This is a genomic window from Peribacillus sp. FW305-BF15 (genome assembly GCF_058783805.1).
In genome coordinates this window covers 114,377-172,047 of the sequence record NZ_JBYSYV010000004.1, presented here as the reverse complement: position 1 = coordinate 172,047, position 57,671 = coordinate 114,377, and the positions used below count along the sequence as shown (strand labels likewise).

At 44.3% G+C, this 57,671-nt stretch carries 48 protein-coding genes (2 of these 48 running past the window's edge); 33 read left to right on the top strand and 15 right to left on the bottom strand.

What is annotated here, in order from left to right; all coding sequences use genetic code 11:
* The 4 genes in view from AC3WLU_RS05730 to hxlB are tightly spaced (each overlapping or abutting the next) and all read left to right on the top strand, a layout consistent with a single transcriptional unit that may run on beyond the window.
* Positions 1-752, top strand: the 3' portion of a protein-coding gene (locus AC3WLU_RS05730; protein ID WP_106028579.1) for a sugar kinase. The gene continues 220 nt to the left of window position 1, outside the view; 752 of the gene's 972 nt are visible here — the last part of the coding sequence; the start codon falls outside the window, past its left edge; its stop codon occupies positions 750-752.
* Positions 734-2,017 (top strand): MFS transporter, encoded by a 1,284-nt coding sequence (locus AC3WLU_RS05725; RefSeq protein WP_268565154.1) that lies wholly within the window; start codon positions 734-736, stop codon positions 2,015-2,017. The genes AC3WLU_RS05730 and AC3WLU_RS05725 overlap by 19 nt, the downstream gene beginning before the upstream one ends.
* Positions 2,014-2,646, top strand: coding sequence for a 3-hexulose-6-phosphate synthase (gene hxlA / locus AC3WLU_RS05720; protein ID WP_492596957.1), 633 nt, complete (start codon positions 2,014-2,016; stop codon positions 2,644-2,646). The genes AC3WLU_RS05725 and hxlA overlap by 4 nt, the downstream gene beginning before the upstream one ends.
* Positions 2,643-3,194, top strand: a complete 552-nt coding sequence (gene hxlB / locus AC3WLU_RS05715; RefSeq protein WP_098184918.1) for a 6-phospho-3-hexuloisomerase — start codon at positions 2,643-2,645, stop codon at positions 3,192-3,194. The genes hxlA and hxlB overlap by 4 nt, the downstream gene beginning before the upstream one ends.
* Positions 3,195-3,306: 112 nt before the next feature.
* Here hxlB and AC3WLU_RS05710 read toward each other — a convergent pair whose 3' ends face one another.
* Together AC3WLU_RS05710 and AC3WLU_RS05705 are read right to left on the bottom strand one after the other, a co-directional pair.
* Entirely contained in the window at positions 3,307-4,488 is a 1,182-nt protein-coding gene (locus AC3WLU_RS05710; protein WP_063575153.1) for an NAD(P)/FAD-dependent oxidoreductase, read from the bottom strand.
* A gap of 39 nt (positions 4,489-4,527) precedes the next feature.
* Entirely contained in the window at positions 4,528-4,959 is a 432-nt protein-coding gene (locus AC3WLU_RS05705; protein ID WP_048687523.1) for a DUF1641 domain-containing protein, read from the bottom strand.
* Positions 4,960-5,280: 321 nt separating this feature from the next.
* On the opposite strand from AC3WLU_RS05705, the gene AC3WLU_RS05700 reads away from it, so the two are divergent.
* The 3 genes from AC3WLU_RS05700 to AC3WLU_RS05690 all read left to right on the top strand — a co-directional run bounded on the left by AC3WLU_RS05700 (position 5,281) and on the right by AC3WLU_RS05690 (position 9,962).
* Positions 5,281-5,451, top strand: coding sequence for a hypothetical protein (locus AC3WLU_RS05700; protein WP_492596956.1), 171 nt, complete (start codon positions 5,281-5,283; stop codon positions 5,449-5,451).
* Positions 5,452-5,923: 472 nt separating this feature from the next.
* Positions 5,924-7,963, top strand: coding sequence for a hydantoinase/oxoprolinase family protein (locus AC3WLU_RS05695; RefSeq protein WP_323602779.1), 2,040 nt, complete (start codon positions 5,924-5,926; stop codon positions 7,961-7,963).
* A 16-nt stretch (positions 7,964-7,979) separates the two neighbouring features.
* On the top strand, positions 7,980-9,962 hold the full coding sequence (locus tag AC3WLU_RS05690) for a hydantoinase B/oxoprolinase family protein (RefSeq protein ID WP_492596955.1): 1,983 nt from the start codon (positions 7,980-7,982) through the stop codon (positions 9,960-9,962).
* A gap of 80 nt (positions 9,963-10,042) precedes the next feature.
* On the opposite strand, the gene AC3WLU_RS05685 is transcribed toward AC3WLU_RS05690, so the two are convergent.
* Together AC3WLU_RS05685 and AC3WLU_RS05680 are read right to left on the bottom strand one after the other, a co-directional pair.
* Positions 10,043-10,312, bottom strand: coding sequence for a hypothetical protein (locus tag AC3WLU_RS05685; RefSeq protein WP_427526714.1), 270 nt, complete (start codon positions 10,310-10,312; stop codon positions 10,043-10,045).
* A gap of 208 nt (positions 10,313-10,520) precedes the next feature.
* On the bottom strand, positions 10,521-11,105 hold the full coding sequence (locus AC3WLU_RS05680) for a DJ-1/PfpI family protein (protein ID WP_063575154.1): 585 nt from the start codon (positions 11,103-11,105) through the stop codon (positions 10,521-10,523).
* A gap of 150 nt (positions 11,106-11,255) precedes the next feature.
* Between AC3WLU_RS05680 and AC3WLU_RS05675 the strand changes: the two genes are divergently transcribed.
* The 7 genes from AC3WLU_RS05675 to AC3WLU_RS05645 all read left to right on the top strand — a co-directional run bounded on the left by AC3WLU_RS05675 (position 11,256) and on the right by AC3WLU_RS05645 (position 20,748).
* The gene (locus AC3WLU_RS05675; protein ID WP_034304284.1) at positions 11,256-11,687 is read left to right on the top strand and encodes an Lrp/AsnC family transcriptional regulator; all 432 of its coding nucleotides are present in this window, start codon (positions 11,256-11,258) and stop codon (positions 11,685-11,687) included.
* Between the two features lie 118 nt (positions 11,688-11,805).
* Complete coding sequence (locus tag AC3WLU_RS05670; protein WP_095679064.1) at positions 11,806-12,636, top strand: STAS domain-containing protein; 831 nt, start codon at positions 11,806-11,808, stop codon at positions 12,634-12,636.
* Positions 12,637-13,514: 878 nt separating this feature from the next.
* Positions 13,515-14,204 carry a WxL domain-containing protein gene (locus AC3WLU_RS05665; RefSeq protein ID WP_492596954.1) on the top strand — a complete coding sequence of 230 codons (690 nt, stop codon included), beginning with the start codon at positions 13,515-13,517 and terminating at the stop codon, positions 14,202-14,204.
* A gap of 25 nt (positions 14,205-14,229) precedes the next feature.
* Entirely contained in the window at positions 14,230-14,925 is a 696-nt protein-coding gene (locus AC3WLU_RS05660) for a WxL domain-containing protein (RefSeq protein WP_492596953.1), read from the top strand.
* A gap of 92 nt (positions 14,926-15,017) precedes the next feature.
* Positions 15,018-16,043 carry a WxLIP family cell surface protein gene (locus AC3WLU_RS05655; protein ID WP_492596952.1) on the top strand — a complete coding sequence of 342 codons (1,026 nt, stop codon included), beginning with the start codon at positions 15,018-15,020 and terminating at the stop codon, positions 16,041-16,043.
* Positions 16,030-18,366, top strand: a complete 2,337-nt coding sequence (locus tag AC3WLU_RS05650) for an L-type lectin-domain containing protein (RefSeq protein WP_492596951.1) — start codon at positions 16,030-16,032, stop codon at positions 18,364-18,366. Before AC3WLU_RS05655 ends, AC3WLU_RS05650 begins: the two co-directional genes overlap by 14 nt.
* Before the next feature lie 879 nt (positions 18,367-19,245).
* A complete protein-coding gene (locus AC3WLU_RS05645) occupies positions 19,246-20,748 on the top strand; it encodes a BglG family transcription antiterminator (RefSeq protein WP_492596950.1) in 1,503 nt (500 codons plus the stop codon).
* A 130-nt stretch (positions 20,749-20,878) separates the two neighbouring features.
* Here the strand turns inward: AC3WLU_RS05645 and AC3WLU_RS05640 are convergent, their stop codons facing one another.
* Positions 20,879-21,403, bottom strand: a complete 525-nt coding sequence (locus tag AC3WLU_RS05640) for a GNAT family N-acetyltransferase (RefSeq protein ID WP_492596949.1) — start codon at positions 21,401-21,403, stop codon at positions 20,879-20,881.
* 158 nt (positions 21,404-21,561) lie between these two features.
* Here AC3WLU_RS05640 and AC3WLU_RS05635 point away from each other — a divergent pair, with 158 nt between their 5' ends.
* Together AC3WLU_RS05635 and AC3WLU_RS05630 are read left to right on the top strand one after the other, a co-directional pair.
* Complete coding sequence (locus tag AC3WLU_RS05635) at positions 21,562-21,708, top strand: hypothetical protein (protein WP_100298038.1); 147 nt, start codon at positions 21,562-21,564, stop codon at positions 21,706-21,708.
* 116 nt (positions 21,709-21,824) lie between these two features.
* Positions 21,825-22,790, top strand: a complete 966-nt coding sequence (locus tag AC3WLU_RS05630) for a quinone oxidoreductase family protein (protein WP_492596948.1) — start codon at positions 21,825-21,827, stop codon at positions 22,788-22,790.
* A 357-nt stretch (positions 22,791-23,147) separates the two neighbouring features.
* On the opposite strand, the gene AC3WLU_RS05625 is transcribed toward AC3WLU_RS05630, so the two are convergent.
* Complete coding sequence (locus AC3WLU_RS05625; RefSeq protein ID WP_492596947.1) at positions 23,148-24,536, bottom strand: hypothetical protein; 1,389 nt, start codon at positions 24,534-24,536, stop codon at positions 23,148-23,150.
* Between the two features lie 232 nt (positions 24,537-24,768).
* Between AC3WLU_RS05625 and AC3WLU_RS05620 the strand changes: the two genes are divergently transcribed.
* Entirely contained in the window at positions 24,769-26,529 is a 1,761-nt protein-coding gene (locus tag AC3WLU_RS05620; RefSeq protein WP_492596946.1) for a hypothetical protein, read from the top strand.
* Between the two features lie 95 nt (positions 26,530-26,624).
* Here the strand turns inward: AC3WLU_RS05620 and AC3WLU_RS05615 are convergent, their stop codons facing one another.
* The gene (locus AC3WLU_RS05615; RefSeq protein WP_268938455.1) at positions 26,625-27,323 is read right to left on the bottom strand and encodes an FHA domain-containing protein; all 699 of its coding nucleotides are present in this window, start codon (positions 27,321-27,323) and stop codon (positions 26,625-26,627) included.
* Positions 27,324-28,245: 922 nt separating this feature from the next.
* On the opposite strand from AC3WLU_RS05615, the gene AC3WLU_RS05610 reads away from it, so the two are divergent.
* Complete coding sequence (locus AC3WLU_RS05610; protein ID WP_492596945.1) at positions 28,246-29,703, top strand: protein adenylyltransferase SelO; 1,458 nt, start codon at positions 28,246-28,248, stop codon at positions 29,701-29,703.
* 91 nt (positions 29,704-29,794) lie between these two features.
* On the opposite strand, the gene AC3WLU_RS05605 is transcribed toward AC3WLU_RS05610, so the two are convergent.
* Complete coding sequence (locus AC3WLU_RS05605; protein WP_492596944.1) at positions 29,795-30,223, bottom strand: MarR family winged helix-turn-helix transcriptional regulator; 429 nt, start codon at positions 30,221-30,223, stop codon at positions 29,795-29,797.
* A 120-nt stretch (positions 30,224-30,343) separates the two neighbouring features.
* On the opposite strand from AC3WLU_RS05605, the gene AC3WLU_RS05600 reads away from it, so the two are divergent.
* The gene (locus tag AC3WLU_RS05600) at positions 30,344-30,931 is read left to right on the top strand and encodes an NAD(P)H-dependent oxidoreductase (RefSeq protein ID WP_369315273.1); all 588 of its coding nucleotides are present in this window, start codon (positions 30,344-30,346) and stop codon (positions 30,929-30,931) included.
* 59 nt (positions 30,932-30,990) lie between these two features.
* Here AC3WLU_RS05600 and AC3WLU_RS05595 read toward each other — a convergent pair whose 3' ends face one another.
* The 7 genes from AC3WLU_RS05595 to nikC form a co-directional block, all read right to left on the bottom strand.
* Positions 30,991-32,316 carry a sodium:solute symporter family transporter gene (locus AC3WLU_RS05595; RefSeq protein WP_492596943.1) on the bottom strand — a complete coding sequence of 442 codons (1,326 nt, stop codon included), beginning with the start codon at positions 32,314-32,316 and terminating at the stop codon, positions 30,991-30,993.
* A gap of 3 nt (positions 32,317-32,319) precedes the next feature.
* Positions 32,320-33,018: a response regulator transcription factor gene (locus AC3WLU_RS05590; protein WP_057278356.1), complete on the bottom strand. Its 699-nt coding sequence runs from the start codon at positions 33,016-33,018 to the stop codon at positions 32,320-32,322.
* Positions 33,015-33,779, bottom strand: coding sequence for a sensor histidine kinase (locus AC3WLU_RS05585; protein ID WP_034304264.1), 765 nt, complete (start codon positions 33,777-33,779; stop codon positions 33,015-33,017). The genes AC3WLU_RS05590 and AC3WLU_RS05585 overlap by 4 nt, the downstream gene beginning before the upstream one ends.
* Positions 33,780-33,867: 88 nt before the next feature.
* On the bottom strand, positions 33,868-34,857 hold the full coding sequence (locus tag AC3WLU_RS05580) for an ABC transporter ATP-binding protein (protein ID WP_276306899.1): 990 nt from the start codon (positions 34,855-34,857) through the stop codon (positions 33,868-33,870).
* Positions 34,857-35,879 (bottom strand): ABC transporter ATP-binding protein, encoded by a 1,023-nt coding sequence (locus tag AC3WLU_RS05575; protein WP_063575164.1) that lies wholly within the window; start codon positions 35,877-35,879, stop codon positions 34,857-34,859. Before AC3WLU_RS05575 ends, AC3WLU_RS05580 begins: the two co-directional genes overlap by 1 nt.
* 12 nt (positions 35,880-35,891) lie before the next feature.
* Positions 35,892-36,812, bottom strand: coding sequence for a nickel ABC transporter permease (nikB, locus tag AC3WLU_RS05570; RefSeq protein ID WP_144528792.1), 921 nt, complete (start codon positions 36,810-36,812; stop codon positions 35,892-35,894).
* Between the two features lie 12 nt (positions 36,813-36,824).
* Positions 36,825-37,727 carry a nickel transporter permease gene (nikC, locus tag AC3WLU_RS05565; RefSeq protein ID WP_063575165.1) on the bottom strand — a complete coding sequence of 301 codons (903 nt, stop codon included), beginning with the start codon at positions 37,725-37,727 and terminating at the stop codon, positions 36,825-36,827.
* 210 nt (positions 37,728-37,937) lie between these two features.
* Here nikC and AC3WLU_RS05560 point away from each other — a divergent pair, with 210 nt between their 5' ends.
* The 14 genes from AC3WLU_RS05560 to pdxR all read left to right on the top strand — a co-directional run.
* Positions 37,938-39,494, top strand: a complete 1,557-nt coding sequence (locus AC3WLU_RS05560) for a glutathione ABC transporter substrate-binding protein (RefSeq protein ID WP_278089367.1) — start codon at positions 37,938-37,940, stop codon at positions 39,492-39,494.
* Between the two features lie 65 nt (positions 39,495-39,559).
* The gene (locus AC3WLU_RS05555; RefSeq protein WP_413003336.1) at positions 39,560-41,068 is read left to right on the top strand and encodes an amidohydrolase family protein; all 1,509 of its coding nucleotides are present in this window, start codon (positions 39,560-39,562) and stop codon (positions 41,066-41,068) included.
* 1 nt (position 41,069) lies between these two features.
* Complete coding sequence (locus AC3WLU_RS05550; protein ID WP_492596942.1) at positions 41,070-42,569, top strand: chlorohydrolase family protein; 1,500 nt, start codon at positions 41,070-41,072, stop codon at positions 42,567-42,569.
* Positions 42,570-42,669: 100 nt separating this feature from the next.
* Positions 42,670-44,235, top strand: a complete 1,566-nt coding sequence (locus AC3WLU_RS05545; RefSeq protein WP_492596941.1) for a glutathione ABC transporter substrate-binding protein — start codon at positions 42,670-42,672, stop codon at positions 44,233-44,235.
* A gap of 164 nt (positions 44,236-44,399) precedes the next feature.
* Positions 44,400-45,647 (top strand): amidohydrolase family protein, encoded by a 1,248-nt coding sequence (locus AC3WLU_RS05540; protein WP_492596940.1) that lies wholly within the window; start codon positions 44,400-44,402, stop codon positions 45,645-45,647.
* Positions 45,648-45,671: 24 nt separating this feature from the next.
* Positions 45,672-46,922, top strand: coding sequence for an amidohydrolase family protein (locus AC3WLU_RS05535; protein WP_492596939.1), 1,251 nt, complete (start codon positions 45,672-45,674; stop codon positions 46,920-46,922).
* A 27-nt stretch (positions 46,923-46,949) separates the two neighbouring features.
* Positions 46,950-48,197, top strand: coding sequence for an amidohydrolase (locus AC3WLU_RS05530; protein WP_492596938.1), 1,248 nt, complete (start codon positions 46,950-46,952; stop codon positions 48,195-48,197).
* A 220-nt stretch (positions 48,198-48,417) separates the two neighbouring features.
* On the top strand, positions 48,418-48,624 hold the full coding sequence (locus AC3WLU_RS05525) for a hypothetical protein (protein ID WP_145504391.1): 207 nt from the start codon (positions 48,418-48,420) through the stop codon (positions 48,622-48,624).
* Entirely contained in the window at positions 48,621-49,916 is a 1,296-nt protein-coding gene (locus AC3WLU_RS05520; RefSeq protein ID WP_252267675.1) for a uracil/xanthine transporter, read from the top strand. Before AC3WLU_RS05525 ends, AC3WLU_RS05520 begins: the two co-directional genes overlap by 4 nt.
* A gap of 278 nt (positions 49,917-50,194) precedes the next feature.
* Complete coding sequence (locus AC3WLU_RS05515) at positions 50,195-50,467, top strand: heterocycloanthracin/sonorensin family bacteriocin (RefSeq protein WP_268938442.1); 273 nt, start codon at positions 50,195-50,197, stop codon at positions 50,465-50,467.
* A gap of 146 nt (positions 50,468-50,613) precedes the next feature.
* Complete coding sequence (locus AC3WLU_RS05510) at positions 50,614-52,557, top strand: putative thiazole-containing bacteriocin maturation protein (protein ID WP_492596937.1); 1,944 nt, start codon at positions 50,614-50,616, stop codon at positions 52,555-52,557.
* Positions 52,554-54,497 (top strand): TOMM precursor leader peptide-binding protein, encoded by a 1,944-nt coding sequence (locus tag AC3WLU_RS05505; protein ID WP_283929286.1) that lies wholly within the window; start codon positions 52,554-52,556, stop codon positions 54,495-54,497. Before AC3WLU_RS05510 ends, AC3WLU_RS05505 begins: the two co-directional genes overlap by 4 nt.
* A 23-nt stretch (positions 54,498-54,520) precedes the next feature.
* Positions 54,521-56,089, top strand: a complete 1,569-nt coding sequence (locus AC3WLU_RS05500) for a SagB family peptide dehydrogenase (protein WP_492596936.1) — start codon at positions 54,521-54,523, stop codon at positions 56,087-56,089.
* A 168-nt stretch (positions 56,090-56,257) separates the two neighbouring features.
* Positions 56,258-57,671: the 5' portion of a MocR-like pyridoxine biosynthesis transcription factor PdxR gene (gene pdxR / locus AC3WLU_RS05495; RefSeq protein ID WP_430187286.1), read on the top strand. Its footprint extends 17 nt past the window's final position; 1,414 of the gene's 1,431 nt are visible here — the first part of the coding sequence; its start codon is at positions 56,258-56,260; its stop codon lies off the right edge, out of view.

Below are 57,671 nucleotides of genomic sequence, written 5' to 3'. Positions count from 1 at the left end.
AGGGGGTGGATGTCTCCCATGTTTTGATGGATCCATTCAATCCAACTGGGTTCCAGTTAAAATCCAAAGTCGAACAAGGAGATCCGGTCGTTGAATACTTTAGGAAGAATTCAAGCGCCAGTAAGATTTCCCTGGAGGACTTTCCCCTGGAGAAACTCCCTTCAACTCAGCACCTGCATTTAACGGGGATACCTCCTGCCATTTCCGGCAGTTTCAGAGATCTGTCATGGCAAGTCTTGAAACATCTGAAACAAAAGGGTGTAACCGTTTCATTCGATCCAAATCTGCGTCCATCACTCTGGCCGAATGAAAGGGAGATGATCAGCATCGTCAATATGTTTGCGGAGGAGGCGGATTGGCTGCTTCCCGGAATTCAGGAAGGTGAAATTCTTACAGGATACAGCAACAAAGAGGATATCGCCAGTTACTACCTCGAACTCGGTGTTAAGCTTGTGGTGATTAAACTCGGGGAAGAAGGAGCCTACTTTGCAACCCAAGATGAAAGGAAGGAGGTACCGGGTTTTACCGTAGCGGAAGTCGTGGATACCGTAGGGGCAGGGGACGGGTTTGCTGTCGGGGTAATCAGCGCTTTACTGGAAGGGGCATCGAATGAAGAAGCAGTTTTACGCGGAAATGCGATAGGGGCCAAGGCCGTGATGTCTTCCGGAGATCACGAAGGCCTTCCTGATATGGAAGAGCTAGAACACTTTATGAAAAAAGGAGTGCTTCAATCATGTCTCAATTACAAGTAGCTTCGAGAAAAAGGTGGATGAGATTGATCCCCTTAGTGTTCATCACATACAGTCTCGCTTATCTCGACCGTGCCAACTATGGGTTTGGCGTAGCGGGAGGAATGGGGGAAGACCTTAATATAACAGCTGGGGTATCCTCCTTTCTGGCCGCGCTGTTTTTCCTTGGTTATTTCTTCTTTCAAATTCCAGGTGCACATTACGCAGAAAAGAAAAGTGCCAAAATCCTGATTTTTTGGAGCTTGATTCTCTGGGGAGGACTGGCGACCTTGACGGGGATGGCGACAAGTGTGGCATGGCTCTATCCGATTCGCTTCTTGCTTGGTGTTGTTGAAAGCGCTGTTATGCCCGCGATGCTCGTCTTCTTAAGCCACTGGTTTCTAAAAGAAGAACGCTCCCGGGCCAACACCTTTTTGATTCTGGGGAATCCAGTTACTGTATTGTGGATGTCGATCCTTTCCGGCTACCTATTGAAGGCATTCGACTGGAGATGGCTGTTCATCATTGAAGGACTTCCGGCTGTCCTGTGGGCGTTTATCTGGTATAAGGTCGTCAATGACCGTCCCAAAGATGCCAAGTGGCTTACAGATCAGGAAAAGCAAGATATGGAAGCGACCCTCCAGAAAGAACAGGCCGCATTAAAACCTGTGAAAAATTATCGGGAAGCTTTTAAGTCAAAGCAGGTCATCGTCCTCAGTATCCAATACTTCATGTGGAGCATCGGGGTTTATGGGTTCGTCATGTGGCTGCCGTCCATTATTAAACAAGCATCGAGCATGGATATCGTGGCAACGGGCTGGCTTTCAGCCGGACCTTATTTGTTAGCGGTCATTTCGATGCTGGCACTATCCTATTTTTCGGATAAAACATTGAATCGAAAAACGTTCGTTTGGACATCGCTGCTTGTGGGGGCAATCGCATTCTTCGGGTCCTTCATGCTCGGCACATCGAATTTCTGGCTTTCATATGCCCTGTTGGTCATTGCAGGCGGTGCGATGTATGCGCCATATGGACCGTTCTTTGCCATCATTCCTGAAATTCTCCCAAGGAATGTGGCAGGCGGAGCAATGGCCCTGATTAATAGCATGGGAGCGCTTGGCTCATTTGTAGGTGCTTATTTCGTCGGATATTTAAACGGATTGACCGGCGGGCCTGGAGCATCCTATATTTTCATGGCGGGATCGTTATTGATTTCAGCGTTACTCACATTGATGGTTAAAAAGCCTGCGGTTACGTCAGTCAAGCAAATGAAGGTGGCTTCGTCATGAAAATACAGCTGGCGTTGGATCGCATGAATATGGAGGAAGCCATTGAAATGGCACGACGCGTGGAAGCCTCGATTGATTGGATTGAGGTGGGGACTTCCCTGATTAAAGAGTTCGGCGTGAATAGCATCATAGAAATGAAAAATCACTTTCCGGATAAAAAAATCGTTGCCGACATGAAGACGATGGACAATGCGGCTTATGAAATGGATCTTTGCTTTCAAAGCGGGGCTGATATAGCTACGGTAATGGGAGCTGCATCGGATGTAACCATCCAAAAATGCCTGGAAAAAGCGCGTGAATACAAGGGGCAGATCATGATTGATTTATTGAATGTATCCGATACCCGGCTTGAGCAATTACGGATTTACCGTCAGGCGATATTCTGTGAGCATGTAAGCAAGGACAGCCAGGAGAATTCAGGTCACGCCATGATCAATATGAGAAATCATGCTGGGTCCATGAGGGCTGCAGCAGGAGGGATCACTCTTTCGTCCTTGCCTGTAATGGTCAGGAAGGGGCTGGATGTCATCATCATTGGCTCGGCGATTACAAAAGCAAAGAATCCAGCAGAAGCTGCCCGTCTATTTAAGGAAACGGTGAATGGAAAGAAAGGTGTGAAGGAAGTTTGAAGAAGGAAATTGGGGTTATTTTAGAAGAAATGAACGGTGTATTTCACAAAATGGACGAAGGGGTAACGGATGTGCTCCTAAAAAATTTACGGACCGACACCAGGATCTTCATCGTTGGTGAAGGCAGATCGGGCTTCATGGCCAAAGCCTTTGCGATGAGATTGATGCACCTTGGCTTAAACGTCTATGCAGTCGGGGAAACGATTACCCCTTCTATTTCGAAAGGCGATCTGATCATAGCCATTAGCGGGAGCGGCTCGACCAAAAGTGTGATATCAGTTGCAGCAAAAGGCAGGGAAGTGGGATGCAAGGTGTTTTCGATCACGACGAATGACCAATCGGAATTGGCGAATGTCTCTCATGAGGTCTTGGTGATACCGGCAGCAACGAAAAATCGCTTGGAACATGAAACGAAAAGCGTCCAGCCGTTAAGTTCTTTGTTTGATCAATGTGTACATGTTTTATGTGATGCAGTATGCTTGGACTATTCATTAACCGAGTCCATCAGCCACGAGCTTACTTATTCCAAACATAGTAATGTAGAGTGAAATATGGCGGGACCCCTTCAGCGGGTGCCCGCTTTTTTTGATATGAAAAATGCCCTTACTCCCAAACGGGAATAAAGGGCATGCACCGTGAACATGTCACGGTGATCATGAATTAATAAGCCAGGCTGAATAGGGCTTTGATGTGTGATAGGTAGCGAACATTACTTGCTTCTTTCATCAATGTAGCCGGAAGGCCTTTAAGGGACGTGTTATTGGCCCCAACGGTTGCAACTGCATCCTTACGGCCAAGGCTCGCAAGTGTACCTGAGTTTACAGGTGAGAATTCTTCAAGCTTCTTGCCTTCAAATGCTGCATATAGGTTGTATCCAACAAGCTCACCCATTTGCCAAGCATTTTGTGCAGTAGGAGCATATGGACGGCCGCCTTCTGGAGGGAAAGCAACGGCACTGTCGCCGACAACGAATACGTCTTTATGGGATTTGGATTGCAAATACTCATTGACGGTTGCTTTGCCGCGATCCACTTCAAGGCCTGATTCGCCTACGATAGGAAGAGCCGCAACTCCGCCTGTCCAAACAAGCGTATTGGCCGTTATCGTCTGTCCGTCTTTCAATTCGATTTGATTTCCTTTAACACCCGTTACAGGCAGACCTGTCAGGAATTCAACGCCGCGTGCTTCCAAGCTTGTCATGGCACGTTCGATTAAGTGATCAGGCAGTACCGGAAGGATTTTTGGACCAGCTTCCACAAGCTTGATTTTCAAGTCCTTGAAGTCCACTCCGAACTTTTTGGCGATTTTAGGGAAATGATCCACGATTTCACCGATTAACTCAACGCCCGTCAATCCGCCGCCGCCAATCACGATGGTTGCGTCCGCTTCATTATTCGTTTGAGAATATTCGCGAATGCGATCTTCGATATGTTTGTAAATCTTGTTAGCATCATTAACGGATTTCAAGACCATGCTGTTTTCCTCAAGTCCCGGAATGCCGAAGAATCCTGTTTGGCTTCCCAAAGCAACAACCAGGGCATCATAAGATAATGTGGAACCATTGGCAAGTTTCACTTCTTTATTATCGACCGAGAATGACTCCACTTTGGAAATGACAAGGTCGATATCTTTTCCTTTGAAAAGCTTTTCCAAAGGAATGGAAACGGCTTGTTCAGAAATGGATCCGCCTGCAAGACGGTGCAATTCAGTGATGATTTGGTGCGTTGGAAATTGGTTCACCACTGTAACCTGCACTTCATCCTTTTTGTAATATTCACGTACGGATAAGGCAGATAGTAATCCTGCATAACCTGCACCTAAGATGACGATTTGTTTTGACATAGTTAATCCCCCGTTCTTACTGATTGAAAGTTCATCAAATTATTTTTGGTTTTTACGTTCTGCAGAGACTTCAAGAAATGCTTGGGCGAAACGGAAAAGCTTTTGTGCTTCCGGATCTTTCATCATCCTTAACAGACCAAAAAGACCGATCACATCATTATTCGCTTCTGCACGATCCTTAGCCTCGATGGCATTAGCAGCAAGCCCTTTCACTGAATGGACCACAGGTGTCGCGATCTCCGAAATTGCGCTGACCGTATCATTTTTCAACACATCATCAGTCGCAACCGATTGAGCGAAATCATAAGACTTTGTTAAAATATTCACTAACTCAGTTAGTTTTGGTAACTGCTCGACTAAAGTGTTCAATGATTCCTGAACCTCAGGCTTTAATAATTGGTCCAGTACATCTAATTGTTTTTGGCGGGCATTAAGTTGTTCAGTTTGTGATTGGGTAATCGTTTCTGACATATCCAATTCTCCTTTGCAATAAGCATTTTGTTGATGTAATTAGAAAAACTTGTAAAATATTACACAATGTGAGACGAGAAAAAATACTAACAAAAATGTAATAAAAGCTAAACTATAGTATATCCCTTTAGTGGCTTGAAAACAGCTGATTTTTTAAAAAAGATTCATAAAATCATCTTTTCCTGCTTATTTGAAGTACAGATATTAATGAAAGTTACCTGTTTTTACCTAAAGTATACTGTAAGAGGGTGTCTGCCATCGACGCCTGTCGTACATATTTCCATCTTGATTTGCCATCCTAAATGATGGAGGTGAAAAAATGTGACGGATTCAGAATCTAAACTTACAGAAGAGAATAATGATAAGAAGCTTCATAAACTGGTTGGCAGTATGGAATATACTAAAGCGCAACTAATCGAAGGTATGAATGGAATTTCTGAAGTTTACCTCAAAAACAGCGAGGAAAGCACATCGGAAACACCTGATAAATAATATTGTTGTGTAAGCATAGCCACACAGTTATGCTTACTTATTTTTGTAATAAATCGACTCCTCATTCTCAAAGTATAGTTGTTTAAATATTCTAAAAATACCCTTGACTTTATCATGAATTGACGTAAGATAAGGTATATAGCCATGGTGTAAACAGGTAGTTTTCTACTCTGCCATCGCCTAAAATGGACTCGGTGACTTAAAAGATGAATCTATAAATAACTGTCGAATCTAATAGACTTCGCTGGCCAGCGAAGCTAATCCTAGATCAAAAACCAGTTATATCAATTATTTCTCATTGATATGACTGGTTTTTTTTATTTCATCATTCACCTTGTCCCGTTTTTGGCCTGAGAAAATCCAGCGGCTGGCTACTACTCATTCACACAGTTGTATTTAGCGATGCAAATGGCGAGAGGCAATGTCAAAAGGTATAAAGTATTTTAAATCTTGTAGCAGGGGTGGGAATTATATGATAGGTACGAAGCAAACTAGGCTCGCAATTGATGTAGGCGGAACATTTACGGATGTTTTCGTTTTTGATGAAAGCACGAAGGAAATTTCCATTACGAAAACGTCGTCTACTCCTCTGAATCCAGAGGTCGGTATTTTGGATGGAATTGCGAAAGCGGAAATCGATTGTGAAAATATAAAAGTTTTTTCCCATGGTACAACAGTGGGCACCAATGCCTTGATTGAAAGGAAACTGCCAAAGACAGCATTGATCACATCCGCTGGATTTCGGGATGTATCGGAAATCCGCCGAGGAACCAAGCTTGAGTTATGGGATACATATGATGATGTAGCCAAACCGTATATTCAAAGAAGAGACCGTTTTGAAGTGGAAGAGCGCATCGATTTTGCTGGGAATGTCTTGACGGAAATCAATGAAGAGGAAGTACGGTCACTGGCAAGGAAATTAAAACGACGCGGTACCGAATCCATTGCGGTTTGCTTCATGAACTCGTATGTAAATGGAAGCAATGAAGCGAAAGTGAAACGAATCATCCAGGAGGAACTCCCGGATGTCTATATATGCATTTCAAGTGAAGTCCTTCCTGAGATTTTTGAGCATGAGCGCATGAGTACGACGATCGTCAATGCCGTTTTGGGACCGACTGTCAGCAACTATATTAAAACCCTTGAAGGTGAAATGAATAAACGAGGATATGAAGATGACATATTAGTGCTTCACTCAGGCGGAGGGGTGATGACATCCCAAACCGTTCCCCGTTATGCGGCAAGACTTGCAAGCTCCGGAATCGCTGCAGGTGCGATTGCCAGTAAACATATCGCCCAGCTTTGCGGCTTTAATAATGCCATTGGTCTGGATATGGGAGGAACGAGCACCGATATTTCCTTGATGCATGAAGGAGATTTGCGAATTACCAAAGATTGGTATATCGAGTATGGATATCCGATTGGGTTCCCAAGTATCGAGATCTTGACGATAGGAGCAGGTGGCGGAAGCTTAGCTTGGGTGGATGAAGGCGGTTCTTTACGCAATGGCCCTCAAAGTGCAGGCGCGGTTCCTGGACCTGCTTGCTATAGCAGGGGCGGCGTGGAACCGACCAATTCCGATGCAAATATTGTTTTGGGACGGCTTGGCACAAAGCTACTGGATGGACAAATGGAACTGGATAAACAAAAAGCGATTGAAGCCGTGGATAAGATTGCCAAGAAATTCGATTATACGATTGAAGAAGCGGCGAATGCCATCACACGTGTGGCCAATGCCAATATGTGTGATGCGCTAAGGCTGATTTCAGTCAGAAGGGGATACGACCCCCGCGACTTTGCACTTGTGGCTTTCGGTGGGGCTGGACCTTTGCATGGGGCATACTTGGCCAAGGAAATGGAAATCCCGACTGTCATCATCCCGCCGCATCCGGGTGTAGCCGCAGCAATGGGATGCTTGCTGGTCGATGTTCGTCATGATATATCCAAAACCTATGTCAAGAACGTCAAGGATGTATCGGTAAAGGATTTAGAGAAAGAATTCATCGAAATGGAAAAAGAGGCGGCTGAGTTATTGCAGGAAGAAGGGGTCGCTAAAGAAGCTTCCACATTGATGCGCTATATTGACATGAGGTATATGGGACAGTGGCGTTCATTGGCGATAGAAGTCGATTGCCCGATTTCTTCATTGGAAGAGACCCTTGACCGTTTCCATCAAGAGCATGAACGCGAATTTTCGTTCTCCGATAAAGAACAGACCGTGGAAATTTACGGGCTGCTCGTTACCGCTATCGGAACTGTGCCAAAACCTGAATTTCCGACTTATGAACCTGGGGGGACACTTGCTGATGCCTTGAAGGAAACGCGTGATGTCTATTTCGAAGAGGAAGGGTATGTGAATACGAACGTGTATAACCGGGAACTCATTCCGGCCTTTTCGGAAATCAAAGGCCCTGCCATCGTGGACCAGCTTGATACAACGACTGTCATTCCACCAAATTTCACGGCTAAAGTTGATAAATACAGAAACTTGATTCTTTCCCAAAATAAATAAGAAGAGGTGGATTTCATTGTCGAATAAACAATTGATTGACCAATCTGGAGTTGGAATAGGTTTAGATCCGGTGACATTTGAAGTGATAAAAAATGGCTTCGTTAACCTTGTAGATCAGATGGCTGAACAAATCCTTCGGACATGCTATTCCTTCGTCATTTATAATCGGGATTTCAGCTGTGCGCTTTGTGATGCAGAAGGAAATACAGTCATGCAAGGAACGCAGGATATTTCGGTCCATGTAGGCACACTGCATCTAACGGCAAAGGCGGTGCTAGAGGACTTCGAGGGTGATATCCACCCTGGGGACGTTTTCTTGGTCAATGATCCGTATCGGGGCGGTACTCATTTCAATGACACCCGGGTTCTCCTGCCTGTTTTTTATGAGAACAAGCTCATTGCGTTCATGCAGACGAATGGCCACTGGGCCGACATGGGCGGCTCGACACCCGGCTCCTTTGATATCAATGCCAAGGAACATTTCGGCGAGGGAGTAAGGATTCCGCCGCTCAGGATATATAGTAAAGGAACATTTTTAAAAGATGTGGTCAATGTGCTCGTTTCGAACATGCGCGTTCCTGAAGAACGTGTCGGTGATCTGCGTGCTCAAGTGGAAGCGGCCAAGGTAGGCGAGCGCCAGTTGTTTGCCATCATCGAGAAGTATGGAATCGATACGACTTTATCTGCCTTTGCGGAAGTGCAGAATTATGTGGAGCGTTTGGCAAGGGCCAAGGTTGCAGCTTTACCGAATGGAACATGGGAGACTGTTGATTATATTGATATGGACCCGGAAGCCGGAGACGGTCTGATCCCGATCCGGGTTAAGATGACCATCACGGATGACGAGATCCTTTATGATCTTTCTGGATCGCATTCTTATATCGGCTGCTTTTTGAATGCTGGTTTCGGAGCTTCTTTATCAGCGGCATACTCAGGAACCAAAACATTCTTTCCTGAAATACCCCTGAACTCCGGTTTTTACAGAGTGGTGAAGATCGAACTGCCGGAAAACTCCGTCGTCAATGCCCCGGCACCAATTGCCGTAACCGGTTTTTGTTCAGGGGCCTATGAAAAAATCATGAGTGCGTGCTTTGAACTTTGGTCCAACATCATGCCGGAAAGAGCGATCGCATGCTCATTTAACCTGGAGTATTTACTGATCGGCGGTTGGGACCAACGCCAGGAGCAGGATAAATACTTCATGTGGTACGACTGGATGGCAGGCGGACATGGAGGCCGCTATGATCGGGACGGTGTGAACGCCACTTCGCCGACATTCGGTTTGGGGCTCAGCGTACAGCCCTGCGAAGGGCAAGAAAGATTGTCGCCTGTCGTGACGATGAAGCACGAAATCATTACCGACTCTGCCGGGCCGGGTAAATACCGCGGCGGGTGCGGTGTAGAAAAGGGCGGTACACTCACGAATGTCAAAAACACCGTCATGTCCTATTGCTGTGACCGTTCTCGTTCAATAACTTGGGGGATTTTTGGAGGGCTTCCTTCATCCCCGCATGGAGCATGGCTGAATCCGGGCAAGGAAGACGAACGATATTTAGGTGCGATTTTCTCCAATGTAAAAGTACAGCAGGGAGATTCATTTGTACGACCATCAGCTGGGGGCGGGGGACTGGGAGATCCGCTTGAAAGAAGTCCCGAAGCTGTTTTGGAAGATGTTATCGATGAATATGTTTCAATCGAGCGGGCTAAAAAAGATTATGGAGTCGTGATCAAGGAAATCGATAAAGATCTGGATTTATTCGAAATAGATTTGGAAGCAACGGAACAAGCTAGGTCTTATATCAGGAACAATCGCAAACAATGGCTTGAGGAAAACATACAAAGCGTGGAAGATAAATTCGCCAATGGCGAGCTGGATAGTCTCGATGTCATTCGCCGGTATGGTGTCATCATCGATTATGCAACGAATAAAGCCTTGCCGGAATCAACAAAACAGTTCCGTGCATCCATGAAAACCCGTTCATTGGCTTATTGGAAATAACGTGAAACAGGTTCCGAATTCACTCGGAACCCCAGACTGCAGAACATCTCGAAAAAAACGAGTTTGCCTGCAGTTTTTTTTCAGTTGATTTCAGAAAACCCCTCCCTTTCCGCCGACTGTCTGCCAAGCCTCCTCACCGCAAGCGGCTGCGAGGTCTCGGCTAGCCAGTTATTCGGCAGGAGTGTCGCAAATTTCTTCAATCTTTTAAGGGTTTCATCCGTATAAAATAGTAAAAAACATAACCAAAGGTTTCTTTTAAAATTATGGTTTGGATTTAGACCATTCCGTACCTCTTTTTGCCGCTGCTTTCTCGGTCCGTTGTACTTCATAATTGCTTTGATATCTTCCATGTTTCAAGTTTTCATCCTTCTAAAAAGACTGTAGGCAAAGAGTTCGGAAAACGTATTTAAATAATGTTCTTGAACCAACTGACCTAAAGTATTACCTTCGACTCCAAGTATGATTTCCATCTGTATTTTGTAACAAAGTGCGACTCCCCGACCGCCCGCGGATAAGCGAGTTTCTTGAGCGGAAATCAACATCCCAATCGTGATATTCTTAATGGAAGCCCATCAATTCCTTCACATGTTCACAATTATCTTTGGAAGTGAGCATTTCCAAGAGCGTAAAGGCAACATCGAATGCTGTGGATGGATTGTAGGATGTAATGATATTGTCCGTGACGACAATCGGTTCGTTCACGACAATCGCCCCAAAATCTTTTAGCTGCCCCTGTCTCTTACTGGTTGGGTGGTTGTATGTTGTGGCTTTTCTTCCATTCAATATCCCGCTTTTTCCTAGTGGGAGGGAACCTACACAAATGGTTGCGATGATTTTGTTCTTATTATGAAAATGCTTGATCACATCAAGAAACCTCTGATCATAGGCATCCTCATAGAAACCGGCTTCTTCAAAGCCTCCTGGAATGGCCAGAGCATCGTAGTCATCAAGGTTCACTTGATCGAGGGTCAGTTCGGGCTGCACGATGAAATTCCAGGTGCATTTTAATCGTTCGTGAAGTCCCACCGTAACCAGGTCAGTGGTGCCATCGCCCTCTAATTTATTCCACCCCAATACATCTGTAAACACACTTGCTTCAACCGCTTCGAATCCATTGGATAGCAGCATCAATACTTTTTTCATAACAGCATCCCCCTTATTTATATTTGAATTAATTATATAAAAAGCAAATCCCTTTATACATACGATTAATTACGTATTCATCACATTTCTTTTTATTTTATAATGTATTTGAAAGGATTCTGTTAATAATAAAAAGTGGGGGCGATTGAGTTGGATCGAACGGATAAAAAAATACTTTCCTTGCTGGAGAATAATGGGCGCATGTCCATGAAAGAACTGGCGCAAGAAGTGTCCTTAACGGCACCAGCAACGAAAGAACGTGTGAATAAATTAGAGGAAAGCGGAGTGATAAAGGGGTATAAAACGGAAATATCACTTGAAAAACTTGATAGGAGCATTACGGCATTCATATTATTCGAAACGGATAGATGCAAAGATTTTTATCAATTTAGCTTGAGCCACCCGGAAGTATTGGAATGCCACCGGTTAGCCGGTCAATACAGTTATCTTATTAAAATAAGTACATATTCGATGGAAACGCTGGAAGACTTCGTCGATGAAGCCATTAAATACGGGAAATCTTCCACCCATCTGATCTTTTCTTCCGCATCGAAAAATGTTTTTTCAGGAGAGGAGATTTAACCAGCTTCAACACCTTCTCTTTAATATATGAGCGATTAGCAGGAAAAAACTCCACACATATAGAAAGTAAATAGTAACAAAAATCACAGTTGGATGTTCAAAAAGGGAGTGGAGAAGAGTGAGTTTTGTTTATGATGAAGATAAAATAATGGAATTCCTTTTGCAGAATAAAAGTGAGTTTGAAGAATATCTTTTATCAGCAGCGGTCAATGTCAGGGATAAAATCGAAGAAATCCTTCTGATTGGAAATGTCGACCTTTTGAATAATGCACATAAGCTCGTCCGTTATATAGTGGAGCAGAATGAAACGGATTTGATTGCCTTTGCCGAACAAGAGGGAGTTACGTGGGCAACCCACTCCTTGACGCTTTCATTCAAGCTGGAATGGATTCAGGCCCTCCGCAGAACGCTTTGGACCTTTCTTTATAAGTTCGAACAAGAAAAGAAAGCGTTTATTGAGGATTCCAAGGTCTTTTTTGATTTAGAAAAAATAGTGAATGAAAAGGTTGATGAATTTCTTAAATCCTTTTTCGTCAGTTACTCCGATTACAAAGACAAATTGATTCTCGCTCAGCAAAACTTGGTGGAAAATCTGTCCGTCCCGATCATTCCCATCACTTCCACCACCTGTGTCCTTCCGTTAATTGGGACAATCGATTATTCACGGATACAGATAATCGAAGAAAAGGTATTGATGGAAATAGGTAAACTTCGGATACAAACCTTGATCTTGGATTTGTCCGGTATCATCGAAATCGAAGTTGAAATGATCACTGATTTGATGAAAATCCTCGATGGAACGGCAATGATGGGGTGTAAAGCTGTGGTGACTGGATTACGCCCAGAGGTTGTTACGAAAATGATCCGTTCAGGGATTCAGCTCGATAATAAAGCAGAAACAAAGGGGACGCTGCAGCAGGCCTTGAAGGACTATCTTGTAGTCACCTAAATCGTGAAGTGGGAGTCGCCATGTTTTGGTGGCTTTTTTTTGTAGGTAATTTGGAATATTGAGGAAATTGTTTTGCTGTTTTTTTCGACTAGAATAAGTAGATATGTATAGAACAACGATACATTTATTCATTATAAGTACAAACTTTTACTGATTCTCGAAATGTAGGTATGTAGGAAACTAGGGAGATCACAGTAGATCAAGATCAAAGGATCGTTTGTAGGTGTGAAAAATTCCTAATGAAGGTTAGCCTGAAGCAGGTTAACTTTTTTATTAATCGTTAAGTAGCGGCCGCCTATCCGCAAACACCCTCATTCGTATATGGTTTAAGATCCATTTCTGAATCTCCATCTTCTAAAAAAAAAACTTTGTGCCGACTTCTTCCCCTTTCATTCCAACCAATAACCCCTTTCTATAATTATAGCGAACTTTCTTTCTCACTTGATGCATAAAAAAACAACTTGTAAGTCACTAAAGAAAAGCAAAATCATGAGTTTCTTACATGAGTTTCTTAAATGGAAACGCAAAATTCATTATTGAAACAATGTTTTAATTTTTAACTTATATAATGATTTTCATGAAGTTGAGCCAAGTAACCGTTCTTGTTCCGTACCCTTTCTCGATAATTTGATAACTTAGGAAACTCATTTTTATTAAGGCAAAAATATTCTAGTGATTGGCATTTTATATGTATGAAAGGTATTGGTAGTCCCAGCTATTGATGCTGCAGCCTATCAACAGGAGAAATGGAGATGGTGAAAATATAAGAGGTATGTTCATCGTTTTAAGGGGTTTCTAGAGGGATTCAAGAAAGGTATTGTTGCAACTTCATTTAGTAGGCATTTAAATCTTCATAAAAATAAGGAGGAATTGAAAAAATGAATGTAAAAAAGGTTCTATTTAAAGGACTGGCAGCGACAGCCTTGCTGGTATTCGTGACGCCTGCATTTGCAAGCGCGGTTGATCCAACTGAAGTATTAGGAAGTGAAAACGGTAAAGGAGCCACTTCACATGGCCATATCACAATAATGCCAGCAGATGAAACAACAGGTCCAACTGACCCAATCGTTCCTAGTGAACCGGATGGGGAAACAGGAAATACAGGGGCGCTAACAATTGATAATGTCTCGCCTTTAGAATTTAATACCCACCAATTATCCGGTGGAGCTGTGGAATATTCAACAACTACAAAAAATCCAAACGTCCAAATTACGGATATTCGTGGTACTGGTGCTGGCTGGACATTACAGGTCTCCACTTCACCATTCAAGGGTCTAACTGATGAATCGATGATTCTAAAAGGTGCCACTGTTACACTTCCAATCGGGACTGCAGTTACAACTCCAGGAAATGTTTCACCTGCACCAGAATTAAGGGAAGTACAATTAGGTACTGATTCTGCAGTAACTGCACCTCAAATCCTTATGTCTGCTCAAGATTCAAAAGGAATGGGAACGTGGGTAGATCAATTTGATCCTAGCAGCTTGAAAATAAATGTTCCTGCAGGAAACTTAGCTGGAGAGTATGTCTCAACATTAGCTTGGAGTCTATTGGATGCACCACAATAATATAAAAAACCATGAGGTGAGGAAGATGAAAGTAATTACCCTGTCAGTGGCAGGAAGTATGATTCTGGCTGGATTGATCTTTTCGACAAATTCAGCGGAAGCAGCTGTCGTGAATAGCGCTATTTCAAAAAATTATATTGATTTTATTCCGGATGAGGGTATTACCAAGCCGGTGGATCCGGTTAATCCAGATGAACCAGATCCACCAAGTCCGGTAGATCCTATAGATCCAGACAATGGCGGAACGGGAAATAGTGGATCTTTAACTTTGGACTATGTCTCCAACATCCAATTTGGAACCCAAAAAATTATGAGTGGGAACACTACATATAACGCAAATAATAAAGACCCATATGTACAAGTTTCAGATAAACGCGGAACGGGCGAAGGATGGGTTTTGACAGCAAAGGCTTCTGAATTAAAAAATAGCACTGGGGAGTCTTTACAGGGGGCTGAGTTAACATTCAAAAATGGACAAGTAAAATCACAATCATCAAATGTTTCCGAACCGCCAACGGCTTATGACGTTACATTTGATAATAGTGATTCAAAAAAATTCATGGAGGCACCTTTAGAAACTGGCCGCGGAACATGGCTGGACGTATTTTCAGGTTCTGACGGCGATAATAGTAATGTGCAACTAAAAGTTTTGGCTGGTTCAGCTGAAGCCGAAAGTTACAGCGGTACTGTAACATGGGAATTAACCGACGCACCTAGCTAAATACTCAAATAGGGCTTGGCTTTATAAGAAATTATGTAAGCCAAGTTCCATTAATATATATCACATCATGTTGAAACTAGAGGGGGATATAGATGAAAAAAGGGCTATTTATTTTGATTGTGTCCTTATTGATTGGATTAGGAATCATTTCCCAGAATGAAACAGCCTTTGCTGGGACCATGGAATATTCAATCAAAGCCAATATTCCAAAAAACCAAATCAATAAGAAGTTGACTTACTTTGACTTGTATATGAAACCGGGGGCCGAACAAACGATATCTTTAACAGTGAAGAATAACTCGAGTGAAAAAATCGACTTAATGATTGAACCGAATACAGCCGTAACCAATCAAAATGGAGTGATTGATTACAGTAAAAATAATCAAAAAAAAGATCGTTCATTAAAGTATGCATTTTCTGATCTCATTTCCCCAAAACAAAAAGTAACGTTAAAAGGAAATCAAACGAAAAAAGTGCCTTTTACGATTCAAATGCCAGATGAACCATTTGATGGAGTGATTTTGGGTGGATTCTATGTGTACGAAATAAATCAAGGTGCCAAAAAACAAGAAGATGATAATGTTCAAATCAACAATGAATTTTCGTATGTGATTGGCGTCAAATTGACCGAAACGGATAAAAGGGTAAAACCCGATCTAAAGTTAAATAAAGTTCAAGCAGGATTGATGAACTATCGCACAGTGGTGACTGCGAATCTGCAAAACACGGAAGCTATGATTGTCAATAACTTGGAAGTGAATGCTCGAATTACGAAAGAAGGAAACAGGAAGATGCTTCACTCTTCAGAGAAGAATGGCGTATCCATGGCACCGAATTCTAATTTCGATTTTCCTATTAGCTGGGATAATCAAGCGTTAGAGCCTGGCAAATATCATATATATATAACGGCAAAAGACGGAGATCAAACCTGGAAATTTGATAAAATGTTTGAGATTAAAGGTGAGGATTCAAAGAAATTAAATAAAGAAGCAGTTGAATTGGAAAAAGACTATACACTTATTTTTGTAGGGATCGGCGTGCTAATTGCGGTATTAATCATACTGGTCATTATTCTACTAAGAAGGAAAAAAAGCGGGGAAAAGCATGAAGAAGAGTAAAATATTCACTAGAATCACTTTCTCATTTCTCATTATTATGGGCTTGTTTTTTTCAAGTCTTCAATGGCTGGGGCCAGTGGACATTCAAGTGGAGGCAGCCGGTCCATTAGAAGATAATCCTCCATCCGGTATTATATTGGATGGCCTATTTACCACTCCATCAACAGGATCAAATAGCTCCATCATTAACAGTCATCTGGTTTCAGTAACCCCCGGAACCACAAATCAAAAGGGGGCAATTTGGTCGATCGACGATCTTAAAATGGATTTAACCAAAGATTTTACAGCCACAATGTATTTGTATTTTGGGAATAATGGGGCTAATGCGGCAGATGGTATGGCATTTGTGATGCATAATGATTCAAGAGGTGTAAATGCTATAGCAAAATCTGGGGCAAGCTTGGGGGTTTGGGCAGACGAAAGCTATAATGGATCAAAAACATCTGGCATTCAAAAAAGTTTTGCTGTTGAGTTTGATACCTATAAAAATGATGGTGGAAGCAGCTATTTTGATACTAATGTTAACGATGACCATGTTGCATGGGGGTATCCAGGGAAAGCCGATACTTATATAGATTATTCCATTGGTGTTTGGCCGGTACAGAGTAATAGGAGAACCATGAAACATAATAACGTAGATGGTAATACTGGCGTTCAGTATCCTGGTCTGTTATCAAATGGTACATGGCGTAAATTCGAAGTGACATGGGATGCTGCAAGCCAAGCACTCACGTATCAATTAGAAGGAGTAAATCCAGTTACTGTTGCTGTAAATGTACAAGATGTTTTTGGCTCTACAAAAGTTTATTGGGGATTCACTGGTTCAACAGGCCCTACTTACAAGCAAACCAATCGTGTCGCTTTTGATGAAATACCGGATTTAGTAAATGCAGAAGTTGAGCAAACGATAACGAGGCAGGATGATTCTGTTGTTGGGGAGGGCTCTTCAGTTTTTAAAGGTGATGTATTAACCTATACGCTTTATGCGAAATATAACGGTGGTTTACAAAATTGGAAAAATATCATCTTGAACACGGTCTTGAATGATCATGTTACGTTTATCCCAGGCTCCATGACATTGACAACCTCTGGTGAGACTGCCGCATTAGATGATAATTCGTGGTCAGGGCAATCGCTGGCACTTAGTATTCCAAATATGGATTCCACTCAAAATGCAGCGACGGTCTCTTTTCAAGTGAAAGTCAATGCAACAACGGAGGCTGCCTCAGTTACCGAAACAGCTAGGTTTAATGGAGATAACATGGTGATTGATACCAATTCAATTGATTATGTCATCCAGCCTAATCAAGCACCAGAAGTAGCAATAAATGATGCTGGCCCTGTTTATGTATCCGAAGGTGAAGATTATGAAGTGACAGGAACCTGGAAAGACAGTGATGATTCCAAAGGCACTTTTTACTATGAATTGAATTCAGAGGAAATCCAATCTGAAGAAAAAGAGAAAGATGTGTCTTCCGATAGTGCCGACTGGAGTTTTCTCCTTGCAAAAGACCAATTAAATATGGGGGAAAACACTTTTGAAGTGTATGTAACGGATGAAAATGGAGGAAAGTCCAATGTAGCAACGCTGCAAATCATTGTTGTAGAACCGCCATCACTTACACTTGTTGATGCTGATACGGAAATACCTATTGATTTAGGTAGTGGCTACACAATAAAAGGGACATGGAGTGATGCAGATAGTGACAAAGTGGACCTATACTATGTGTTGGATAAAGGTGAGCCAATTAAATTTGCATCTGGTGCAGCAAATGATACTGATAAAGGGGAAGAAGTCAGCTACGAGCATACCATTCCAGCAGATGAATTATCAGTAGGGACACATACTGTATATGTTTACAGTGTGGATGATACTGGCAGACGATCAAACGTGGAAAAACTCACCTTGAACGTCATTGGACAAGTTAGTTTCACCAATGTCGCTACGGATGTTAGTTTTGTAGACATGGAAATTCCTAATCAACCGACATTTGCAAAACGAAATGCCGATTGGGATATTCGCGTGAAGGATACTCGTGGTACCGGCAGTTCGTGGCGGCTGACGGCTACTTTAAGTGAAGATTTTTCTGATGGAGCTGGACATTATTTATTAGATGCCTTAACTTTTGTTGATGAATTTGGAAAAGAAGAAAAAATGGTACTAGGGGTTGCCATGAATGTTTTTGAACATACAACCAAAAGTATAGATGAGATATCCATACATTGGCGAGAAAATCAGGGGATATTATTAAAAATGGAACCTTTTGTCTATATAGGTGATTATAAGGGGAGGATTAAATGGGGTTTAGTGGATGCGCCATGAGAAAAAGCCTATGGTTAATCATTTTTTAGATGATCGAATAAAACCAAATCAAACGTGTTCTTCTCCTTTTTTAAAGTGACGATAAGTCAATTTAAATTGAACAAGCCGAAGCGGAAAGAACATTGGCTATCGTTTGAATGGACGACTTTACAAGGCTCAAGGGATGACCTATTGGGATGTATTTGCGTCAGGCATGCCCGATACGTAGCTAGCTAAAACAGCCTGTCAGTTAACCCATCCGTGCTTATGATTGGTGTCTAGTTAAAATCGGGCATGTGTACCTGGTAAAATGCTCGGTTTCGCTTTTTCTTGTACACTGGCTCCTAATAGACAGCTCATTTTCGTTTTAACAAGTTGGTAAGCCCTTCGATGCATACTGGCTTCCTCTAAACGTGAATGAGGCTTTTTTTGTATATTCCTTTTCTAAAGAAGTGAGTATAGGAAACCTGTATAGCCCTTATGATCGTTGTGGAAGCCGTAGACCCTTCAAAATAGGTCAATATTATTTTCCTTTTTCTTACATATAGATCCTTACTGCGCTTCTCTAAAATGTTCATAGCACTTAGTTCCGGAGAAAGGTTTTAAAAGTCTCTTTCTTTATGATCTTTAAACATTTAATCCAATTATTTAGATTCGGGTTTGGAATAGAGGATTCTTTTTCTTCGCACTACAAATTTAACAGCAGAAAATCATAATAATCCTTATCGGGGAGAGTTCAAAAGCTGTATATACCAATTCTTATTTGAACTAGTGTTCCAAAAAAAAGGTTTAGATAAAAAACGGGACTATTTAGGGGGTTTACTAAAGTATTTAATGGGTAAAGGGTAAATGAATTTAGGTCTAATGTCTTATTAAGTGGACAGGGAAAGAGGTGATAGTATGAATCGATTTTATAAACGTTATTCAGACGTGATTTTTCACTTATTTAAAGATAATAAATGGATTAATTTGACTGAATTATCCGATAAAACAGGGTATTCAAAAAGTACAATCCGACGTGATTTAAAATTCCTGGAGACTTTAATCCCCGAGGGATGGGGTTTTGAGAAAAGTGAAAGTCTTGGAATATGTCTTATTAAACCTGAAAATGGTACTCTAGAAAGTTTATTGGTGCAAATAAGAGAGAAGAATTCCTATTTTCACATATTAAAGTTAATCCTTTTGAATGATGGTGTTGATATTTCACAGATTTCTCAAGAGGTGCATATTAGTCGTTCCACCGCATATCGTCACCTTGAAAAATTACAGGAGGTAGTACGGGAAGCAGGTGTTGACTTATCTGCTAGCCCATTCAAATTAGTAGGAGATGAAAAAAAAATCCGACGCTTTATCATGCAAAATTTGGATTTTGCGACATTGGAAACCTATCCCGATAAAGATTCTCTCGATGAAAAGGAATTTCAAACAACTTTACTTCAATTGTTTTCAAAACATTCGATGTCATTTCGGACTGGTGCCTTACACCGACTTACAATGATTTTATATATATCTAACCTTCGTGTTTCCATGGGTTATTTCGTTTCATATCCAAAATCAGTCTTAATTAATTATGAAGGCAGTAAGTATTTTGAATTCTCCAAGGAACTAGGACATTACATGGAAAGATGCCCCACAAGAGATATCCAGCTTCAGGAAATATTTTACTTAGCGATTTATCTCATGAGTGAGGAAAAACCACTTAATAGATCACAACATCTTCGATACCTTCGAAACAGGATGAAAAGTAAACGAGGGTTTCCGTTAACTCAATTTTTAGACTCCCTTTCTGAATATGTTTGTTTTAATCTATCACAAGATGATATCTTCTTGTTTCATTTATACCAAACATTAAAGAGAATATCACTTGAAACAGAATTTGAAATGGAGACTGTAAGGAATTCCATGTTGCAATATCTTCCATATTTCGAGTATAATCCAATTTTTCAGACCATTGAGGAGCTGGCTACTAAATCTTTCTTGACAGTTCCGCTTAAAATTAAGAAGCTGGATGTTTTGGAAATATTCTCGCTCCTTCAGGCAGCCATTTTACGAAATAAGAATCAACACACAATAATAGTTGCTTTAGTATGTCGTACATATACCGAAAAAGATTATATAAGGGAAGTGTTAAAGTATCACTACGGAAGTCAGGTTAGAATTTCAACATTCGATCCCTCCAGCAAAGAATTGATTTACAAGTATGAAGAGATTGATTTAATCATTTCGACGGAAGAAGACACTGGTGTATTTCAGAAAATTCCGTTAATTAAGGTATCCTCTTTTCCAACTCCTTCGGAATTAATGCAAATTAAACAATTTTTTGAAGATCATTTTTTTGACCAATTCAGTATGGACCCGGGATTGATTTATCCATATGAAAAAATGAATGCCGTTGTTAAATGATTCACTATGCAGAAAAAACAGATTCGACTTTATTTTGCACAAACGAATGCTACCAATGGCAGGAAAACGTTGGTAAAGGGAAGAACCTAAGAATATCGGTTTCTGGGGTACTCCCTCTTTACCAGGGGTTTCACTTCAGCAAGGAATAGACATATGTATCATGAGGGATCCCGTTTTGGTACATATAACTCCTTAATACTCCTTCCTGGATGAAACCCAGCTTAAGCAAGAGCTCACTTGATGGCTGATTTTCCAGAAAAACGACCGCGCCGATACGGGTTAAATCAAGGTCGGTGAAACCGTAGGCGATAGCTTCCTTAAGCGCTTCTGACGCAAATCCTTTGCGCCAATGTGCTGGATGGATTTCATAACCGATTTCGGCCCGTCTGTATTTGGGACTGTGGGCATGAAAACCGATGGTGCCAATCAATTCCTGTGTATCTTTTCTTTCAATTCCCCATCGAATTGCTCGTTTTTCATGATAGTTTTTCGCAAAGGCTGCTACAATATCCTTGGCCTGTTCGATATTTTCCAATGAATCCTGGCCATAATAGCGGGTGACTTCATCTTTTGATAAGCATTGGAAAAGAGCTTCCGCATCACTTTCACGAATTTCCCGTAAGCGTAACCTTTCTGTGTTCAATACAGGAAACATTTTTTTCCTCCTCATAAATCTGTTTTCTATCTATTCGGTCCCCACAAAGGGTTTTCCTTTATTATGAAGTGCTTATTTTGCCGGTATTATCGGTGGTAATCGGACAAGCTAACATTAGTTCAATTTTAAAAAAACATTGGATGAAGGGGAGATAGATCATGGGAAAAAAACATCGCAACCGCATCGCTTCACCAAAAAAGAATAACCATATACCGAAAGCGGATATCATTGCAGAACATGAAGCACACGGTAAGGAATATTCTGCAAATAAACGAAAGAACGGTCCTGGTTCCAATACAGATTGAGTAAACGTAGTGACCGCTCCTGCCTTTAATGGCTGGGCGGTCTTTTGTGTTTCTTGCCAACGAAGGGTCCATCCTATATCTTAAAGAATGAAGATACATTGAAGGGAGTTAGGATGATGAAAGCACTTGTCTTTGATGATTTCGGCGGGCCGGAAGTTCTGTCTGTAAGGGAAATTGCAGAACCTGAACGTTCAAAATCAGCCGTGATCGTTCGAATGAAAGCAATTGGATTGAATTTTGCTGATGTATATAGAAGGAAAGGGAATTATCATTTGGTGGGTGATCCCCCATTCATTCTAGGGTATGAAGGGGCAGGGGTCATCGAATATGCCGGGGAAGATGTCCATCATGTGAAAGCAGGAGATCGTGTCGGGTTCGCTGATGTTCCCCATGCCAATGCGGAGCTGGTTTCAGTTCCAGCTGATAAGCTGTTGCCGCTGCCTGAGGGCATTACCTTCGAAACGGCCGCTTCCGTTTTACTTCAAGGATTGACTGCCCAATATTTAACGCATGATAGCCATCGAGTTAAAGAAGGGGAAACCATTCTGGTCCATGCCGCTGCAGGCGGAGTCGGTCAATTACTGACACAGATGATCAAGATGAAGGGCGGTCAGGTCATTGGGTTGACCTCATCAAATGATAAAGCGGCTGTTGCCAAACAAATGGGTGCGGATCATGTTTTCCTTTACGGATCGGACTGGGTGGAGTCCATTAAGGATGTTACCGGCGGTAAAGGCGTTGATGTCGTTTATGAATCAGTGGGCCAAACCTTGATCGATAGTTTCCGTGCGACCAAGACTGGAGGAGCTGTCGTATTCTTTGGGATGGCAGGCGGTGATCCAGAGAAAATCGATCCCAGAATGTTAATGGATACATCCAAGGCATTAATTGGCGGAGACCTTTGGAACGTCCTGACTACCCATGAAGAACGGACAAGAAGAACAGCAGAGCTGTTTCAATGGATTCTGTCAGGGGAAATCCGCATCAAAGAACCGACTCTTTTTTCGTTGGAAAATGGGGCGGATGCACATCGACTTCTTGAAAGCAGGAAAAGTTCGGGGAAACTATTATTAATACCATAACAAATCATGAGGGCTTTCCATTCTAAATGGGGGCCTGTTTGTCTGCCGAGATTCAACCCCTTATTCATACTGATGATTAAAACCTTTTTCAGTTCCTTTATATAAACCAATGCTTAGACCCTTGGAATAACACCATAATAAATGCCCCTGCCATTACAAGTGTTATGGCCTGCCGTCAAAACAACTTGCTTCCCAAGTCCCGTTATCCACAAAAGCCATATGCAATACACGAATTCAGAGGAGAAATCCACAGTGCGCCAATCACCAAACCACAATCGTCATTCTGCAATTCACAGTCGGCATTTGTTACAAGCAAAAAAAAGAGAACGGATCCGTTCTCTTGGAAAACATATTATTTTAAGACGAAATGGAGAGAACATCGAGACGCTCCTTTTGGATCGCGAAATAGGATTGGAGGGTTTCCTTTTTCTTTGTGAGAGGGAAGTTCCGGACGTCCGGGGCCACTGCATGATTGCCGAATTGGAGAAGCAAGGTCAACAGCCTGTCCAACTGGCCATATGCATCGTTTCTAATGCGGGCCATATATTCGGCCGCGGCCTGTTTATCTTCGGTATTTTTCCCTTTTCCTTCCGCCCGGAATTCATCGGTCACTGTCTTTACACGGGAAATGAGCCATGTTTCGCACCAGTCGTTCAGCACATGGCGGATGAAGTCCGCTTGATGGTATTTACGGAGAATGGGCTCGATATGTTCATCCATTTCCAAACCATTCACTTCCCGGCGGAGAGCTTTCTCAGAGATGTTTCTATGAAAATGGTCGCGTTCAAGCAGGCTTTTGATGGATTCTGCCTGGTGGGCATACTTGACCATCTGTTCCAATGCTTCATTGTACATGATTTTGCTTAAATAAGCAGAGGCTTGTTTTGGGGCTAGAAGCAACTGCTTATTGGCAGGTAGAGCCTGGCCAAATTTCTTAAGGGAATGAGAATAGATGAAACGGGCTAATTTCTGCAGTTCCTTTTGGATATCATGGGAGATGTTCGTCGCTTCTTGCAGAAATGAACGGAAAATATATTTGCCGACCCGTTCCAATTCCATGCATACAGAATCATTGATATGCCCAAGGTAGCCAGAGTTAAAAATCGTTCTCCGCAACAAAGTCCGTTCCGCCCTATTTTCCTTATACTCATCCAAGATGCCTTCGGTAAAGGTGAATACCAGAACTTCTTTTTTTGAAAAAGCCCTGCTCGCAAAAGAAATCTTTACGATATGGCCTAAAGCGTCATGGATGGCAGCGACTGCATCCAATAAGCGCTGCCTTGTGAATGGCGAGCTGGAATCAGGAACGATTTCATGATAATCGAACAGGACTTCTTCAGACTTCAAAACGGACATTCGGAAGGCACCCATAAGCAGCAGCCGTTTTCCATGAATCGTCAAGGCTTTGAAAGCAGCACTATAAAAGAAACGGTACTTTTTGCAATAACGGTCCGTCTTCCTGTTATAGCCAAGATTACTTGCAGGACCAAGGTTAAACTTGTACAAAACATCTTCACCTAGATGAACAGGCACAAACACTTTTTTTAGTGATCCTTGTGGTGCGGTGAATTTATGGATGATCTGCCTTAAGTACTTTTCTGTCGTTCCGACTCCCCGGGCCATCATATGAAGCGGGCTCTGAATGACCCCATCCCAATCACTGTGGAGCAAGGCGTACAAACACGTATCGAATTCAGTGGAGGATACATTTCTTAATAGGTATCGGTATGTTTCTTCATAAATCATAAGGCTTCGCCCCCTTTGGCATCGATTCTTTTCTAGAGTCTATATAAACACTGAATCGGAAAAAGTAGCATCGGTGGAGCAAATAGTTTTGACGTAATTTCGCTAGATTTAAAAAATAGTAAATTAGTTGCACAAAAGTGGTAAAATGGGTAAATAGGAACATACATGACAAGGAGAGATTTTTCAAACCATGATACTTTCACTACTCGGTTTCATCTTAAAAGGAATTTTAATGAAAATACCATTTGCCATATTGGGACTTTCCTTGATTCCGCAGAGATGGACGAACGCCATCACCAAAAAAGATATACCTTTTTTCATAGAACAAGTGCTGAGACTTTTAGTTTCTGCTGCGATATTGTTTTTCGTTATCGATATCATGCTGCTGGATCTTACTGCCGCTGCATTCTTTTCGTGTTTTGCCATTATTCTCGGGCTCTTTCTCATCATCGATTCAAGCATGTATATGTACAGGGCCACTGAATCTTCAAGCACCCGACGGAATCGGAGGGGAAATGAAGCGGCAAAGCAGCCAAAAACACCTTGGAACGTACATTTCAACAGTTTGATGGGTGTCGTGTTGATTGCCGCATGGGTCATCATGCTGTTTTACCCGCTCACTTTTGCCGCAGATCTGCATGGATTGGCGAAGGTCGATAAGAAAAAAGAGCTGGAAGAAGTTCAAGATATAAAAACCATGCCGCTCGTTACAGTGAAAATGGCTGACGCAAAAGGCGATGCGGCGATTAATAAAATAGAAAATGCATCATATTTCACTGAAGGCGAATACCGTCTGACCAATATCAATGATGAATTGGCTTATACATCACCCATTGAAATGGACGGGTTTTTAAAAGCCGGGAAAGCGGAATACACGCCAGGTTATAATCTGATTTCCGCCATATCGACGGATAAAGGGGCAAGTACTGTCAAAGGGAAGATGCTGTATGCTCCCTCACAGTACCTTGATCATGATTTGGAAAGGACCATCCGCAAGGCATATCCGAATAAAATCATCCATGATTCATATTTGGAACCGAATGAAGATGGAAAGCCCTTCTTCGTAGCTTCAGTCGGACATTATTTGAAATACCGCAGCGGTCCCGTGGTGGACGGGGTGGTATTGGTGAATCCGGAAACGGGGGACACGAATTACTATCCAAAAGGAAAAGAACCTAAATGGGTAGATCGGACATTCACATTGGAAACAGCCCTGGAATATTGGACTTACTGGGGAAAATATGTTCATGGTTGGAAAAACCAGTCCCTGATTGGGCCGAAGAAAGATGTCCTGATTCCTAATGAGGATAATATGCAGGTTACGTTTAACGAAAAAGGCGAATTGATTTATGTAGTGGACTTTACCCGGGCTAAATCAAAAGGCAACTCCAAAACCCTTGTAGGTTATGGTGTTTTCAATGCCAAAACCGGTGAAATGACATACTACAAAGGCGTCACGTCCGTTCTGACTGGAAAGGAAGCAAAATCCAACGCCAATGCGAGTGAGTTTTTGTCCAAATATCCAGGGTGGAAAGCCACTAATGGAATTTTCTATACGATCTACGGTGCTCCCACATATGTGATTCCGGTTACAAAGGGCAGCAAGTTCCAAGGTGTGGCGATCGTTTACGCCAATAGCGATAATCCCCAAGTGGTCTTTGGGAAAACGAAAGACGAAGCTTTCCGCAATTATAAAAAGCTGATTGCCTCATTAGGGAAGGTGAACGGTGTGACGCCTCAAAAGGGATTTGAGATGAAAGAAATAAAGGGGAAGGTAATGAGGATCAATGATGCCAATCTCTCGAATGGATACGTATTCCATTTAATCGTCGAAGGCAATGCCAAGAGGTTCTCGGTGGACCCAGGTGTCAATGCGCTATCTGATGTGGTGTTGACGAATGTAGGAGACCGGGTTGTGCTGAAGGTGATGGATATGGAAGAAGACATCGTTCCAGTCGATGAATTCACTAATCTGGATTTGCCAAAGAATTGATAATGGACCGTGGACATATACACTTTCCATATCCAATATAACATGAAAAAAAGCATTGTTATCCACAATGCTTTTTTCATGTTTTCGAATGATTGTCATGATAAGTCCGATAAATTGAATGAATGGATGGATTCCATATAATATCCCTTTTGAATGACGGCTTTTATGGCAAAGTGCCCATTTAACCGTTTCCGCACGCGATACAGAAGTGAAGCGATTTCCTCTGCCGTCACAATTTGCTCGGGATCCCCGACTCGCTCTGGCCAGACTTGTTGGACAATTTCTTCCTTTGAAATAAGATTGTCCAAATTTTCATATAGCAGCTTAAAGCAATTGAATTCCTTGGTCGGCATTTTAATGGGTGCTTCTTCATTGATGATCACGGTCTGAAGGTGCTCATTGATAGCGACGGTTTGCAGGAATTCGGCGGGGTTCACCGGCGTGAAATCCATTGTTAAATCGTTGTCGATGGAGATTATGAATTCAATCAATCCATTGACCAACGTAATCGAATCCCCCGGTTCAATGTGACAGGGATTGCCCGGTACGAGCGGCATCTGGTTCACGGAGGTGCCGTGTTTACTTGCCAAATCTTCAATGAGGAGCTGCCCTTCCTCCATATAAATCCGGCAATGTTCCCTGGAAACAAAGTCATTGTAAAGCCTGAAATCAGCTTTGGAGTGCTGGCTTGCCCGTCCGATCAGCAGGCTTTTCCCTTCATATACATAGGCGAATTCCTCGGTTTGGCCTTTGTGCATGGTCCTCAATACAACCTTGAAAGTTTTATAGATCATTCACTTCATACCCCTTAAAAAATCTGAAAATTTAAATTATTTTCATGAATTTATCATTTTGGCTACATGGCTGTTTAGTGGGTTCAATTTTATAATTATAAATTATCAGTCGCTTACTTACTAACGAAAAATGAAAAAAATCCAAATTAGGCACACAGCCATTATAACAAAGAGGAACGAAGGATGAAGAAGAAACTCTATTTTTGCTGATGTTCGCTTTGACTGTGGGAGAAGTGGTTCCTCAAAGCCGGTCAGGCAGCACCGGAAGAAGTTTGCGATGAAAATGTACCTTACGCTTGTGGAAAAGGAGTTGACCAAAGGTGAGTATGTGGAGAGATAGGATAAATGCCTTCAGCATCCTGCTGATGATCATCAGTATGATCGTATATATTATTTTTCCCCAGCCCTTTACCCTCATTCTGTACTGTATATTTGGCATTGCCTTTATCAGCCTGACTTTACTGAATTAAGCATATCCTTGAATGGGTGGAGGACGGAACCAATAAGAAGAGAAGAAACAAGCCTGCCGAATCAATGGCAGGCTTTTTTGATGCATAATGTTTCATAACAAAATTGATTGGAACGGAAGGCGCGAGACTTCTGCGGGATAAGCGCATCGAGGGAAGGCCCCACAGGAGTAAAGCCAGTGCCTCGGGTGGAATGATTTTCATCGGGTTTGTCTACAGTATGAAGCAGGAACCCATTAAGGGTACCTGCTTTATTTCATTCTAAGGAACCGCAATCGGTTTATGAAATCATTTAACACGACTTTAAAAGAGCCATTTTTATGCAAAAAAGGTATAATTAATTGTTAGAAGCAGACATTAAAAAATGGACTGCAACTTAGTTTTATCGCGTGTTTTAACTGAATCTTGAGCGAAATATCTTTTATAAAAAAGTCAAAATAAGAAAAGGAGAAACCATGACTAATGAAACAGGATGGAATTTAGACAATAGCTATGCACGTCTACCGGAAAAGTTTTTCACGAGCACGAACCCGACTCCTGTACGTTCACCGGAGTTGATCATTCTCAATGAGGGTGTGGCGGATTCTCTTGGTTTGGACATGAAGTCGCTGCAAAGCGAAGATGGTGTGGCGGTGTTTGCCGGAAACGAGATCCCGCAAGGTGCTTCGCCTCTTGCCCAAGCATATGCTGGGCATCAATTCGGTCATTTTAACATGTTAGGGGACGGCCGGGCGATATTGCTTGGCGAGCAGGTGTTGCCAGAAGGCGGTAGGGTCGATATCCAGCTGAAGGGTCCAGGAAGAACGCCATATTCCCGCGGGGGCGATGGCCGGGCTGCACTTGGACCGATGCTGCGCGAATATATCATCAGCGAGGCGATGCACGGGCTCGGCATTCCTACCACCAGAAGTCTGGCAGTGGTGACGACCGGTGAAACGGTGCTCCGTGAAACAGGGCTGCCTGGTGCCATCATGACCCGTGTGGCTTCGAGTCATCTTCGTGTCGGAACTTTTCAATTTGCTGCAAAATGGGGCACGATCGAGGAACTCCGGACACTTGCCGATTATGCCATTGAGCGTCATTTTCCAGACATTGAAGCAGATGAAGGCCGTTATCTTTCACTGCTGCAGGAAGTGGTCAAGCGTCAGGCTGAGCTCATTGCCCAATGGCAGCTGGTCGGCTTCATTCATGGAGTGATGAACACCGACAACATGACGATCAGCGGGGAAACCATCGATTATGGCCCTTGCGCCTTCATGGATGCCTATGACCCTGCAACCGTATTCAGTTCAATTGATAGGCAAGGTCGCTATGCCTATGGAAACCAGCCGGTAATTGGAGGCTGGAATCTTGCACGGTTCGCCGAATCCCTATTGCCGCTGTTGCATGATGACGAGGATCAGGCGGTTACACTGGCCCAAGATAAGATTTCCGTTTTTAATGATCTGTATCACTCCAATTGGTTAGCGGGAATGAGGGCGAAACTGGGGATATTCAATGAAGAGACTCAGGATGAGGCCCTTGTTAATGGCATCCTCAGTATGATGAAGAAGCATGGTGCCGATTATACCAATACTTTCCGTGCTCTGACCTTTGATAAAATGGAGGATACGGTCCTTTTCGGGACACCGGAATTCGCCCAGTGGCAGGAGCTTTGGCAGGCGAGGCTAGGGAGGCAGAAGGAATCGAAAGAGTCTTCGAATCAGTTGATGCAGAACAGCAATCCTGCAGTGATTCCGCGGAACCACCGGGTGGAAGAGGCGTTGGAGGCGGCAGTGGAACAAGAGGACTACAGCGTGATGGAACGGCTGTTGAATGTTCTTGCAAATCCTTATGCACACTGCGAAAAACAAGCAGAATACGCCGCACTGCCTGAGTCAACAAAACCTTATCGGACTTTTTGCGGTACCTGATAATAAAACATGCATGGAGATAATGTAAGAGCTCCCGCGATTGAAGTCGATTCTTCGTCAACTTCAATTGCGGGAGCCCTTTTTGTGTTCATCAGTAAAAAAGTTTTGTTTGAAGAATGTCCAGGGCACGGTCAATCTCCGCTAAATCTTCCTTTGATGCATGTTGCAGCCGGCTTTGAAAACAGGATTCCACGATTGCAAAAGCCTCGTTCATCATCATTTCCCCTTCTTTGGAGAGGCGGATGTATTGTTTCCGTCTATCTTCCGAATCACTTATTTTTTCAATTAAATTCTTTTCGCTTAATTTTTTCAGTTCACGGCTCGTGTTAGGCATGGAGATATGATGACAGTCACTGATTTCACTTGGTGTGACAGGCTGACTGACGGTTATATATTCAAGAATTTTATATTGTACCGGCGTGATGGAATCGGATTTGGCGTTTTGTGTCAATTCGTGTGTCACTTGATGTACGGAAGTTGTAAATGTGACCATTTTTTCAAAAAGAGCTTTTTTGTCCATAACTTTCACCTCTTACTGAGAAGATATCAAAAATATTATCAAAATACAATTATCATTTGACAATAAAAAAGATGGTGTTATATGATTGTTATCAAATGATAAGTAAATAGGGGGTACGTCATGAACATGCTGGTCATCTACACATATCCAAATCATAAAAGCCTAAGCTATGCTTTTTTAGAAAAAGTCGTCAAGGGAAGTAAGGAGAACCCGAACATAAAGGGGCTGCAGGTCTTGGATTTATATGAAGAGGGCTTCAATCCGCTCTTGGAGTTCAATGAGCATAAACGAAGGCGTGATATGCATCGTGATCCTCAGTTTGAAAAATATAGAAATCAAATTATTTGGGCCGACAAGATTGTCTTTGTCTATCCGATCTGGTGGGGGAGGCCACCGGCCATGCTGATGGGATACATCGATCAATTATTTTCTGCGAATTTTGCCTACAGGGATAAAAAGGGCTTGTTCCCGGAAGGCCTTCTGAAAGGAAAGTCGGTCGTATGTGTGTCCACGATGAAGGGACCTGCAAAGTATCCGCTTCTCTGGTTGAATGATGCGCATAAAATATTGATGAAAAGAGCACTATTCAATTTTGTCGGAATCAAGAAGGTGAAGTTTTTCGAATTCGGTAATATGGAAAGCCCAAAGGGGAAACAAACGCAAAAGCTAGAAAAGGTTTATCGGTATTTCAGGAAGGTGGCTAGCTAAGTTTTTACGAGATTAAAGAAGAACCCCATTCATGCATAATGAATGGGGGGTGGCCGTATTCATGGTTTTGTTTTCACGATCCTCCATTTGTTCTTGATAAGGGTAAGGATCGTACAAATCAACAGGATCGTCAATGAAGCCAATCCGCTGAACCATATGCTTTGGAATTCACTTACATGAGGCTGGATGATATATGAAGCCACAATCGCCAGGACCGCGCTTATCGGTATGTAATCAGCGACTTTTCCTTTACTGAATACGATAACCAGGATTGGAGCCAGCAATGCCGAGTATATATTGCCTGAATAAAATAAGAGCTCCAATAGGTTTGGGGAATAGAAGAGTGTGGCAACGAAAACCAATCCTCCAATACAGATCGAAAGCAGGCAGGCCATCCTTATTTTTTGCTGGTCGCTTTTTTTTGTTTGTAATGGTTCAAGAATATTGGCTACGATCAGGCTTACCAATGAATGCAGGCAGGCACCGAAGGTTGAGGTGATTGCACTGATGGCGCAGAGCACAAAAAGGATGAAAAAGAATGGTGTCGTTATTTTATTTGCCAATCCAGCCAGAATCGAATGTATATCAGTGAAGCCGCCCGTAAAGATTACCATGATGAACAGGGATGAAAAGGAGAGCGGGAATATGATCCATATAAGGCCGGATAAAGAGAATGTCAATCGAACCTTTTTCATTTCTATCATGAATAATCGCTGCCACGAAGTCAGGTCAAAGAAAAACTGGCCGAACCCGACAAGAAGTCCTGCAAAAAGAAAACGCCATAAATCATACTTATTGATTACGAGCATGTATGGATGGTATAAACGAATCCCATCATAAACAGGCTGAATCCCTTCCTTGACGAAAAAGTATAAAGGAATCAAGATAACTGCGGCAAACATGGATATGACCTGAAAAGCTGCGAATCCATGAATGAGCTTTAACCCGCCGAATCCAGCATAAAGGACACAGAAAGCGAAAAAAAAGAACAGCCCGACATAGAGGGGCGTATCGAAAAGAAACTGACATAGGGTGGACGCGGCCATTCCCTGAATGAATAAAATGTGTAAGCTGGTTATGACCAGGATCACGATCAATATCCAATATCCGAGGGGATGGAGCCGGGCTTTTAAATAGTCCCCGATGGTCAAGCCCTCGGGGAAATCCTGCCGGACCCTCTTCCCGATGAAGCTGAACATGAACAGGGCGATCGCTCCCATCAGGGCGTATCCGATCCCTCCGAAAACTCCATACTTCACCATCGATTCAGGGGAGGATAATATTGTGGTGCCTGTCACCCAGCGTGCCAGGAGGGAGATGATCCCCAAGCCCATCCCGACTTGAATGGGGCCTTGTACGTATTCTTGAAATGTACGTGATCGCAATGTTCATTTTCCTTTCTCGCGGAACTCCTTGGGCGTGATTCCCTCTATCTTCCGGAATAAAGTGCTGAAATAATGCTGGCTATTGAAACCCGATTTTTCAGCGACGTCTGATATGCTCCAGCTGGTGTTATTGGTCAAGGCCCTTTTTGCGGCCTTTATTCTATAGTGCATTAAATATTCCGAAAATGAAGTGCCGACTTCTTCATGGAATTTCCTGCTTAAATAAGTCGGATTGGTATGCACTTCACGGGCGATGTCCGAAAGGGAGAGTTTTTCGGCATAGTTTTCATGAATGAATGAAAGCGAATGGTGAATAAGCGTTGAATAGTTATGGGAAGATTCCCTTTTGTCATACTTGGCAAGGACTTTATGCAAATCGCTTTCTATTACAGGTTTCGTTAAATAATCAACCACGCCTATCCTGATGGATTGCTGGGCATAATCGAAACTTTGATGCGCGGTCACCATGATGATTTCGACTTCTTTGTTCAGCGCCCTTAGGTCTTCACCAAATTCAAGACCCGATCGCCCCGGCAGATTAATATCCAGGAAAGCGAGGTTGATTTTATGATTTTGGTTGAGGGTCAGTGCCTGACAGGCATCAGCAGCTTTGTGAAATTTCCAAAAAGGGTAAATGGACTGAATCATATATTCCATTTGTTCAAGGACCAATGGTTCGTCATCAACTAATAATACATTCATTCCTCCGCCTCCTCCATTTTCCTATCAAAAACCAGCGGCCATGATACCTCTACCTTTGTTCCCGATTCATTGGAAGCTATATGTAATTGTGCACGGTCATTGAAATACAAATATAAACGTTTTTGGATATTATCGAGGCCATGGCCGCCATCGTCCGTAACGGAAGATTCATTTCCCATCAATCCATTGTCCGCCACTTCCAGATACACCATCTGCGATTCCAGGTAGAACCGGATATGCAGCAGGGCTTCACCCACTTTTTTTTCCAACCCGTGTTTAAATGAATTCTCCACCAAGGTCTGGAGAATGAAGGGGGGGACCAGTGCGGTTGATAACGGTTCCGGGCACTCCATATCAATCTTGAGCCGATCACCGAAGCGAAGGGTCTGGATGTCGAGATAATGCTGGGTATACTGGATTTCCTGGGAAAGGGGGATCAATGGTTCCGATGCTTTATACTTGAATTTCAGGAATTGCGAAAAAGCCTCTAAGGCCCGTATCAATTCTGCCGTCCTGTTCAGGCGGGCCAAGCCCAGAATGACATTCAGGGTATTAAACAAAAAGTGCGGCTGGATCTGCTGGTTCAATTTATTATATTGTGCTTCTTGCAGTGCTTGCTCCAGACGGATCTCCTTGTTTTTATTTTCAAGAAGATCGATCCTTTTCTCGAATATGAATAGAAATAAAAGAGCGATAGCTCCCATGATGGGAGCTAAAATGAAGAGCATGATAATTAACGTGAATCCCTCGTAACTTAGCATGGAGAACCTCTGCTTGTTATATTTTTAAATAACTTGAATGATTCTGTTTATTAGTATCATACTAAAGACCCCTCCGGAAATCTACAGCTTAAGACACAATGTGACAAGCCACTTGATGGTTTTGTGCCGATCGTTTCAGTTCGGGCAGCTGTGTTTTGCAGATATCCTGTACAAACGGGCACCGTGTATGGAAGCGGCAGCCGTTTGGCGGGTCGATGGGTGACGGGACATCACCCGTCAATAGGATCCGTTCCCTTTCATGTACAGGATTCGGTACTGGGATGGCCGATAGCAATGCCCTTGTATATGGATGCTGCGGCTGTTCGAAAATGGACTTTTTATCGGCTATTTCGACTATTTTTCCGAGATACATGACCATGACCCGATCCGAGATATGTCTGACCACACCTAAATCATGCGAAATGAAAAGAAAGGTAAGGTCGAATTGGCGCTGCAAGGATTTTAATAAATTCAGCACTTGCGCTTGAATGGAGACATCCAGTGCAGATACAGCTTCGTCACATATGATCAATTTGGGGTCCACGGCCAGAGCCCGCGCAATCCCGATCCGCTGTCTCTGGCCGCCGCTGAATTCATGCGGGTATCTTTCCATGGATTCAGGTCTCAGCCCGACATGTCCCAATAATTCTTCAATCCGGCTCTTCCGGTTTTCTTTAGGGACTACATTTTGGATTGCCAAAGCTTCCCCGAGAATTCTGCCGATCGTCTGTCTTGGGTTGAGGGAGGCAAAGGGGTCTTGAAAAATAACCTGCAGATCCTTCCTGGTACGCCGCATTTCTTTTTTGCCTAAACTCAGTAAATCCCTATCCTGAAAGTGAATGCTCCCGCTCGTCGGTTCATCCAATCGAAGGATGGCCCTTCCGGTAGTCGATTTCCCGCAGCCGGATTCGCCGACGATGCTTAAGGTTTCACCCTGTTTGATATCGAAGGTAATGTCATCAACGGCTTTTACATGATTGATGGTCCTTCCGAAAAATCCACCCTTTATCGGAAAATATTGCTTCAATTGATCCACTTTAAGCAGAACCTTTTTCTCTGCAGCTTGTACACCCATCATTAAATCCCCACCTTCTCTTGAGCTTCATATGCCTTTTCCCATTGGGGGGTGAACATCCAGCAGCTGACCTCCGTGCTTGGGCCGATGGCTTGGAGATCCGGTACGGCTTGTTCACAAATGCTCTTGGCATGTGCACAGCGGGGAGCGAAGCTGCAACCCTTGGGCATGTTGTAAGGGCTTGGAACGGTCCCGGGAATTGTGGTCAGTTCTTCCTGGTCCATGTCCAGACGGGGAAGGGAGTTCAATAAACCAATGGTGTAAGGATGTTTAGGGTTTGTGAATATTTCCTTGGCCAAGGTGTATTCAACAATTTTCCCTGCGTACATGACAGCGACCCGATCACAGGTTTCGTATACGACGCCCAAATCATGTGTAATCAAAATGACAGCCGTCCCGAAATCCTTTTGCAGCGTCTTGATCAGTTCGAGGATTTGGGCTTGGATTGTCACATCCAGTGCTGTTGTAGGTTCATCTGCTATTAAAACCTCAGGGTGGCAGGCAAGTGCCATGGCAATCATGACCCTTTGCCTCATTCCGCCGCTTAGCTCATGCGGCTCCTGTTTTGCCCTCTTTTCAGGTGAAGGGATCCCGACGAGCCGAAGCATGTCGACGGCTTTATCCCATGCTTCCTTTTTTCCCAGCTTTTGATGGAGCCGGATCGCTTCCGCAATTTGCTCGCCCGCAGAATATACGGGATTCAATGACGTCATCGGCTCCTGAAAAATCATCGAAATTTCATTCCCGCGTATGGACCGCATCTGTTTTTCAGACTTTGTAAGCAGATCCTCCCCTTTAAAAAGGATGCTGCCGCCGGCAATCTTGCCGGGTGGCGATGGAATGAGCCTTAACAATGAGAGCGATGTTATGCTTTTCCCGCTTCCCGACTCCCCGACGATTCCAAGCGTTTCCCCTTTATTGAGGGAGAAACTGATCCCATTGACTGCTTTACTCGTTCCTTCATCAGTGAAAAAGTGGGTCTGCAGATTTTTTACCTCCAGTATTTTATCAGCATCCTGATTCATCATCATACCTCCTTAGTTCAAGTCTATTCTTTTGTTAAAGTACCGATAGAGGACATCCACTGCCAAGTTCATGAATACGAAGATGACGGAAGCGATGAGGACCCCGCCTTGGACCATCGGCAAATCCCTCGTCCTGATTGCATCGACTATCAATCTTCCAAGTCCATTGATGGCAAAAACGGACTCTGTCAATACCGTGCCTCCAAGGAGTGCACCGAACTGGAGGCCAACGACGGTAATGACGGGGATGAGTGCATTTTTCAGGCCGTGTTTATAAATGATGATATATTCTTTCAATCCCTTGGCTCTCGCGGTCCGGATATAGTCCTGGCGAACGACTTCAAGCATGCTCGACCTGGTCATCCTGGCAACGATGGCCGCTCCGCCGGCCCCGAGGGTTATGGCTGGGAGAATCATGTGTCTGAATGTTCCCCAACCTGAAACCGGAAACAAATGAAGGTTCACGGAAAAGAAGTAGATAAGCATGAGACCCAGCCAAAAACTAGGTAACGAGATTCCCAATAAAGCAACGATCATGATGGAAATGTCAGCTGCCGAGTATTGCTTGGTGGCCGAGATGATTCCTGCGATCATTCCAAGCACAACGGTTATGAATATGCTGGCAAGTGCCAGTTCAAGGGTGATGGGCAAGCGGACCATGATTTCGTCCAAAACTGGGCGGCTGCTTCGGAGTGATTCCCCAAAGTCACCTTGAACGGCATGAAGGACATAGTCAACATATTGATAGAGGATTGGACGATCCAAGCCAAGCTCATGCCGCAGCGATTCAATCGTTTCCTTGGTCGCTCCTTCACCTGCAAGCAGTGTTGCCGGATCTCCCGGGACCATTTGCATGATGAGGAAAACAACAAGACTTACTCCCAGTAATACCGGTATCGTTTGAAGTACCCGCCGGATAATGAATACGAACATTTTCTCTCCTCCTTATTTTTTCATTCTTGGATCAAGGGCATCTCTAAGTCCGTCCCCGAAGATGTTGAAACCAAGTACCAGTGTTGATATCGCTATCCCCGGAAACAAAGCGATGTGGGGGGCACTGAACAAATAATCCCGTCCGCTGCTCAGCATCGCTCCCCATTCTGGTGAGGGCGGCTGGGCTCCCAGTCCCAGGAATGACAATCCGGCTGCCGACAGAATGGCCGTTGCCAGACGTAATGTAGCTTGTACGATGACCGGTGATAGAATATTCGGAAAAATATGCTTGCATATGATCGTGAAGTCAGTCGCTCCCAAAGCACGAATGGCATCGATATATTCCAGCTTTCTGACTGACAATGTGGAACCCCGTACAATCCGGGCAAACATCGGTATCGAAAAGACGCCGACCGCTACCATTACATTGATCAAGCTCGGACCAAGGGCACTAATGATGGCAAGAGCAAGCAGTATTCCCGGGAAAGCCAGCAGCACATCGACAATCCTCATAATGACGGTATCGATCCATTTCCCGTAATAACCAGCTGCTAACCCGAGGAGTATGCCAATGAACGCCCCGAAGAAAACAGAGACAAACCCAACCGTTAATGAAAGCCGTGTTCCATATAACAATCTGCTTAAAATATCCCTTCCCTTATCATCCGTACCCATCCAATGTTCGGCTGATGGAGTCTGGAGTTTGTTGACCAAATCAATTTCATAGGGATCCTGCGGGGAGATCAAAGGGGCAAAGATAGCCAATAAAATATAAAAAAGTACGATGTACCCGCCTACCAATGCCAATTTATTTCGCTTGAATTTTTTATAAAAGGCTTTCCAGTGTCTTAGTTTCGGAGATTTTCTTTCTTTTACATTCAATTCGGTATTATTGATGACGACCTCTGGCTTCATTGGATTTCCTCCTTTTCTTTCATTCAATTTATTCAAAAAAAGGATTGAAGTAAATATGATGCGGAAAAGCAGTAAAGATAATTAAAAAAAGAGTAAAGATTCTGAAAATATAAAATTCGGTTTTTTTTTATAATTTACAGTAAGCCCGATGTACTCATAGCTGTAAGTTACTTGGAGAAACAAAGGCAGGTTAAAAAGGGAGGAAATAGAATGAGAAAAGGTATGATTGGGTTGCTTTTTGCTTCTTTATTAGGCATCTCATCCGTTTTATCAGGGTGTGCAACAGAAGAAACCGGCAGTAAGGAAACAGTAGAAAAAGCGAAAGAAGGAGGTACGCTGATCGTCGCGCGCTTATCCGACGCGACCACACTTGACCCCCATTTCATAACAGACATTCCATCTGCAAACGTCGTTTATGAAAAGGTTTATCAAACATTGGTCGTTCCTGACAAGAACATGGATCCTAAACCGCTGCTCGCAAAGGAGTGGAAACAACTGGATGATGTCACTTGGGAGTTTAAATTGCAGGAGGGAGTCAAATTCCATGATGGAGCTCCATTCAATGCCGAAGCGGTGAAAACCAATTTCGACAGGGTACTGGATCCGGCAACAGCTTCTCCGCAGGCTGGTAAATTGGAAATGATCAAGGAAATTAAAGTGATTGACGAAACGACCGTACAATTCAAGCTGAAATATCCTTATGCTCCGCTGTTATCGATTTTAGTGAGTAATGAAGGAAGCATCATCAGCCCTAAAGCGATTAAGGAAAATAGTGACAAACTGGCTCAAAACCCCGTTGGGACAGGGCCATTCGTTTTTAAATCGTGGAAGCCTGGTGAGGAAATCGCCCTTTCGAAAAACAAGGACTATTGGGGGAATAAGCCTAAGATTGATGGGGTTGTATTCAAGGTGGTCCCTGAAGATGCCACGAGGATTGCGATGATTGAAACGGGTGAAGCGCATGTGACCGATCAAGTGCCAGTGACGGAGATTGATAGGATCGAAGCGTCGGGCACGATGGATTTATATCGCACAGAGGGACTTGCCGTTGAATACTTAAGCTTCAATGTTAAGAAAAAGCCCTTTGATGATGTAAGGGTCCGTAAGGCGGTCGCTCATGCCATCGAGGTCGATTCCATCATCAAAGGGGTTTATAACGATGTCGGCACGAGGGCAAATTCAACAATGAGTCCAAAGGTGTTTGGTTACGATCCGGATATAAAAGGCTATGACTATGATATTAATGAATCGAAGAAGCTCTTGACTGAAGCGGGAGTCAAGGATGGTTTGGAGTTTACCCTGACGACGAGTGACCGTAAGGAAAGGATCAATATGGCCGAGGTGATTCAATCCCAGTTAAAAGGAATTGGAATTAAGGTCAAGATTCAAGTCCTTGAGTATGGGGCTTACATTGATGCGACAGCCAAGGGCGAGCACCAGGTATCGATAGGCGGCTGGGGCAATGCTACCGGGGATGGAGATTATAATCAATTCAATCTTTTCAATAGCAAATCCCAGGGTGCTGCGGGAAATAGTTCATTCTATAGCAATCCGGAAGTGGATAAATTGATTGAAAATGCACGTAAAGAATCGGATGGCGATAAACGTAAGGAACTATATTCGAAGGCACAGGCAATTGAAAGAGAAGAAGTTCCATATGTTCCTATCCGTAACTATGAACACTTGGCCGTATATGGCGGGACAGTTAAAGGACTTTGGCTGAATCCGGCAAATTATTTAATGCTTGATGACGTAACCGTGAAGTAGGAATTCATCACAAAAGGAAGGCAGCATAAGGATGTTATGCTGTCTTCTCAATTAGGAGGGAAAGTATGATAGATTTACTGCTAATCAATGGGACCGTCATTACCATGGATCAAAACAGGAGAATTCTGCAAGATGGCGCCGTCGCCATACATCAAGGAAGGATTTTAGCTGTAGATGCGACCGAAAAACTGAAATCGAAGTATGAGGCAGTAAAAGTCATCGATTGCAGCCATCAGTGCATATTGCCCGGATTGATAGATGTTCATGGGCATGGGGGACATTCCATGTTCAAAACGATTGCCATGGAGAATATTGATTTTTGGATGCCGATCATGACGAATACGTACAAACATTTTGTAACGGATGAGTTTTGGTATTACGAAGGAAAGCTATCCGCCCTTGAGAGATTGAAGGCTGGCGTGACGACTGGGGTGAGCGTGTTAGGATCCATGCCGCGGTCCGATGAACCGATTTTCGCCATCAATCATGCAAAAGCATACGCCGAAGTGGGAATCAGGGAAGTGGTATGCACGGGTCCTTGCAATCCTCCATGGCCCCATTCATTCAGCCGATGGATCGACGGAAAGAGAGTGGTAAAGGAAGTTACCTATGAAGAAGTATTACAGGGGGCCGAAGCGGTGATCGAGGCGCTGAACCATGAAAATGAGGACCGCACGAGAGCCTTCATTACACCATTTGTTATCGTTACATCGGTGGATCCCTCCAATCCGACATCTCCTGACAGGCTTTATGGGCTGACCGACCATGACCTGTATCAAGCGAAGAAAATAAGGGAGATTGCCAGGAAATATAACACACGCATTCACTCAGATGCCTTTGGCGGGATGATCCATTTAGCGATACAGGATAAGGAAAATGCCCTATTGGGTCCGGATGTCCATTTACAGCACTGTCGGGGCATTTCCTTCGATGAAGCAAGAATACTGGCAGAAACAGGTACCAACGTCAGTGCATCACCTGGATTTGGCCAGGTTCATGCCCGTACCCCGATAACTGAATTATTGGAGATGGGTGCAACTGTGGCAATCTCCACTGATGGGACGTCCCCTTCGACAAGTTTCGATATGTTTCAGGCAATGAGGAAAACACAGTTCGTTCACCAGGCCGCCCTTAGGGACTACTATTATTTACCGCCAGGCAAGCTGTTGGAAATGATCACGATAGATGCTGCGAAATGCATTGGCTGGGATGATGAAATAGGCTCCCTCGAGATCGGGAAAAAAGCGGATGTCATTACGGTCAATCTTCATCAGCCTCACCTGACCCCTGAATTCATGCATGTTCACCGGCTTGTATTTCAAGCTGTGGCGAATGATGTGGAGCATGTCATCGTGGATGGGAAATTGATCATGGAAGGCAGGAATGTACGGACGGTCCATGAAAGTACAGTGCTTGATGAAGCGAATGAGGAGGCCTTTTCAACGATAAAGCGTGCAGGGCTCGAAAAGTATATGCAGCCGACTAAATATTTCTGGGGCCATGCCAGGGCCTATGTAGATGAAAAGCGATATGACGAACGCGAAGACGCTGCCGCGATGGTGAAAGGGGAATAAGATGAAAACCAAACTTAAAGGAAGATATGTAATCGGGTATGATGGGTGCGATCATGTCATTTTGGAAAACGCGGAGATCGTTTATGAAAAAGACACGATTTTGTATGTCGGAAAAAATTATCCAGAAGAAGTGGACGAGGTAATGGATGCCGGTCATGCGATTATCAGTCCCGGGTTCATAGATTTAAATGCATTAGGGGACATTGACCATGATATTTTACATTTTGAAGCCGGTGCCGACAGACAGAAAAACCTTCTTTGGTCGGAGAATTATATAAAAAGCGGACATCCCGAATTAATGACCAAGGAAGAAGAAGCTTTTAAATCACTATATGCTTATTCACAGCTCATACTGCATGGCGTGACGACGGCGATGCCCATTACTTCCGTCTTTTATAAAAGCTGGGCTGAAACCTATGATGAATTGGCAGCTGCCGCAGAACATGCCGCTGGCTTGGGGTTAAGGATTTACCTTGGCCCGAGTTTCCAATCAGGAATGAGAGCCGTCCAGCCTGACGGGAAAATCAAACTGCATTGGGATGAAAAAGCCGGTGAAGCGGGGTTACGGAAAGCGGTCGAGTTTGTGGAAAAGTTCGATGGAGCCCATGAAGGCATGGTCAGGGGGATGCTTGCTCCAGAACGGATTGAGTCTCAAACGGCCGATCAATTAAAACAGATTAAATATTACAGCGAAAAATTGAATGTACCCATTAAGCTTCATGCAGCACAAGGAAGTTTTGAATTCAGCACCATCTGGGAAGCCCATCATGTTACACCGATCAGATATTTGTATGACCTTGGCTTTCTCGGTCCAAGAACAGGGATCCCGCACGCCCACTTTATTTCAGGATACAGTAAAGCAAAATATGGCCAGGGTGATGACTTGGCGCTGCTTGCGGAAACGAATACAACGGTGATCCATTGCCCTCTGATCATCGGGAGGCATGGGGAAGCGTTAGAATCTTTTGCCAAATATAAACGGGCTGGGATCAATATAGCCCTCGGAACGGACACATTCCCTCCTGATATGTTCCAGAACGTCAGGACAGGCAGCATGCTCTCACGGCTGGCGGCAGGAGAAACGGAAGGCTCTGTCTATGCCGATTTCTTCCGGTCAGCCACACTGGATGCGGCCGCTTTTCTTGGCAGGAACGATCTAGGACGCATCGCTGCGGGGGCCAAGGCGGATATCATCGCGATTGACCTGGACGGTTTCCATATGGGGGTAATCGATGATCCGATTCGAACCATGTTCGCAAGCGGATCCGGGAGGGACGTTAAATTATCGATCATCAATGGAAAGGTGGTCATGAAGGATCAAATAATCCCCGACCTTGATTTAACGGAAATCAAATATAAGGGGCAGCAATATTTCAATAAGATGAGAAGAGGCTATATGGAAAGGGACTATCAGGAGCTTCCCGAGAATGAATTGTTTAAGCCATCATTCAAGGTCGTTGAATCGGTAAGCGCTGCAGAAGCCATTTGTGAAAACAAGTAAAGAAAATGAAAAACATAGTAAAGATATTCGAAAGAAATAGTCAGAATATTTCCTATAATTAGATAAATGTTCGAAAAATGAAATTGGGAGGTAGAAGACCATGGGGGTAAAACGTGGGGCAGGAAAGCTTTTTCTAGTCATGATCATGGCTATCATCATTACAGGCTGTTCTTCTAACAATGACGTAAGCACAACAGAAAGTGATCCGAACAAAGCATCAAACGAAGGGGGTACATTGGTCATTGCCCGCCTATCCGACGCTGAGAACTTGGATCAGCAGTTCATGTCCACGATTAACGCCGCTAGCGTCACTCACCATAAAATCTATGAAGGTCTTGTACAGCGGGATGAGAATAGTGAGATACAGCCAATGCTAGCAGAAAAATGGAAGCAAATAAATGACACGACCTGGGAATTCAAGCTTAGGGAAGATGTAAAGTTTCATGATGGCACACCATTTAATGCAGATGCGGTAAAGAAGACGTTTGATCGACTATTGGATCCGGCGGTCGCTTCTCCCAGAGCGGTAGTATTCGATATGGTGAAAGAGGTGAAACCGGTTGATGAATTTACCGTGCAATTCATCCTGAAGGAGCCTTTTTCCCCTCTCCTTTCCATATTGGCGAATCACGAAGGCGGAATCATCAGTCCGAAAACGATTGAAAAGTACGGCAAAAAGATTATCCAGGAACCGAATGGAACCGGTCCTTTCGCTTTTGATTCATGGTCCCCAGGCCAGGAAATCACATTGACGAAAAACGACAGCTATTGGGGAGACGAGCCAAAAGTGGACAAGGTCATCTTCAAGGTCGTCCCGGAAGACTCCACGAGGATATCGATGATAGAAACCGGTGAAGCGCATATCGCCGAGCCGCTTCCTGTAGCGGTCATGGATCAGGTGGAATCATCACCGTCAATGGATGTTTACCGCAGTGAAGGGTATGGTACCGAATATTTAGGGTTCAATGTCAATAATGAACCGTTCAATGATGAAAGGGTCCGTAAAGCCATTGCCCATGCCATTGAGATGGACTCGATTATAAAGGGTGTCTTCAATAATGTGGGAGTAAAGGCGAACTCCTTGATGGGCTCTAAAGTATTCGGGTACAACGAAGATCTCGAAGCCTATGATTACAACTTAAAGGAAGCAAAGAAACTGATGGCCGAAGCAGGATATTCAAAAGGCTTGGATGCGACCATCCTGACAATGGACAGTAAAGAAAGAGTCAACTTGGCTGAGGTGCTTCAATCCCAACTGAAAGGGATCGGGATTAATTTGAAAGTGCAGGTCATGGAGTACGGTTCATTCGTGGAACAAGTGAATAAAGGACAATCGGAAATGTTCATCATCAGTTGGAGAAACGCGACCGGGGATGCTGATTATAATCAATATAACCTTTTTCATACGGAATCACAGGGAGCGGCAGGTAACACATTCTTTTACAGCAATCAAAAGGTTGATCGTTTAATAGATGCCGCCAGGAAGGAAAAAGAAGAAGGGAAACGCAAAGAACTATACGTAGAGGCACAGGAAATCGAAATGGCTGACACCCCGTACATTCCTGTAAGGGTCATAGAAAATGTTGCTGCAGTAGCCAAAGAAGTAAAAGGATTTTCAATCAGCCCTTCAGGCTACCTGGAGATAAATGACGTAACGATCAAGTGATGTGAGATAAGAAGAAAGGGTTCATCCATTAGGGTGAGCCTTTTTCTTTGGAACAATAAGTAAAAATAACATAAAAACGAGTAAAAATACTGAAATTATTTGTTGATCTTTAAAACTATAATGAAAGTGATGCATAGTCAATCTGGAATGAAAGGGTGAGTGTAATGTCTCAATCGTATTGGTTAACGAATGTCCGCTTGGAAAATGGTTTTACTTATAATGAAAATGAAACGATCACCGGCACTGAAACCGGCAATTACCACATCAAGATTGAAAGTGGGAAAATTTCTTCCATTTTATCGGCGAAGGAATCGATAACGGATCAGGATCCGCAGCATGATGTTCACGGTCTCCTGATGGTTCCCTCGTTTAAGGAAATGCATATCCACATTGATAAAACGTATTATGGCGGCCCGTGGAAGGCTTGCATGCCTGCCATTAATGGCGTGAAAACCCGGATAGAGGAAGAGCAGGTCTTGCTGCCCGAATTATTGCCTACCGCTAAAGTCAGAGCAGAGAAAATGCTCGATTTATTATTGAACTTCGGATCTACCCATATACGCACACATTGCAACATCGACCCCGTCATCGGACTGAAGAACTTGGAAGCGACCATTCAAGCACTGGAAGGCTATAAGGATAAATTGACATATGAAATCGTCGCATTCCCACAGCATGGACTTTTACGCAGCGATTCCGTTCGGTTAATAAGGGAGGCCATGAAGAATGGGGCGAATCTGGTAGGAGGCGTAGACCCCGCCACCATTGATGAAAACATAGAGCGGTCACTTGAAACGATCATGGATATCGCGGTTGAATCCAATTCCGATATCGATGTCCATTTACATGATCCGGATCACCTTGGTCTCTTCACCATGCAGCGACTTGCTTCACTGACGGAAGACGCAGGCTGGCAAGGAAGGGTCACGGTTAGCCACGCCAGCGGGTTGGCAGATCTTTCAGTCCCGGAGGCTACGGGCATAGCCGAAAGGTTTTCGGAAACAGGAATATCGATTACATCCACAGTGCCCATCTTCAGAACGATCCCCATCCCCCTGCTTCATGAAAAAGGGGTGAAAGTGGAATTGGGTAATGACAGCATCACTGATCATTGGACACCCTTTGGCATCGGGGACAATCTGGAAAAGGCCAGTCGCCTTGCCGAGAGGTTTCGCATGATTGAAGAACGTTCCTTGGCGCAAAGCCTGCAATTCATAACAGGAGGGAAGACCCCATTAAACCAAGACGGGGTCAAGGCATGGCCTAATGTCGGGGATGAGGCGAATATCGTGTTGCTTGAAGCCAGCTGTTCTGCGGAAGCGGTGGCTAGAAGGGCAAAGCGTGCAGCTGTCATCTTCAGGGGCAATGTTGTTAGTGGATCCATTTCACCTTTTGAGACGACAGGTGTTTAATTTTCTATTAAAGAGAGTGATTGGATGAATGAAGCATACTGGCTTACAAACGTTACGCTTGATAGTGGATTTGTTTTTGAGAATGAACGAATTGATCGGACGAAAACAGCTACATACAACATGTATATAAAAAATGGGATCATAGAGGACATGCAATTGGCTTCAACTATGCCTTTGAAAACGGATGGTCCTGTTCACGACGCGAGAAAGCTGCTTGCACTTCCTCCTTTTAAAGAGATGCATAACCATCTCGACAAGACGTATTTAGGACTGCCATGGAAATCATGCACTCCGGTTCCGAACTTAATCGAACGCTTAAAATTAGAAGCAAAAGAGCTTGCAGAACTGGCTGAAACTGGACAGCTCCGGGCTGAACGGATGCTTCAACTATTGTTAAGCGGCGGAGCAACACATGTAAGGACGCATGTAAATATCGATCCATACATTGGTATGAAGAACTTGGAAGAGATTCAACGTGCCCTATATCGTTTCAAAGGGAAAATGACATACGAGATCGTGGCTTTCCCGCAGCACGGACTGCTAAGAACGAATTCAAAAGGGTTGATGAGACAAGCGATGAAAGAAGGGGCGTCCTTGGTGGGCGGCCTTGATCCTGGAGGGGTGGATAATAATATAGAAGCTTCCCTGTATGAAATGGTCGATTTGGCTGTTGAATTTGATGCAGGTATTGATATTCATATACATGATCCCGGTCATCTTGGTTTATATACGATCAAGAAACTGGCTTCTTTGATCGATGAAGCAGGCTGGAAAAACAGAGCGGCCATCAGTCATGCTTTTGCACTTGGTGATGTTTCAATAGGAGAATCGAATGAACTGGCCAGTGAATTATCAAACATGGGGATAGCGATCATGTCTACAGTTCCGATCAACCGGGTCATGCCCCCGATTGATTCACTGCATGAGAAAGGTGTCCATGTTGCTCTCGGTTGCGATGGCTTTTACGACTCCTGGTCCCCATTCGGTACTGGGGATATGCTGGAAAAGGCAGGCCGATTGGCTGAGAGGTACAACTGGAAGGACGAGTATGCATTGTCTCAATCGCTCCAATTCATTACGGGCGGAGTCAAGACATTGGACGATGAAGGAAATCGTTTATGGCCGAAAGCGGGAAATGACGCAACTATGGTTTTTGTGGATGCATCATGTGCTGCCGAAGCAGTTGCCAGGAGATCGACGCGGGCTGCGGTCATGGTCGATGGAAACCTGGTTTATGGCGGACTTGATCGCGAATTTGCCTTGAAGTCGAATTGAAGATATGGTTCAAGAAGGGAGAAGATCATGAATAGAATCTATTGGTTAAAGAATGTTCGTTTGGAATGTGGTTATCGAAAAGAGAATGAAAGAGTTACAGGAACGATCACCGGGTTATTTCATCTGTTGATGGAGGATGGCAGGATCACGAAGATAGTCAAAGATGGGGAAGTCGTACGTGATGATTTACCAGTGGAAGATGCAAAAGGATTGCTGGCGCTTCCATCCTTCATTGAAAAGCATGTCCATCTTGATAAGACGCTGATGGGGGATGCTTGGAGAGCGTGCACTCCTTCTTCAAGTGTCATTGAACGCTTTGAAAATGAGAAGAGGGTTCTGCCTTCCATTGCAACAAGTACATGTAAACGTGCAGAATCTTTACTGGAAATCCTGTTAGCTTCCGGATCTGCACATATTCGGACTCATGTTGATATCTATCCGGAAGCGGGCTTGCAAAACTTAGAGCAAGTTCAGCAGGCGCTTGCTGGCTATTCCAATCGACTCAGTTCAGAAATCGTCGCATTTGCGCAGCACGGTTTGCTGCGGTCCGGCTCTGTCAAGCTTGTCAGGGAGGCATTGCGAAACGGAGCAGGAATCGTCGGGGCGGTGGATCCGGCCACTGTCGATAACAATATTGAAGCATCGCTCGTGCAATTGATGGATTTAGCAGTGGAAGCTAATGCTGATGTGGACTTGCATTTACATGATCCCGGCCATCTGGGCACGTTCACCATGAAACGTTTGGCAGCTCTGACCAAGCAAGCGGGCTGGGAAGGAAGGGTGGCATTAAGCCATGCGTTCGGAATCGGGGACGTATCCAGGGAAGAAGCCTATGAACTGGCTGACATTCTTAGGGAGGCGGGGATTTCCATCGTCACCAGTGTCCCGATCAACAGGCAGATGCCCCCTGTTGATTTATTGCATGAAAGAGGGGTTGAAGTATCAGTAGGAAATGATAATATCTTTGATGTATGGTCACCTCTTGGGAATGGTGACATTTTGGAGAGGGCAGGAAGGCTCGCAGAACGTTTCAAATGGATTGATGAAGTCTCGCTTTCCCGGACACTCGGATATATAACTGGCGGAAAAACCCCATTGGATGATAAGGGTAACCAGGCATGGCCGAAAGTTGGGGATTCCGGAAGTCTGGTGTTAATTGACGCAAGCTGTTCTGCAGAGGCAGTTGCCAGGCGTTCGGAACGTAAAGCGGTCATTTACAAGGGGAACTTGGTTTCCGGTTCACTATATAAACAAAAGCAGTCCATTGAACGGTAGGGCTGAACCAAAAAAGGATTTCTGGATATTTCCGGATTTCCTTTTTCGTTTTTGGCGGCTTCCGTGTACTTTTATTTACATATGTTATATGCTGTGGAAGTGATTTTTTTGGCTATATGAATTACCCCCCAGTCTTTATCATTATTATATTTTAAAACGCTCTGCTTGCCTGCCTTGCATCCTTTATCCAAGCAAACAAATTAGCGGGGAGCCGCAGTCTTTGTTACTATTAATGGGAACGTTATCATTTCTCATGCATCTGCAAAGGTCATATGACATAAATCATGTGTCCAGCAATGCAGAAGCGGACCATCCGGGACCGCGTCTATTAACATGGTGCTGTCCTTTCGCCATTTTCAAGGGAAGGACAAGTGAAATTCACCATGAGTTTGAAAAGTATCATGTTCAAAGGAGATGGAATCTATGAAAAGTTGGAGATCTTCTGTGACTCTATTTTCTTCTTTTCAATGGTTGTTTTTTATTTTTGCAAATACGGTAGTTGTGCCCATATCGATTGGCGCAGCTTTTGATCTTCCTCCCAATGTTACGGAAATGACCATGAGAAGCTCACTCATTTTCACGGGGATCGCTTGCGTGTTTCAGGGGTGGAAGGGGCATAAGTATCCGCTTATGGAAGGTCACTCCGGTCTATTGTGGGGAGTGATGCTTAATTTAGGTTTATCTGCACCATCCATAGGTCTCGGTTATGCTGAGATAGGAGGGGGCATAGCTACTGGCCTCATTGCTGCGGGTGTCGTGACCCTCATTATTTCTGCCTTCAACCTGATATCTCATGTCCAGAAGATTTTCACTCCCATGGTCATGACGGTTTATTTATTCCTTTTGACGTTCCAGCTCATTTTTGTCTTCTTTAAGGGGATGCTGGGGATTACGGAGAATGGCGAAATCAACATCCCGGTCAGTTTCCTATCAGTGGGGATTGTACTTCTAGTCAGTATATTAAAAATAAAAGGACCAAGGACAATAAGCAATTTCTCCATATTGATCGGGATTATAGTGGGATGGATTTTTTACGAGCTGCTATTTCCGGTGGCCGGGGGAGAAATGGGATCGACGGGTGCCGCTTTTTCATTTTTCCCATTAGGTGCTCCAAACCTTCAATTCGGGATCATAGCGATTTCCTTTTTTGCAGGATTGCTGAATTTGTGCAACACGTTCGCTTCCATTCAGGCTGCATCGGAATTAATCGGTGATGAAGCTGAACATAAGCAGTATCGAAATTCTTTATTCATGACTGGCGGATTTACCATTTTCGCTCCGCTGCTTGGACTTGTTCCGTATACACCTTTTACTTCATCGATTGGATTTTTGCAGAGCACCCAAATCTATGAGCGGAAGCCCTTCTTGCTTGGAGGCATGTTATTGACCATAATCGGGCTCATTCCCCCTTTCATCTCTTTCCTGGCCACGATGCCGATAACAGTCGGGAATGCAGTATTGTTCGTTGCGTACCTTCAGCTGTTCGGTACGGCTTTCAACAGCGTCAAGGGTCAGAATTTCACTTCAGACACGATATTCAGGCTTGCCGTGCCAGTATTGATTGGCGTGAGTTTGATGAATGTCCTGCCTACTGCATTTTCGAACCTGCCCGCGCTATTACAGCCCTTTTTGACGAATGGGCTCATAATGGGAGTATTGATATCAATCGTGCTGGAAAAATCGGTCAACTGGACTCGTTATGAACAACTGCATAACTAATGGGACTTTGATTGAAAAGGCTATACATAAAGGGAAACGACAATGCTAATTGAAGAGGCGATCATGAAAACCGGAAGGGTATTACCCTTCCGGTTTTCTGTTTTTTCATGGGTCTTTTAATGGGAAATGGGCGTTGTAATCAGTAGCAATACCCACTCCCTTTACATATTTTGTTGGAGGGAATACTTGACGTGGTGTTAATTCCCTGACCATTTCGTTCTGGCTTCCCTTTCTAATCTAAGCTCTACCTTATAAATAATAAACGGAGGTTATATAAGATGTATGAATTTCAAAATCAATTGCAAAATCTGAATGTCGATGATTTCCAGGTGACTCAGCCAGTTCCTTGGGAGCAAAACCAGTATAGTTTGGATGATTCGTCCCGGCAATTCATTGGTGTGGGCGGCTTTGGTTGTTTTGGCTGTTTCTTGTGCTTCGGTTGCTTTGGTTGCGGCGGTCGCTGTGGACGCTGTGGTGGATGCGGACGTTGCGGAGGGTGCGGCGGTCGTTGCGGAGGGTGCGCCGGTCGTTGCGGACGTTGCGGCGGTTAAGGTTTCAGGTCTTCTAAAGAAAAGTCCCTGCGGTGCAGCAGGGACTTTTCTTTATGGCATTAGACATAAGAGACAAATTGTCGTACATAGGATGATAGTGAATTGATGAAGCAGAACTTAGAATGCTTCGGGTTAGGAGGAGCGGAATGGTGAATTTGACCCCTTCTATGCGTTTGAAAGTGAAAAGGGATACGTTTTTTCTTCCGGAACCAAACAGAGGAGTGTATTTCAGGAATAACATAAGTTCGTTCCGTATGGAAGGCAGCTCGATCGTCCAGTGGATTGAAAAGTTATTGCCGATGTTCAACGGGAACCATACATTAAGCGAGTTGACGGATGGATTGCCTGACCCATACCGGAAGCGGGTGATGGAAATCGCCGAGGTTTTGTACGGGAATGGGTTTGTTCGGGATGTAAGCCAGGACAGTCCCCATCAATTAAGGGAACAAGTTCTTGAAAGGTATGCTTCGCAAATCGAATTCCTGGAAAGCTGCGGCGATTCGGGGGCTCACCGTTTTGAAACTTATCGAAAGCAAAAGGCGTTGGCTATAGGCTCTGGCCCCTTGTTCCTTTCATTGGTGTCCTCGCTGATCGAATCCGGATTGCCTGCTTTCCATATCTTCATTACGGACACGGTACCGACCAATAGAAAAAGATTGAACGAGATCGTGGCACATGCGCGTAAGACAGACGACGAGGTTGCCATAGAGGAGGTTATGCTTGAAAAGGGAAATGAGATTGAATGGCGGGAGATCGTGCGGCCTTTTGACTCGATCTTATATGTGTCACAGGAGGGTGATATAGAGGAATTAAGAGAACTTCATTCGGTTTGCAGGCAAGGGGAAAAGATCCTGTTTCCTGCGTTGATCATCAATCAAGCAGGCATGGCTGGACCGCTCGTCCATCCGGATTCCAAGGGGTGCTGGGAGTCAGCGTGGCATCGTTTACATCAAGCTGAGCTGGAAAAGAATCAGGCATCATCTTCTTTTTCCGCCACAGCCGGAGCGATGTTAGCCAATATAATGGTATTCGAATGGTTTAAAGACGCTGCAGGCGTTACGACAGCAGAACAAGCCAATCAATTTTATCTGTTGGATATGGATACATTGGAGGGAAAATGGCATCCGTTCATTCCCCACCCTGGCGTGACGGGTAAAGGGACTGCTGCATGGGTTGAAGATTTTGAACGGCGGCTTGAACAGAATTCGGACCCGGTTGAACCGGGGAAAGTATTTATGTATTTCACCCGGTTGACATCCGCGGAATCCGGTATCTTTCATCGTTGGGATGAGGGGGATTTAAAACAGCTGCCGCTGGCTCAATGCCGCGTTCAGGTCGTGGATCCGCTATCATCCGGTCCGGCCGGACTCCTGCCCGAAATCATCCGTTCAGATCTGACGCATGAGGAAGCGAGGAGGGAAACCGGTCTTGCAGGAGTTGAAGCATATGCATCCAGAACGCTCAGCCAGCTCGTTGCGACTCTTCCTCCGGTTCAGGGAGTAGATGAAATAAAGGAATCGATCGGTGTCGGAGCAGGGGAAACATTTGCTGAATGTGTCTGCCGTGGACTGCAAAGCAGTTTGGATACAGCGTTTTTAAATGAGCGATTCAACCAAGAGAAACTTGTGACGGTGCAATTGGCTCAAGTGGAAGATGAGCGCTGCAGGTATTATCTACAAGCGTTGACCCGGCTGCAGGGAGATCCGATCATCGCCTTGGGTGAGGGAGTGTCAGGCTTCCCGGTAGTTTGGGCAGGAACGAGCGATGGCTGGTCCGGCGCTGTCGGTTTGAATGTAACGATCGCATTACGGAACGCATTGCAAAAGGCCGTCATGAAAGTCCAAAACCAGACCGTTTGCTTAACAGCTCCAGGTTTAGTGGCATCACCTGTTCTTGAAGAAGAAAAGGTGGATCTTGTGATTCCTTCATGCGGGGTGAAAGGGAATTCCGAACTGGTACAGTCCGCCATTCAAGTTTTGAAGAAGAACAGTAAGCGAATTCACGTTTTCGAAATGGATCTGGAACCTTTCTTGAAGGAAGAAATGGCAGGTGTGTTCGGGGTGTTTTTGCGAGAGGAGGAATCAGGGTGAAAACTGACGTATTGGTTGTCGGGGAAGGAGTGTTGGCCGACCATGTTCATGGGGACCTGTCCGGCCAATATCAGGTGAATCGCCAAACCGATTTCGAGGCAGGAATCCCGCAAACCACGGCGATGGTCCTTCTGCTGCAAGATGCTTGGAATCCCGCTGTCCATGTAAAGGCGGAAGAGGTGATAAGGCAAGCGGGCATTCCATGGCTGCGGGGGTTCGTATCATTTGGAGAGGGAGTGGTAGGGCCGTTGGTGCACCCTGGTGTTCCTGGCTGCTCACAGTGTGCGGACCAAAGGCATCTCATGGCCGGGCGTGATCGAAAAGAAATGTGGGGAATCCGCCAGCAGCTGGAGGAAAATGGGGGGATGGAGCGTGATCCGGCGGCATCCCGCACTGGCCTTTTACAGATGGCCCACTTGATTTGTGCAGAGGTAAGGAAGGTGATGAAAGGAGAGCGCGCCCGTTCGGAAGGGCATGTATCTTTAATCAGCCTGAAAACGCTGAATGGTTCTTGGCATTCCTTTTTACCAGATCCATTGTGTCCGGTTTGCTCAACATTACCTGATGACTCGAAAGAGCGTGCAAGAATTTCGTTGCAGCCAAGTCCGAAAATCAGTCCCGACAGTTACCGAACTCGTTCAATGGATGAGCTGAATGAAGTGCTGGCCAAGGATTACTTGGACCACCGCACAGGATTCCTGAATAATAAAATGATAGACCTTGTGCCGCCATTTGCCGATGTAAGTGTTAATTTGCCTTTATTCATAGGCGATGAGGGGGCGGCTGGCCGGACTCTCTCATATGCGGTCAGTGAGATGACGGCCATATTGGAGGGATTGGAAAGGTATTGCGGAATGGAGCCCCGAGGTAAACGGACAGTCATACATGACAGCTACAACAACCTGAAAGATTCTGCGCTCGATCCCACCAGGATCGGGGTGCACTCGAAGGAAAATTACGCACAGCATGATTTCCCGTTTCAACCGTTTAATCCCGACCGCTCGATAGATTGGGTATGGGGCCACTCATTCTTGCAAGAGAGGCCGATCTTGGTCCCGGAATTGCTTTCCTATTACAGCTTGGGCTGCGGTCATGGATTTGTCTATGAAACTTCCAATGGCTGTGCTTTAGGGGGAAGTTTGGAGGAGGCCATTTTCTACGGCATCATGGAAGTGGTCGAACGTGATTCGTTCCTGCTGACCTGGTATGCGCAGCTGCCACTCACACGCCTTGACCCTTATTCTGCAAATGACAAAGAACTTGAGCTGATGATTGATAGGGCGAGGGCGGCAGCGGGATATGACATCCATTTGTTTAATGCGACAATGGAACATGGTATACCGAGCGTATGGGCGCTGGCGAAAAACAGGAAACAAAAAGGATTGAATATCATCTGTGCGGCAGGGGCCCATCTCGACCCGGTCCGGGCTGTGAAAAGCGCGGTCTTCGAGTTGGCCGGCATGATGCTGACACTTGACGATAAATTGGAAGAGAACCGGGATGAGGTTGAGAAAATGCTGCAGAATTCCTCACTGGTACGGAAAATGGATGATCATGGCATGCTGTACGGTTTACCGCAAGCCGAAGAGCGACTGCAGTTTCTGCTGGATGATGACCGCCCGATGAGAACTTTCGCTGAAGAATATGGGGAAAAGGTGAACCATCCGGACTTGACGGAAGATTTGCAGGAAATCCTTCAGCAGTTTCGCCGATTGCAACTCGAGGTGATTGTGGTGGATCAGACGACACCGGAGATTGCACGGAATGGATTACATTGCGTGAAAGTCCTGATCCCGGGGATGCTGCCGATGACATTCGGCCATCATCTTACCCGCATAACGGGGCTTGAGAGGATACTGAGGGTTCCGATGGAACTTGGATATGCTGAACGGCCGCTTGATTTCGAACAGCTCAATCCGCATCCGCATCCTTTTCCATAAGCGGTGACGTAGGAGGTTGGAGGATGAGTCTAGAGGCATTTTTGCACAATTTACATTTTGATATCGAAAAGGCAAGTCCGCCGGATTGGGAAGTGGATTGGGATGATGCACCGCTAACGTATAAGCTTTACCATGACTTGCCTGTTTTTCCGCTATCACTGGAGGTGCCGCTGACGCTCGAGGGGGAGATCGGGCCTTCAAAGCAGGACCTCGAAGGAATCGGTCATTTCCTCTGGTATGCCTATGGCCTGACCCAAGTCAGTCAGGTACCGAGATCCTCGGAATCTGAGGAGCTCATGCAGTCATTCCGGCGCTTTCCGCCATCAGGGGGAGCTTTGTATCCAAGCGAATTGTACGTATACTTGAAGATCGAGGGATTACCTGCTGGCGTATACCATTATGATGCGGCACACCACCGGCTGGTTTTGCTGCGGGAAGGGAATTTCGATTCATATGTAACAAAGGCTCTTGGTGGAACCATTGATATGTCCGCTTGCTTTGGTACGGTTTTCGTATCGACGATGTTTTGGAAAAACTTCTACAAATATAATAACTTTTCATACCGTCTGCAAGGTCTTGATGCAGGGGTGCTTCTTGGACAGTTGCTCGAAGTGGCGAAACGCTTTGGAATTTCTGCCGGGGTGTGCTTCCAATTCCTTGATCGGGCCATCAATCATCTGCTCGGGCTTTCGGAGGACGAAGAGAGCACCTATGCGGCAATCCCCTTATCATCAGAGCCTTCTTGGAGATTTAGGGAAGAAAGGAGTATGGACCGACCTGACACTTCGACGGAATTATTGCTGGAATTGAAGGGAATTCAACCTGAGCACTATGTTCGGTCGCAAAGGATCAGGGAATTTCCGATGCTGACTAAAATGAATGAAGCATCCATGATCGAATCCACCCAATCATTCCGGCGGATCCATCCAAAGAATGGGACGGAATCAGAAGGGGAAATTGTAGCCCTTCCTATCGTGAAACGGTTGTCCTATGACTTGGCATCAGTTTGCCGGAAGAGATTTTCACCTGAAATGGACTTTGTACTCGGGAAAGTCAGTCACTCGCAACTGGCCGCTCTCCTGCAGGAGGCAACCGCTTCGTTCTCCTATCGAAATGACTTGGATGGTACAAACGGGAACAATGGAAATCGCGTTTCCCTCTATGCTTGTTTATATAATGTGGAAGACATACAAGATGGTGCCTACCATTATGACAGCACCACACATTCATTACGGCAAATACAACCAGGAGATCATCGGCTCCTATTGCAATACGGAATGTCCCTCGATATCATGAATTTTCAGCAAGTGCCGATCTGCATACATGTAGTTGGTGAGCGGGACCATTCCAAAACGCAACTTGGATATAGAGGATACCGCATCCAGCAAATGGAGGCGGGGATGCTCGTTCAGAAATTACTGCTGGCATCGTCAGCCCTTGGAATGAATGGGCACCCGCTGCTCGGCTTTGATGTGAATATGTGTGATGAGCTTTATAAGATAGACGGTCCGCAAAGGAAAACGAGCCTGATTCAAATCCCGATCGGACACTTTCTGAATCGCCCTTGGCTGAAGGGGAGTCTGCATAGTTGAAGAAGATGAAACGAAAGTCTCCATTTCATTTAAGGAATGGAGGCCTTCATCTTTATATTGCAGTATGGCAGAGTGCAATAATCTCTGCTGAAGATTATACTGAATGAATAGTAGATAAAGTTATTAATGCAGTACGCTTTTAACTAAATATTTTAAAGGATGTAGCTTATGGAATGGAAAACGGACAGAAAATCCAAGAAGCCTTTATATAAACAAATAGCCGCTTACATCGAGAGTGGCATAGCTGATGGAACGTTCCTATTGGATAAGCCGTTACCGTCTGAACGCTTCCTGGCAAGTGAACTGGGAGTTAACAGAAGCACAGTTGTTGCGGCTTATGATGAATTGGAAGCGAATGGGCTGGTTGAACGAAAAAAAGGAAGCGGAACGATGATCAGCAAAGATATCTGGGGAATTACCCGAAAACGTATCCCTAGCTGGAATAGATATATCGAAGCGGGTTCTTTTTTGCCCAATATGCCTGTAACCCAAAAAATACGTAAAGAGACGGAAGGGCATAACCTTATTAACTTAGCTAGCGGGGAGCTTTCAGAAGACTTATTTCCAGTTCAATCCTTACGTGAGATCATTTCCAATAGATCCTTCATTGGTAGCTTAGGTTATGATCACCCTCAAGGCAATGCGGTTTTAAGGGAAACGATAGCCAATCATGTTAAACAGTATAGGAGAATTGACACGGATCCATCTTCTATACTCATTACTTCTGGTGCACAGCAAGCCCTGCATCTGGTGGTCCAATGCTTGTTAAAGCCAGGGGATGCCGTTGTATTGGAAGATCCATCATATGGTTACAACCTTCCCATCTTTCAATCCGCGGGGCTAAGAACCTTTCCTTTGCCGGTTGATAAAGATGGCATCAACCCAGAGGATTTACTGGAACTCCATAAAAAACATCGGATCAGGATGATTTTTTTGAACCCTATATTTCAAAACCCTACAGGAACTGTCCTTCATATCAACCGCCGTAAAAGGATTCTTGAGCTTTCATCCGAATATGGAATACCGGTCATAGAAGACGATCCTTATAGTTTAATGTCCTTTGCCGGAGAAGAAATTTCCACTCTTAAATCGATGGACAACAACGGAAATGTTTTATACATAAGCTCTTTGTCAAAAATTGTTGCTTCCGGTTTAAGAATTGGGTGGATCATTGGTCCGAAATCAGTCATAGATAGACTATCGGATGCTAAGCAGCAGGTTGACTTCGGTCATGGCTCATTCACTCAATGGATAGCGAATGATTTTTTGGATTCAGATTATTTTCCTGCCCATCTTGCTGGCTTAAGGGCGCAACTGGAAAAAAGAAGGGATGCAATGGTTTCGAGTCTTCAACAATTCCTGCAAAAGGAAGTAGATTATCATTCGCCAAATGGCGGAATTCATTTGTGGTGTAAGCTGAAAGTGCCATTGAACGAAATAAAGTTACTGGAGGAATCCATTAAAAGAGGAGTCATATATGTTCCGGGTTCAACGCTAGGTACAAATAAGGAATACGTACGCTTTACATTTGGAAGGGAAAATGAGGATTCCATTCACGAAGGCATCAAAAGGTTTGCAGAGG

What these genes read in the sequence shown, in the direction of transcription:
- AC3WLU_RS05530 (WP_492596938.1), top strand. Translation starts at nt 46,950, where the DNA reads ATGAATAGAATCTATTGGTTAAAGAATGTTCGTTTGGAATGTGGTTAT.
- AC3WLU_RS05665 (WP_492596954.1), top strand. Translation starts at nt 13,515, where the DNA reads ATGAATGTAAAAAAGGTTCTATTTAAAGGACTGGCAGCGACAGCCTTG.
- nikB (WP_144528792.1), bottom strand. Translation starts at nt 36,812, where the DNA reads ATGTTCGTATTCATTATCCGGCGGGTACTTCAAACGATACCGGTATTA.
- AC3WLU_RS05560 (WP_278089367.1), top strand. Translation starts at nt 37,938, where the DNA reads ATGAGAAAAGGTATGATTGGGTTGCTTTTTGCTTCTTTATTAGGCATC.
- AC3WLU_RS05645 (WP_492596950.1), top strand. Translation starts at nt 19,246, where the DNA reads ATGAATCGATTTTATAAACGTTATTCAGACGTGATTTTTCACTTATTT.
- AC3WLU_RS05695 (WP_323602779.1), top strand. Translation starts at nt 5,924, where the DNA reads ATGATAGGTACGAAGCAAACTAGGCTCGCAATTGATGTAGGCGGAACA.
- AC3WLU_RS05575 (WP_063575164.1), bottom strand. Translation starts at nt 35,879, where the DNA reads ATGAATCAGGATGCTGATAAAATACTGGAGGTAAAAAATCTGCAGACC.
- AC3WLU_RS05545 (WP_492596941.1), top strand. Translation starts at nt 42,670, where the DNA reads ATGGGGGTAAAACGTGGGGCAGGAAAGCTTTTTCTAGTCATGATCATG.
- AC3WLU_RS05540 (WP_492596940.1), top strand. Translation starts at nt 44,400, where the DNA reads ATGTCTCAATCGTATTGGTTAACGAATGTCCGCTTGGAAAATGGTTTT.
- AC3WLU_RS05685 (WP_427526714.1), bottom strand. Translation starts at nt 10,312, where the DNA reads ATGGAAGATATCAAAGCAATTATGAAGTACAACGGACCGAGAAAGCAG.
- hxlA (WP_492596957.1), top strand. Translation starts at nt 2,014, where the DNA reads ATGAAAATACAGCTGGCGTTGGATCGCATGAATATGGAGGAAGCCATT.
- AC3WLU_RS05555 (WP_413003336.1), top strand. Translation starts at nt 39,560, where the DNA reads ATGATAGATTTACTGCTAATCAATGGGACCGTCATTACCATGGATCAA.
- AC3WLU_RS05630 (WP_492596948.1), top strand. Translation starts at nt 21,825, where the DNA reads ATGAAAGCACTTGTCTTTGATGATTTCGGCGGGCCGGAAGTTCTGTCT.
- AC3WLU_RS05620 (WP_492596946.1), top strand. Translation starts at nt 24,769, where the DNA reads ATGAAAATACCATTTGCCATATTGGGACTTTCCTTGATTCCGCAGAGA.
- AC3WLU_RS05640 (WP_492596949.1), bottom strand. Translation starts at nt 21,403, where the DNA reads ATGTTTCCTGTATTGAACACAGAAAGGTTACGCTTACGGGAAATTCGT.
- AC3WLU_RS05520 (WP_252267675.1), top strand. Translation starts at nt 48,621, where the DNA reads ATGAAAAGTTGGAGATCTTCTGTGACTCTATTTTCTTCTTTTCAATGG.
- AC3WLU_RS05535 (WP_492596939.1), top strand. Translation starts at nt 45,672, where the DNA reads ATGAATGAAGCATACTGGCTTACAAACGTTACGCTTGATAGTGGATTT.
- AC3WLU_RS05710 (WP_063575153.1), bottom strand. Translation starts at nt 4,488, where the DNA reads ATGTCAAAACAAATCGTCATCTTAGGTGCAGGTTATGCAGGATTACTA.
- AC3WLU_RS05590 (WP_057278356.1), bottom strand. Translation starts at nt 33,018, where the DNA reads ATGAATGTATTATTAGTTGATGACGAACCATTGGTCCTTGAACAAATG.
- AC3WLU_RS05660 (WP_492596953.1), top strand. Translation starts at nt 14,230, where the DNA reads ATGAAAGTAATTACCCTGTCAGTGGCAGGAAGTATGATTCTGGCTGGA.
- AC3WLU_RS05550 (WP_492596942.1), top strand. Translation starts at nt 41,070, where the DNA reads ATGAAAACCAAACTTAAAGGAAGATATGTAATCGGGTATGATGGGTGC.
- AC3WLU_RS05610 (WP_492596945.1), top strand. Translation starts at nt 28,246, where the DNA reads ATGACTAATGAAACAGGATGGAATTTAGACAATAGCTATGCACGTCTA.
- AC3WLU_RS05650 (WP_492596951.1), top strand. Translation starts at nt 16,030, where the DNA reads ATGAAGAAGAGTAAAATATTCACTAGAATCACTTTCTCATTTCTCATT.
- AC3WLU_RS05500 (WP_492596936.1), top strand. Translation starts at nt 54,521, where the DNA reads ATGAGTCTAGAGGCATTTTTGCACAATTTACATTTTGATATCGAAAAG.
- AC3WLU_RS05510 (WP_492596937.1), top strand. Translation starts at nt 50,614, where the DNA reads ATGGTGAATTTGACCCCTTCTATGCGTTTGAAAGTGAAAAGGGATACG.
- AC3WLU_RS05655 (WP_492596952.1), top strand. Translation starts at nt 15,018, where the DNA reads ATGAAAAAAGGGCTATTTATTTTGATTGTGTCCTTATTGATTGGATTA.
- AC3WLU_RS05615 (WP_268938455.1), bottom strand. Translation starts at nt 27,323, where the DNA reads ATGATCTATAAAACTTTCAAGGTTGTATTGAGGACCATGCACAAAGGC.
- AC3WLU_RS05705 (WP_048687523.1), bottom strand. Translation starts at nt 4,959, where the DNA reads ATGTCAGAAACGATTACCCAATCACAAACTGAACAACTTAATGCCCGC.
- AC3WLU_RS05680 (WP_063575154.1), bottom strand. Translation starts at nt 11,105, where the DNA reads ATGAAAAAAGTATTGATGCTGCTATCCAATGGATTCGAAGCGGTTGAA.
- AC3WLU_RS05725 (WP_268565154.1), top strand. Translation starts at nt 734, where the DNA reads ATGTCTCAATTACAAGTAGCTTCGAGAAAAAGGTGGATGAGATTGATC.
- AC3WLU_RS05625 (WP_492596947.1), bottom strand. Translation starts at nt 24,536, where the DNA reads ATGATTTATGAAGAAACATACCGATACCTATTAAGAAATGTATCCTCC.
- AC3WLU_RS05580 (WP_276306899.1), bottom strand. Translation starts at nt 34,857, where the DNA reads ATGATGGGTGTACAAGCTGCAGAGAAAAAGGTTCTGCTTAAAGTGGAT.
- nikC (WP_063575165.1), bottom strand. Translation starts at nt 37,727, where the DNA reads ATGAAGCCAGAGGTCGTCATCAATAATACCGAATTGAATGTAAAAGAA.
- AC3WLU_RS05635 (WP_100298038.1), top strand. Translation starts at nt 21,562, where the DNA reads ATGGGAAAAAAACATCGCAACCGCATCGCTTCACCAAAAAAGAATAAC.
- AC3WLU_RS05585 (WP_034304264.1), bottom strand. Translation starts at nt 33,779, where the DNA reads ATGCTAAGTTACGAGGGATTCACGTTAATTATCATGCTCTTCATTTTA.
- AC3WLU_RS05515 (WP_268938442.1), top strand. Translation starts at nt 50,195, where the DNA reads ATGTATGAATTTCAAAATCAATTGCAAAATCTGAATGTCGATGATTTC.
- AC3WLU_RS05600 (WP_369315273.1), top strand. Translation starts at nt 30,344, where the DNA reads ATGAACATGCTGGTCATCTACACATATCCAAATCATAAAAGCCTAAGC.
- AC3WLU_RS05605 (WP_492596944.1), bottom strand. Translation starts at nt 30,223, where the DNA reads ATGGACAAAAAAGCTCTTTTTGAAAAAATGGTCACATTTACAACTTCC.